At 51.8% G+C, this 44,430-nt stretch carries 45 protein-coding genes and 1 tRNA gene (1 of these 46 cut by a window edge); 17 read left to right on the forward strand and 29 right to left on the reverse strand.

Annotated elements, in window-relative coordinates; all coding sequences use genetic code 11:
• The 4 genes from GEI7105_RS29405 to GEI7105_RS0106715 all read left to right on the forward strand — a co-directional run.
• Nucleotides 1-544, forward strand: partial view of a leucine-rich repeat domain-containing protein gene (locus GEI7105_RS29405; protein ID WP_017659705.1) — the 3' portion only. 854 nt of this gene lie to the left of the window's left edge; only the last 544 of its 1,398 coding nucleotides appear in the window; its start codon lies beyond the left edge, outside the window; its stop codon occupies nucleotides 542-544.
• 87 nt (nucleotides 545-631) lie between these two features.
• On the forward strand, nucleotides 632-1,864 hold the full coding sequence (locus GEI7105_RS29410; RefSeq protein WP_144053700.1) for a leucine-rich repeat domain-containing protein: 1,233 nt from the start codon (nucleotides 632-634) through the stop codon (nucleotides 1,862-1,864).
• A gap of 317 nt (nucleotides 1,865-2,181) precedes the next feature.
• Nucleotides 2,182-3,291, forward strand: coding sequence for a leucine-rich repeat domain-containing protein (locus tag GEI7105_RS29415; protein ID WP_245555384.1), 1,110 nt, complete (start codon nucleotides 2,182-2,184; stop codon nucleotides 3,289-3,291).
• Nucleotides 3,292-4,320: 1,029 nt separating this feature from the next.
• Complete coding sequence (locus tag GEI7105_RS0106715) at nucleotides 4,321-5,745, forward strand: aminotransferase class I/II-fold pyridoxal phosphate-dependent enzyme (RefSeq protein WP_375339032.1); 1,425 nt, start codon at nucleotides 4,321-4,323, stop codon at nucleotides 5,743-5,745.
• Between the two features lie 300 nt (nucleotides 5,746-6,045).
• Here GEI7105_RS0106715 and GEI7105_RS0106720 read toward each other — a convergent pair whose 3' ends face one another.
• The 9 genes from GEI7105_RS0106720 to GEI7105_RS29425 all read right to left on the reverse strand — a co-directional run bounded on the left by GEI7105_RS0106720 (nucleotide 6,046) and on the right by GEI7105_RS29425 (nucleotide 12,950).
• Complete coding sequence (locus GEI7105_RS0106720) at nucleotides 6,046-7,275, reverse strand: ATP phosphoribosyltransferase regulatory subunit (RefSeq protein ID WP_017659709.1); 1,230 nt, start codon at nucleotides 7,273-7,275, stop codon at nucleotides 6,046-6,048.
• A gap of 99 nt (nucleotides 7,276-7,374) precedes the next feature.
• Entirely contained in the window at nucleotides 7,375-8,310 is a 936-nt protein-coding gene (locus tag GEI7105_RS0106725; protein ID WP_017659710.1) for a J domain-containing protein, read from the reverse strand.
• A gap of 75 nt (nucleotides 8,311-8,385) precedes the next feature.
• On the reverse strand, nucleotides 8,386-9,243 hold the full coding sequence (locus GEI7105_RS0106730) for an inositol monophosphatase family protein (protein ID WP_017659711.1): 858 nt from the start codon (nucleotides 9,241-9,243) through the stop codon (nucleotides 8,386-8,388).
• 39 nt (nucleotides 9,244-9,282) lie between these two features.
• A complete protein-coding gene (locus GEI7105_RS0106735; RefSeq protein ID WP_017659712.1) occupies nucleotides 9,283-9,873 on the reverse strand; it encodes a CPBP family intramembrane glutamic endopeptidase in 591 nt (196 codons plus the stop codon).
• A gap of 6 nt (nucleotides 9,874-9,879) precedes the next feature.
• Nucleotides 9,880-10,929, reverse strand: coding sequence for a DUF3326 domain-containing protein (locus tag GEI7105_RS0106740; RefSeq protein ID WP_017659713.1), 1,050 nt, complete (start codon nucleotides 10,927-10,929; stop codon nucleotides 9,880-9,882).
• A gap of 4 nt (nucleotides 10,930-10,933) precedes the next feature.
• The gene (locus tag GEI7105_RS0106745) at nucleotides 10,934-11,116 is read right to left on the reverse strand and encodes a DUF8621 family protein (protein WP_017659714.1); all 183 of its coding nucleotides are present in this window, start codon (nucleotides 11,114-11,116) and stop codon (nucleotides 10,934-10,936) included.
• 243 nt (nucleotides 11,117-11,359) lie between these two features.
• Complete coding sequence (locus tag GEI7105_RS0106750) at nucleotides 11,360-11,680, reverse strand: 2Fe-2S iron-sulfur cluster-binding protein (RefSeq protein WP_017659715.1); 321 nt, start codon at nucleotides 11,678-11,680, stop codon at nucleotides 11,360-11,362.
• Between the two features lie 75 nt (nucleotides 11,681-11,755).
• Nucleotides 11,756-12,091: a class I SAM-dependent methyltransferase gene (locus tag GEI7105_RS29420; protein WP_192816686.1), complete on the reverse strand. Its 336-nt coding sequence runs from the start codon at nucleotides 12,089-12,091 to the stop codon at nucleotides 11,756-11,758.
• 421 nt (nucleotides 12,092-12,512) lie between these two features.
• Nucleotides 12,513-12,950 (reverse strand): class I SAM-dependent methyltransferase, encoded by a 438-nt coding sequence (locus GEI7105_RS29425; protein ID WP_071591981.1) that lies wholly within the window; start codon nucleotides 12,948-12,950, stop codon nucleotides 12,513-12,515.
• A 310-nt stretch (nucleotides 12,951-13,260) separates the two neighbouring features.
• On the opposite strand from GEI7105_RS29425, the gene GEI7105_RS0106765 reads away from it, so the two are divergent.
• Nucleotides 13,261-13,488 (forward strand): ferredoxin family protein, encoded by a 228-nt coding sequence (locus GEI7105_RS0106765; RefSeq protein WP_017659716.1) that lies wholly within the window; start codon nucleotides 13,261-13,263, stop codon nucleotides 13,486-13,488.
• On the opposite strand, the gene GEI7105_RS0106770 is transcribed toward GEI7105_RS0106765, so the two are convergent.
• Both GEI7105_RS0106770 and GEI7105_RS0106775 read right to left on the reverse strand, forming a co-directional pair.
• On the reverse strand, nucleotides 13,468-13,797 hold the full coding sequence (locus GEI7105_RS0106770) for a hypothetical protein (RefSeq protein ID WP_083862332.1): 330 nt from the start codon (nucleotides 13,795-13,797) through the stop codon (nucleotides 13,468-13,470). The two genes, GEI7105_RS0106765 and GEI7105_RS0106770, sit on opposite strands and share 21 nt — an antisense overlap.
• 251 nt (nucleotides 13,798-14,048) lie before the next feature.
• The gene (locus tag GEI7105_RS0106775; RefSeq protein WP_017659718.1) at nucleotides 14,049-14,429 is read right to left on the reverse strand and encodes a hypothetical protein; all 381 of its coding nucleotides are present in this window, start codon (nucleotides 14,427-14,429) and stop codon (nucleotides 14,049-14,051) included.
• Between the two features lie 348 nt (nucleotides 14,430-14,777).
• Between GEI7105_RS0106775 and GEI7105_RS0106780 the strand changes: the two genes are divergently transcribed.
• Nucleotides 14,778-15,440, forward strand: coding sequence for a hypothetical protein (locus GEI7105_RS0106780; protein ID WP_017659719.1), 663 nt, complete (start codon nucleotides 14,778-14,780; stop codon nucleotides 15,438-15,440).
• A gap of 628 nt (nucleotides 15,441-16,068) precedes the next feature.
• Here the strand turns inward: GEI7105_RS0106780 and GEI7105_RS0106790 are convergent.
• On the reverse strand, nucleotides 16,069-17,751 hold the full coding sequence (locus GEI7105_RS0106790) for a vWA domain-containing protein (protein ID WP_245555386.1): 1,683 nt from the start codon (nucleotides 17,749-17,751) through the stop codon (nucleotides 16,069-16,071).
• Nucleotides 17,752-17,852: 101 nt separating this feature from the next.
• On the opposite strand from GEI7105_RS0106790, the gene GEI7105_RS0106795 reads away from it, so the two are divergent.
• Entirely contained in the window at nucleotides 17,853-18,692 is an 840-nt protein-coding gene (locus tag GEI7105_RS0106795; protein WP_017659722.1) for an alpha/beta fold hydrolase, read from the forward strand.
• A 134-nt stretch (nucleotides 18,693-18,826) separates the two neighbouring features.
• Here the strand turns inward: GEI7105_RS0106795 and GEI7105_RS0106800 are convergent, their stop codons facing one another.
• The 3 genes from GEI7105_RS0106800 to GEI7105_RS0106810 all read right to left on the reverse strand — a co-directional run bounded on the left by GEI7105_RS0106800 (nucleotide 18,827) and on the right by GEI7105_RS0106810 (nucleotide 19,958).
• Nucleotides 18,827-19,099 carry a TMEM165/GDT1 family protein gene (locus GEI7105_RS0106800; RefSeq protein WP_017659723.1) on the reverse strand — a complete coding sequence of 91 codons (273 nt, stop codon included), beginning with the start codon at nucleotides 19,097-19,099 and terminating at the stop codon, nucleotides 18,827-18,829.
• Between the two features lie 52 nt (nucleotides 19,100-19,151).
• Nucleotides 19,152-19,511: a TMEM165/GDT1 family protein gene (locus GEI7105_RS39735; RefSeq protein ID WP_017659724.1), complete on the reverse strand. Its 360-nt coding sequence runs from the start codon at nucleotides 19,509-19,511 to the stop codon at nucleotides 19,152-19,154.
• 75 nt (nucleotides 19,512-19,586) lie between these two features.
• Nucleotides 19,587-19,958, reverse strand: coding sequence for a YkgJ family cysteine cluster protein (locus GEI7105_RS0106810; RefSeq protein WP_017659725.1), 372 nt, complete (start codon nucleotides 19,956-19,958; stop codon nucleotides 19,587-19,589).
• A gap of 248 nt (nucleotides 19,959-20,206) precedes the next feature.
• Between GEI7105_RS0106810 and psb30 the strand changes: the two genes are divergently transcribed.
• The 3 genes from psb30 (at nucleotide 20,207) to GEI7105_RS0106825 (ending at nucleotide 22,588) form a co-directional block, all read left to right on the forward strand.
• Nucleotides 20,207-20,326 (forward strand): photosystem II reaction center protein Ycf12/Psb30, encoded by a 120-nt coding sequence (gene psb30 / locus GEI7105_RS34505; protein WP_017659726.1) that lies wholly within the window; start codon nucleotides 20,207-20,209, stop codon nucleotides 20,324-20,326.
• A 351-nt stretch (nucleotides 20,327-20,677) separates the two neighbouring features.
• Nucleotides 20,678-21,889, forward strand: coding sequence for an AAA family ATPase (locus GEI7105_RS0106820; protein WP_017659727.1), 1,212 nt, complete (start codon nucleotides 20,678-20,680; stop codon nucleotides 21,887-21,889).
• A gap of 75 nt (nucleotides 21,890-21,964) precedes the next feature.
• On the forward strand, nucleotides 21,965-22,588 hold the full coding sequence (locus GEI7105_RS0106825; RefSeq protein WP_017659728.1) for a DUF4276 family protein: 624 nt from the start codon (nucleotides 21,965-21,967) through the stop codon (nucleotides 22,586-22,588).
• A 54-nt stretch (nucleotides 22,589-22,642) separates the two neighbouring features.
• Here the strand turns inward: GEI7105_RS0106825 and recJ are convergent, their stop codons facing one another.
• Nucleotides 22,643-25,111 (reverse strand): single-stranded-DNA-specific exonuclease RecJ, encoded by a 2,469-nt coding sequence (recJ, locus tag GEI7105_RS29430; RefSeq protein WP_017659729.1) that lies wholly within the window; start codon nucleotides 25,109-25,111, stop codon nucleotides 22,643-22,645.
• Nucleotides 25,112-25,618: 507 nt separating this feature from the next.
• Here recJ and rpsF point away from each other — a divergent pair.
• The 4 genes from rpsF to GEI7105_RS0106855 all read left to right on the forward strand — a co-directional run bounded on the left by rpsF (nucleotide 25,619) and on the right by GEI7105_RS0106855 (nucleotide 27,674).
• Complete coding sequence (gene rpsF, locus GEI7105_RS0106840) at nucleotides 25,619-25,948, forward strand: 30S ribosomal protein S6 (RefSeq protein ID WP_017659731.1); 330 nt, start codon at nucleotides 25,619-25,621, stop codon at nucleotides 25,946-25,948.
• 183 nt (nucleotides 25,949-26,131) lie between these two features.
• Complete coding sequence (rplU, locus tag GEI7105_RS0106845; RefSeq protein WP_017659732.1) at nucleotides 26,132-26,545, forward strand: 50S ribosomal protein L21; 414 nt, start codon at nucleotides 26,132-26,134, stop codon at nucleotides 26,543-26,545.
• A 91-nt stretch (nucleotides 26,546-26,636) separates the two neighbouring features.
• Nucleotides 26,637-26,900, forward strand: coding sequence for a 50S ribosomal protein L27 (rpmA, locus tag GEI7105_RS0106850; RefSeq protein WP_017659733.1), 264 nt, complete (start codon nucleotides 26,637-26,639; stop codon nucleotides 26,898-26,900).
• 300 nt (nucleotides 26,901-27,200) lie between these two features.
• Nucleotides 27,201-27,674, forward strand: a complete 474-nt coding sequence (locus GEI7105_RS0106855) for a GNAT family N-acetyltransferase (RefSeq protein WP_017659734.1) — start codon at nucleotides 27,201-27,203, stop codon at nucleotides 27,672-27,674.
• On the opposite strand, the gene GEI7105_RS29435 is transcribed toward GEI7105_RS0106855, so the two are convergent.
• The 7 genes from GEI7105_RS29435 to GEI7105_RS0106890 form a co-directional block, all read right to left on the reverse strand.
• Entirely contained in the window at nucleotides 27,619-28,533 is a 915-nt protein-coding gene (locus tag GEI7105_RS29435; protein WP_017659735.1) for a sensor histidine kinase, read from the reverse strand. The genes GEI7105_RS0106855 and GEI7105_RS29435 overlap by 56 nt on opposite strands.
• Nucleotides 28,534-28,573: 40 nt before the next feature.
• Nucleotides 28,574-29,728 carry an RRXRR domain-containing protein gene (locus tag GEI7105_RS0106865; RefSeq protein WP_017659736.1) on the reverse strand — a complete coding sequence of 385 codons (1,155 nt, stop codon included), beginning with the start codon at nucleotides 29,726-29,728 and terminating at the stop codon, nucleotides 28,574-28,576.
• Between the two features lie 306 nt (nucleotides 29,729-30,034).
• A complete protein-coding gene (locus tag GEI7105_RS0106870; RefSeq protein WP_017659737.1) occupies nucleotides 30,035-30,616 on the reverse strand; it encodes an L-threonylcarbamoyladenylate synthase in 582 nt (193 codons plus the stop codon).
• A 44-nt stretch (nucleotides 30,617-30,660) separates the two neighbouring features.
• A complete protein-coding gene (prmC, locus tag GEI7105_RS0106875; RefSeq protein WP_017659738.1) occupies nucleotides 30,661-31,584 on the reverse strand; it encodes a peptide chain release factor N(5)-glutamine methyltransferase in 924 nt (307 codons plus the stop codon).
• 24 nt (nucleotides 31,585-31,608) lie between these two features.
• The gene (locus GEI7105_RS0106880) at nucleotides 31,609-32,484 is read right to left on the reverse strand and encodes a Tic22 family protein (protein WP_017659739.1); all 876 of its coding nucleotides are present in this window, start codon (nucleotides 32,482-32,484) and stop codon (nucleotides 31,609-31,611) included.
• Nucleotides 32,485-32,661: 177 nt separating this feature from the next.
• Nucleotides 32,662-33,498 (reverse strand): helix-turn-helix domain-containing protein, encoded by an 837-nt coding sequence (locus tag GEI7105_RS29440; protein WP_017659740.1) that lies wholly within the window; start codon nucleotides 33,496-33,498, stop codon nucleotides 32,662-32,664.
• Nucleotides 33,495-34,292, reverse strand: coding sequence for a pseudouridine synthase (locus GEI7105_RS0106890; RefSeq protein ID WP_017659741.1), 798 nt, complete (start codon nucleotides 34,290-34,292; stop codon nucleotides 33,495-33,497). Before GEI7105_RS0106890 ends, GEI7105_RS29440 begins: the two co-directional genes overlap by 4 nt.
• A gap of 204 nt (nucleotides 34,293-34,496) precedes the next feature.
• Here GEI7105_RS0106890 and thyD point away from each other — a divergent pair, with 204 nt between their 5' ends.
• On the forward strand, nucleotides 34,497-35,432 hold the full coding sequence (gene thyD / locus GEI7105_RS0106895; protein WP_026097478.1) for a thylakoid membrane protein ThyD: 936 nt from the start codon (nucleotides 34,497-34,499) through the stop codon (nucleotides 35,430-35,432).
• 121 nt (nucleotides 35,433-35,553) lie between these two features.
• Here thyD and GEI7105_RS34510 read toward each other — a convergent pair whose 3' ends face one another.
• The 4 genes from GEI7105_RS34510 to GEI7105_RS0106915 all read right to left on the reverse strand — a co-directional run bounded on the left by GEI7105_RS34510 (nucleotide 35,554) and on the right by GEI7105_RS0106915 (nucleotide 37,238).
• Nucleotides 35,554-35,745 carry a hypothetical protein gene (locus GEI7105_RS34510; protein WP_071591982.1) on the reverse strand — a complete coding sequence of 64 codons (192 nt, stop codon included), beginning with the start codon at nucleotides 35,743-35,745 and terminating at the stop codon, nucleotides 35,554-35,556.
• A gap of 312 nt (nucleotides 35,746-36,057) precedes the next feature.
• Entirely contained in the window at nucleotides 36,058-36,480 is a 423-nt protein-coding gene (locus GEI7105_RS0106905; protein WP_017659744.1) for a tetratricopeptide repeat protein, read from the reverse strand.
• A gap of 234 nt (nucleotides 36,481-36,714) precedes the next feature.
• Nucleotides 36,715-37,071, reverse strand: coding sequence for a HesB/IscA family protein (locus tag GEI7105_RS0106910; protein ID WP_026097479.1), 357 nt, complete (start codon nucleotides 37,069-37,071; stop codon nucleotides 36,715-36,717).
• 95 nt (nucleotides 37,072-37,166) lie between these two features.
• Nucleotides 37,167-37,238, reverse strand: a tRNA-Val gene (locus tag GEI7105_RS0106915).
• 204 nt (nucleotides 37,239-37,442) lie between these two features.
• Here GEI7105_RS0106915 and rsmA point away from each other — a divergent pair.
• Nucleotides 37,443-38,264 (forward strand): 16S rRNA (adenine(1518)-N(6)/adenine(1519)-N(6))-dimethyltransferase RsmA, encoded by an 822-nt coding sequence (rsmA, locus tag GEI7105_RS0106920; RefSeq protein ID WP_017659746.1) that lies wholly within the window; start codon nucleotides 37,443-37,445, stop codon nucleotides 38,262-38,264.
• A gap of 72 nt (nucleotides 38,265-38,336) precedes the next feature.
• Here the strand turns inward: rsmA and apcB are convergent, their stop codons facing one another.
• The gene (gene apcB / locus GEI7105_RS0106925) at nucleotides 38,337-38,846 is read right to left on the reverse strand and encodes an allophycocyanin subunit beta (protein WP_017659747.1); all 510 of its coding nucleotides are present in this window, start codon (nucleotides 38,844-38,846) and stop codon (nucleotides 38,337-38,339) included.
• A gap of 362 nt (nucleotides 38,847-39,208) precedes the next feature.
• Between apcB and glnA the strand changes: the two genes are divergently transcribed.
• Nucleotides 39,209-40,630, forward strand: coding sequence for a type I glutamate--ammonia ligase (gene glnA / locus GEI7105_RS0106930; protein WP_026097481.1), 1,422 nt, complete (start codon nucleotides 39,209-39,211; stop codon nucleotides 40,628-40,630).
• A 200-nt stretch (nucleotides 40,631-40,830) separates the two neighbouring features.
• Here the strand turns inward: glnA and GEI7105_RS0106935 are convergent, their stop codons facing one another.
• Nucleotides 40,831-44,316, reverse strand: coding sequence for a DEAD/DEAH box helicase family protein (locus tag GEI7105_RS0106935; protein WP_017659749.1), 3,486 nt, complete (start codon nucleotides 44,314-44,316; stop codon nucleotides 40,831-40,833).
• Nucleotides 44,317-44,430 lie beyond the last annotated feature (114 nt).

Consider the following 44,430-nt stretch of genomic DNA (forward strand, 5'->3'; position numbering starts at 1 on the left):
GTCACCGTTAGCCGGCATGACGAACCTAGGATGGCTCAAACTCGAAGCCAATCAAATCGAGGACATCACAGCCTTAGCCAACCTCACTAATCTGAACAGGCTTAAACTCTCTTTCAATCAAATCGAGGACATGACTCCCTTAGCCAACCTTACCAACCTGAAATGGCTGGGACTCAGTGCTAATCGCATTGAGGACGTGACTCCCTTAGCCAATCTCACTAATTTAATCGAACTCGAACTCAGTAAAAATCAAATCCAGGACGTGACCTTGCTGGCAAACCTCACTGAACTCTATTGGCTCGGACTTGCAGCCAATCAAATCGAGGACATCACCCCCTTAACCAACTTAACTCGACTGGATGAGCTATCTCTTTGGGAAAATCAAATCAAAGATGTGTCACCTTTAGCCAGCTTAATCTATTTGGACGAGCTGTCTCTCTGGGGAAATCCCATTATCGATCGAACCTGTCCCCTTCCCGATGAAAGAGTTTGTCAGTTTGATTGGCCTTATATTCCCACACCCTTACGAGGAGGACGACCCTAGGACAAATAAATGGGTTTTAAAGATTCAATTTAAAGATTCAATATTTAACGACGTACAAAAAATTAGTGAAAACGAGATGAAAAATCCATGAAGAAAGCATTGAGTCTGGCGTTACTATCAGCAATAACCTTCAAATTTTGTGGTAAACGTGCTGTCATTGAATTTCAGCCAAGCCACCCTGAAGAGTTGAATAGTTTTGGCGATTGGTGTCGAAATCCAGAGTTATTGACCTCCGAAGCTCGATATACATTTTCACTCTTGCTAAGAGAGACTGAAACCAACGATTGCGATCGAGCTGAATCTCAACTCAATAACCTAACAAAACTTAAACTTAATGGGAATCAAATCGAGGATATAACCCCCTTAGCCAAGCTCACACATCTCCGCGAACTTGAACTCAGCAATAATCGAATCAAGGACGTGACTCCCTTAGCCAACCTCACCAATTTGAACGAGCTTTGGCTGAGTACAAATCGAATCGAGGACATCACCCCTTTAGCCAATCTCACTAATTTGAAGAAGCTTGGACTCAGTCGGAATCGACTTAAGTATATTACTCCCTTAGTCAGCTTAACCCATCTCAACGAGCTTTGGCTCAAAGACAATCAAATTGAGGATGTGACCCCGTTAGGAAGCTTGATTAACCTAACAGAACTCAAACTCAATGGGAATCAAATTGAGGAGGTTACACCCTTAACCCACCTCACCAACCTCATCTCACTTAAACTCAATGAGAATCAAATCGAGGAGGTGGCTCCCTTAGCCAACTTAACGAACCTAGAGACCTTAACTCTCAAAGAGAATCAAATCAAAGATGTGTCACCGTTAGCCAGCCTGACGAACCTAGCCAAACTAGAACTCGAAGCCAATCAAATCGAAGACGTGACTCCCTTAGCCAACCTCACTAATCTGAACGAGCTTAGACTCTCTTTCAATCAAATCGAAGACGTGACTCCCTTAGCTAAGCTTACCAACCTGAAATGGCTGGGACTCAGTGCCAATCAAATCGAAGACGTGACTCCCTTAGTCCATCTCACTAATTTAATCGAACTCGAACTCAGTAAAAATAAAATTCAGGATGTCACCCCACTCGCGAACCTCACTGAACTCATTTGGCTCGGACTTGGAGCCAATCAAATTGAGGACGTGACCCCCTTAGCTCATCCCAATTTAACGGGTTTGAGCGAGCTATCTCTCTGGGGAAATCCTACGATCGATCGAACCTGTCCTCGTCCCCACGAAAGTCTTTGCCAGTTTGATTGGCCTTATGTTTCTACACCCTTAATAAGAAGACGACCCTATAGCAATCCTCCTAGATGAATCGTGAAAAGATCGACTCCCTAAACCCTTGCTATAGCTAGATTGAGAATCCACAATTAATTGAGGACTGCTATAAGATAAATAGATTTTAAAGATTCAATATTTAACAATGTACAAAAAATTAGTGAAGACGAGATAAAAAATCCATGAAGAAAGCATTGAGTCTGGCGTTTATATCAGCAATGACGGTCAACTTTTGTAGTCAACCTCCTGTCGTTCGAATTCAGCCGAACCACCCTCGAAAGTTTGAGAGTTTCGGCGATTGGTGTCGAAACCCAGAATTATTAACAGTAGAAGCTAGATATACAGTATCCGTGGTGTTAAGAGAGATTGAAGCGGACGATTGCGATCGAGCTGAATCTAAACTCAAGTACCTAAGAAAGCTAGAACTCTACAATCGAGAAATTCGAGACGTCACTCCCCTAGCAACTCTTACAAGTCTGCGTGAGTTTAGACTTCCTGGCAATCAAATCGAAGATATTACTCCCTTAGCCCATCTCACCAATTTAACAACCCTGGGACTCGGTGGCAATCAAATCGAAGATATTACCCCCTTAACCTATCTCACCAATTTAACAACCCTTCGACTTGGAGACAATCAAATCGAAGATATTACCCCCTTAGCCCATCTCACCAATTTAACAACCCTTCGACTTGGAGACAATCAAATCGAAGATATTACCCCCTTAGCCCATCTCACTAACCTGACAATCCTTGGACTCGGTGGCAATCAAATCGAAGATATTACCCCCTTAGCCCATCTCACTAACCTGACAATCCTTGGACTCAGCAGTAATAAAGTTGAAGACATCACAGCCATAGCAAACCTCACCAACCTCATATCACTTGAACTCGAAAAAAATCAAATTGAAGAGGTGGCTCCCTTAGCCAACTTAACGAATCTAGAGACCTTAACTCTCAAAGAGAATCAAATCAAAGATGTGTCACCGTTAGCCAGCCTGACGAACCTAGTCAAACTAGAACTCGAAGCCAATCAAATCGAAGACGTGACTCCCTTAGCCAACCTCACTAATCTGAACGAGCTTAGACTCTCTTTCAATCAAATCGAAGACGTGACTCCCTTAGCTAAGCTTACCAACCTAAAATGGCTGGGACTCAGTGCCAATCAAATCGAAGACGTGACTCCCTTAGCCCATCTCACTAATTTAATCAAACTCGAACTCAGTAAAAATCAAATTCAGGATGTCACCCCACTCGCGAACCTCACTGAACTCATTTGGCTCGGACTTGGAGCCAATCAAATTGAGGACGTGACCCCCTTAGCTCATCCCAATTTAACGGGTTTGAGCGAGCTATCTCTCTGGGGAAATCCTACGATCGATCGAACCTGTCCTCGTCCCCACGAAAGTCTTTGCCAGTTTGATTGGCCTTATGTTTCTATACCTTTAAGAAGGGGACGGCCTTAAGATCGATAAACGGGTTTTCAAAATTCAATATTATTAATATTCTCCAGAATTCTGTTGGTTGTTCGGCTCAATAAATTCTTACCTATTGTGTTAAAACTATCGCAAATTGTCTCGATCGCATCACTATAAATACTCTGTGCTTCACGCAACCATTATTTTAATTGATTTTTGTCGCTTTCTGGGGCTTTGGCTATAGCAGTATGACTTCGTTTGCATATCGTTTTCAATATGAATCATTGCGGTATGGGGTTTTCAGCCGATCTGTTTCCGCAAACCATTTAGGATTGCTATATTTTATATAGTAACCCTAAATCAGTTGTGTAACAAAATTGAGACAAAAAGGGAATCGGGAACGAGGAACGGGGAATCAGATTTTTTCTGGTGTTTTAATTCTTGACGACTCATTTAGGACTACTATATGTAGCAGCCTTAAATAAGTTGTGTAACAAAATCGACACAAAAAGCGAACAGAGAATCGGGTTTTGTTTGGTATTTTAATTTTTAAGGGTCTTCGGAGTTTGTGGTTATAAATGTATAACATAATACAAAAAATAGAGGATTCGAGAGTCAAAACCCTTGAAATCTCGTGAAGTTAATTTTTCTGTCACCCTAAACCCCGAAGAGCCATTTTTAACAACTCATTTAGGACTATAGCAGTACGACGTCGTTTGCGAATTGTTTTCAGGATAGATCGTTACGGCATGGGGTTTTCAGCCGATCTGTTTCCGCAAACCATTTAGGATTGCTATACTATAGATTTTTATGAAATTGGTAAATTTACCAAGTCTTCTACAAAAAAGTTTATCTTGAGATTCGCCTATATAGGTTTTCCATTATACTATTATCATCGGGTCTTCGGAGTTTGTGATTATAAATGTATAACATAATACAAAAAATAGAGGATTCGAGAGTCAAAACCCTTGAAATCTCGTGAATTTAGTTTTTCTGTCACCCTAAACTCCGAAGAGCCTTATCATCTCAATTTTTGAAGACCAAATTTCGAGATTGAAAAACATTAAAAATCTTGGAATCGTGCAACACCAAACCCCATTTATAGATGCCTTAAAACAACAATCCCAACGCTACCACACCGCCTTTTACCTACCAGGACACAAACAGGGAAGGGGAATTTCCAAACTCCTTAAAAACTGGTGGGGAAACACTGTTTTCCAAGCCGACTTACCCGAACTTCCCGAACTCGATAACCTCTTCAATCCCGATGGCGTCATTCAAGAGGCGCAACATCTCGCCGCAGACGCCTTCGGTGCATCTCAAACCTGGTTTCTCGCCAACGGTTCTACCACCGGAATTATCGCCGCTATCCTCGCCACCTGTTCCCCTGGCGATAAAATCCTTCTCCCCCGCAACGTTCACAAATCGGTGATTTCGGGAACGATTCTCGCGGGAGCGGTTCCGATATTCGTCGAAACCGAATACCATCCCCATTGGAATATCGCCCTCAAAACGACTCCAGAAACCCTAGAATTTGCCTTAAACCAACATTCCGACATTCGCGCCGTTTTAATCGTTTCTCCCACCTATCACGGCGTTTGTAGCGATATCGAGGCAATTTCTCAACTCTGTCACCGCCGCAACCTCCCCCTGATCGTAGACGAAGCGCACGGCGCACATTTCCACTTTCACCCCAATTTCCCCAAATCCGCGATCGCCTCCGACGCCGATCTCGCCATCCAATCGACCCATAAAACCCTCAGTGCGTTGTCTCAGGCGTCGATGTTGCACTTAAAGGGAAATCGCGTCGAAGCCAAACGGATCGATCGCGCGCTATCCTTAGTTCGATCCACCAGTCCCAACGCCTTACTTCTAGCCAGTCTCGACGCCGCCAGACATCAAATCGCCACCGAAGGATTCAACTTACTCCAACACACCTTAACCCTCACCAAACTCGCCAGACAACGACTGTCGCAACTTCCCGATTTAGAAATTTTCGAGAGTTCCCCACCCTTCGACACCACTCGCCTCACCGTCAGCATCGCCAACTGGGGATTGACTGGATATACCGCCGACGAATCCCTTCACGAACAGTTCGGCGTCACCTGCGAACTCCCCGAACTGCAACATTTGACCTTTGCCATTACCCTGGGAAATACATCTGAAGATATCGATCGCCTCGTGACGGGATTCGAGAAACTCCGCCGCCTTCCCCACGACACCGAAACGGTCTCTCACGTGACGTTTCCACCGATTCCATCGCTAGCGTTATCCCCTCGAGAGGCACATTTCGCCAAAACGGAAACCGTCGCGTTACACGAGAGTCTCGATCGCGTTTGCGCCGAAATCGTTTGTCCCTATCCCCCCGGAATTCCCGCCTTAATACCGGGAGAGCGGATTTCTGCCGCCTCCATATCATACATCGAGCAAATTGTCAACTCCGGCGGAAGCGTCACGGGATTGGCAGCAAAAGCCGAACCCCGTTTAACCGTAGTGGCGTAGCCTTCTCTGTGTCCTCTGTGTCTCTGTGGTGAATAAAAATTTAGTCGCTCGCGGCATTTTTAGGCTTGACTTCAGCAAATTTTTCGGATATTCTAATAGCAGTCTAAAATAATGGGAATATTTAAAAATAATTGATTTTTAAATCAATATCAAACACATATACGATCGCGTAGCAAGCATAACGGGGTTAGCAGCAGAAACCGAACCCCGTTTAACCGTAGTGGCGTAGCGCTCTCTGTCTCCTCTGTGTCTCTGTGGTGAATCTACCAGCTTCCCACACACCACATCGAACTCACAATATCAAGACTCGAGCAGTTCCTGCTGCACGTCGCCGTGTTCCGTGACCCAAGCCAGATGGGAAATGCGGCGACTGCGAGCGTACTGACGCACTCGATCGCCGTCCGAGAACTCCTCAAGGAGCAGCTCCACCCGCACCAACTCCGAAGCTTGGCGCAACTCGCGAGCGCAGGAAAAAGCGGCCGCTTGTGCGCGGGGCGTCGAAGGCACCACCAACCAATCGCTAGCAGGCGTGTTGGTCGGGAGCCGATCGCCCGTCAACAGCGTTTGTTGTAAATCTTCGAGGTTAAGCGAAAAGCCGATACCGGGACAGCGGCGCTGTTGAGGATCGTAAAGTTCCAACAGGCGATCGTAACGTCCACCTTTTCCGAGCAGACGAGTTCCCGACTCACACTCACAGACCACCTCAAAAACGATCCCCGTGTAGTAATTAAACGTTTCGATGAGGCTCAAATCCAAAACCACCGACTCGAGGAGTTCCGGATCGATCGACTCGACGAGTGCGATTAACGACTTGAGGTTATCGAGAACGCGGCGTCGGTCGTCGTCGAGGTCGAGACTCGCCAACCGTTGCAACACATCCTTGGGGCGTCCGCGCAAATCGAACAGCATCAGGGCGCGATCGCGCAGTTGCGGCGACAACTCCATCGTTTCGACAGCCACGCGATCGAGCCTAGCGATCGCCTCGCGGACGCGAGATCGGTACGATTCCGGGAACGGGTCGAGGAGCGATCGCGTCAGTTCGGCTTCTCCGAGAACCACCGTCCAGCGTTGCAACCCCACCCGTCGCAAACAGTCACCGAGCAGCAGCAGCACTTCCGCATCGGCCATCGCCCCGTCAATTCCGAGGAGTTCGACCCCGGCTTGATAAAATTCCTGTTGTCCGCCATAAGCCTTCGAGCCATTGCGACGAAACACGTTGGCGTTGTAATAGAGTCGTTGCGGGAGCGATAACTCCGCCATGCGCGTGACGGCGGCCCGAGCGATCGAAGCCGTCAACTCCGGGCGCAGTCCCAACGTCTCATCGTCGGGGTCTTGAAACTGCATGACCGTCGAGCGATCGATCGCGCCCCCTGCCATGAGAGTATCGAGTCGTTCGAGAGTCGAAGTAATAATCCGATGATAGCCCCAGCGCCGGAAAGCATCCTGCAAGCGCCGTTCGATCCACTGTTTCTGAGTTACGTCGAGGGGCAGTAAATCCCGCGCCCCGGCTGGAGGTTGGTGTACGGTCATGTTCGTTCGCCGTTGGACTTGCGAAAACCGACGCAATCGTGAAATTGGCCGACCTTTATTCTCAGGGGTGGAGGGTCTCGAAGGCAAGTTAAGATCGGGTTATTTTTTCTTACCGCCAAAAATTCTGAACAGACCACCGCCACCGCGATCGGATTTTTTAGGCGGTTTCGTTTTCGGTTTCGCCTTTCCATCTCCCGATCGCGCCATCATACGAGTAATCTGTTTCCGAGCCTCGAGAGCGGTGGGATCTTTCGCATCGAGTTTCAACGCCTTCGTCAAATGAGTGTTCGCCAGTCGCAAATTCACGCTCGAGGGGTTTTGCTTCTGCTGCTCGACGTAAACCAGAGCCATCAATCCATGACAGCGACTGCTGTTAGCGTCGAGTTTGAGGGCGTCTTGCAGTTCCTTACGAGCCTGAGCGAACCGCTGACTCTGCAACAGAGACTGCGCTCGTTGAAAATACTTGTCCACCAAGGCGTCCGTCGACGATCGCGGGGGAGGCGGCGGGGGAACCGGACGGTTCGGTCGCTCCTCCTTCGATTTCGGCCAGCCTTTATTTTGCTGTTCCCGTCGAAACAAATAGGCGAAATTGAGTTCGCTCAACTGGCCGATCGCGTCCACCACGCGATCGAGATCCTCGTACTGACTACCGGCCAGTTCCTCGATCGCCGCGCGATACTTAGACTCGAACCCCTCCTCTCGCATCAACGCTTGCGCTCGTTCGTCCTGTAAGGCGATCGATTGGTGTTCTTGCAGCAGTCGCTTAGCTGTCATCCGCAACAAGACCCCGTAATCGTTCCATTCCCGCTCGTTGGACAGTTTCGCGTAGGCAGGATTGACTAACTTCGAGAGCAGCGCTTGCGCGAGTTCCCGGTTGTCAGCTTTACACACGTCTGGATGCAACCGCCGCGCGATGCTGAGATAGCGTTTGCGAATCGCTTTCGGCTCGGCATCGAGGGAAATTCCTAAAATGGCGTGATGGTCTGTAAAGTCTAAGTGAAACAGTCCGCGTTCGATCTCAAAAGATAACGACATATTGTCGTCACCACCTCCGTTACGATTATCAATACTTATCTGGCGTTATCTTTATATACTCTAAACCTTTTAATTTCAGACGGGGGATCGCTCGCTTAAGTGTCCGACTCCCGGCAAACTGGCCAGCGGGCGCACTTCGAGGAGGCGATCGCTCGTCTCCCGATGAATTTTGCCGTTAGTAGCCAGAAGTCTCCCCGAGGTCACCTCCAGCGGCGAACCGTCGTAAGCCGTAACGCGTCCGCCCGCTTCTTCAACGAGAACGATTCCGGCTGCGATATCCCAGGGGGACAAGCCCCGTTCCCAATATCCATCGAGACAGCCACAGGCCACGTGCGCCAAATCCACAGACGCCGATCCGCTCCGTCGAACCCCCTGCGTCAGATGGGTCAAATAGCAAAATTCCGCATAGTTATTATCGTCGGTTTCCCGGCGATCGTAAGCAAAGCCCGTTACCAAAAGACTTCGAGCCAGGGAGTCCGTCGTCGAAACCCGCATCGATACGCGATTTCGAGTCGCCCCCAATCCTTTCGCAGCGCGAAACAGCTCGTCAGTGGCGGGATTGTACACCACCCCCACTGCTGGTTTTCCCTCGATTAACAGTCCCACCGACACCGCAAACACGGGATATTGATGGGCGTAGTTCGTCGTCCCGTCGAGGGGATCGATCGCCCACAGAAAGGGACTAGCTTGCCGGCCGAGATTGCCCGATTCTTCCGCTAAAATCCCGTGTTCGGGGACGTGGCGGCGTAACACCTCGAGAACCCGAGCTTCGGCTGCCTTATCCGCCGCCGTCACCAAATCTCCCGAGCGTCCTTTTTCCTCAACGCCGTCGAGTTTGCCCCAATAGGATTTCAACACCGCGCCTCCAGCCAGGGCAGCTTCCGTCGCAATATCGAGAAAAACGGGCAGGCGATCGAAACGATTTACACTCATCAGACTTTAACGCTTAAAATTTACCGGATCTCAACTCGTTCACACCGTCTGAGACTGACGCCACTTCCACAAGCAGGCCGACATCCAATTGGTCAGCACGTGAACCACGATCGGCAGCAAGAGGTTGCCGGCCAGCAACGCACTCCCCCCTAACACGAGACCGACGACCGTTGCCCAAATCGTGTACGGCCACTGCTTTGCGTTGCTCAAGTGAAGGGCGCCGAAACACAAACTCGAGAGCGTCAATCCCACAGCGTTCGAGCCTAGGGCGGGCAACATGACGCCGCGAAACAGCAGTTCCTCGCTCATACCCGGCAGCAAGCCCAACCACAGCAAATCCGGCCAAGTCAGGGGTGCGATGACCAGTTCCAAATAGAATTGAGCGCTTTGGCGATACGCCGGCCACAGGCGATAGAGCAGAGAACTTGCGGCTACGATCGCCACACTCAGCCCAGCACCCCAGGCGATCGCGCTCGGACTCCAGTATAAAGGGAGTCGTTGAACTGTCCCAAATCGCAGCCACAATTTAGCTACGGCCAGCAGCACGATGGCCGTGATGCCCATAGCGATTAAAATTTGGGTGCGAGTCAGAGATTCGGTCTCGGGCGGAGGGGAACGACGGTCGGTCACGCTAAATTAAGAAAGTGGACGGCTCGGGGACAGATGGGGGCTTAGGGCGGCGGGACTAATCCCCGCGCGGTGGGCGACTAACGCCCCCAACGCCTCCAGATAAGAATTGACGGTAATCGCTCGAATTCCTAGGGCGGCTGGCGGAACCCGCATCTGCGTTTGGTTGTTGCGAACTGCCACGATTCGCGCGGCAGTCTGGCTCAAATTTAGGATAGCACTGCCGCCACAAGCGGTTTCGGGAACCACGATCGCATCAATATCGCGCGATCGCACGATTCCCTCCTCGCCGGTCGAGGCGTCTGCAAACTGGGGGGCGCGACTCAACCCCACCAGCACGCAGGGTAAAAAAGTATAGCCGAGTTCTTCGGCCGCTGCCCGAGGGGACACGCTGGGGTCGGCGGGAAGCGGAGAGAGAGCGGGGGCGTGGGCGGCTGGAATTTGGAACTGACGCACCACCAAATGACTGATAACGGCTTCGGCCCCTGCGATGGGATCGACGCCTTGTCCGCTGCGGTAGCGATCGAAGGCGTCGCCACTTTCGTCGGGGAAGCGGGCCACGATAGCGATCGCTTCGGCTCCAGCGCGATCGATCGACCGTTCTGCGGCTCGTAGCAAGCTATCGGGGTTGTCGAGAGTTCCCCAGCTAGCACCCGCTTCCGACGTTCGGAGGCTGACGCCCAACGGCTCGTCTGTGACGACGTAATCCGTTAAATCCAGTCCCAAAGTCGCACGGGTGGCGTCGGCGGCCTGAAGGTGGCGCAATCGCAAATCGGGTTCGATCGCTTTATCCAAAATCAAACCCACCCGATTTTGATGCACCGGGCGAAGTCCCCAGCGTCCGGCGGCGAACTGGTCTAAGCCGTAGCCTTCAACGTAGGAGACGTTCGGTTGCGACCAGTACAGTTGAGCGCCGTTGAGGACGTTGGGGTGAGTAATCAGGCGATCGCACACCTGGGCGATCGCGCGGGCGACGGGAATGGCATCGCCAGCATAACCGCCAATCTCGGCACCGATTCCCGTCGGGACGAGAGCGACAACGGTATAAGGTCGGGTCACGAACTCAAGCGTTTCGATCTTGCGTGACCACAGCTTCGACTTTCGCTTTACCCGTTTCGGGGTTTGTCTCCGTCACCGCCCACCGCAAGGGTTCGCCGCGTTTTTCTAGTTCCGCTTCGATGTCCTGGTGCAGTTGCTTCGGAGATTCCGTTAAATCGATTTCGGCAGTAATGAAATGTGTGGTCATGGTTTTTTGAATAGGGAACAGTGTTTCAGTCACCAGTCACCAGTCACCAGTCACCAGTGAAGACGGGGAACAGGGAACGGGGAACAGGGAACGGGGAACAGGGAATCGGGAACAGGGAACGGGGAACGGGGAATCGGGAACAGGGAACGGGGAATCGGGAATCGGGAATCGGGAACAGTATCTCCCCCTCTCCCCCTCTCCCCCTCTCCCTTTCTCCCCCTCTCCCCCTCTCCCCCTCTAAAACTAAGCGGGTTGAGAGAACTGACGTCGATACACTTCGTCTTCCTTGTTGGTGGCGACCTTCAAGTCAGAGCGCGGATAGGACACGCACAGTAGCGCGTACCCTTCCTCTTGCAGTTCCGGGCTGATTCCCATCCCGTCTCCTTGTTCGACAGTACCTTCAATGATTTGCCCGGCGCAGGTGGTGCAAACGCCAGAATAGCAGGAACTGGGGAGATCGATGTTCGCGTCGTGGGCGGCTTGGAGAACCGTGACGTTTTCCGGAACTTCGATCGTGTGGCTTTGACCTTCGTGCAGGATTTCGACGGTGTACGTTTTAGGCATAGTTCGGTGCGATACTCCTTGGAAACGTTTCGGTGTGGGGCAGCTTTATCGCGATTGAGTGATAGATACAGTCTTTTATTCTTTCACAAAATTCGGATTTGCGACGGCGTTCGGACGAGAGAACACCATCAGATGTTGGTTGGGGAGGCCGTCGAAGGTCTCTCGCCACTGCAAGCCCACCGCTGCCATTTCTCGTTTGACTTGCTTTTGAGTCATTTTATGCAGTCTCTTGATGGGAATTAAAGGATTTTCGCCGCGATACTCCAGCAAAACCACTCTTCCGTCCGGCGCGATCGACTTAACGACTCGTTCCATCATCTCTCGCGGCCACTCGAATTCGTGGTACGCATCCACCATCAACGCCACGTCGATGCTAGCTTCGGGGAGATTGGGATGGGTCGCGGTTCCCAAAATGGGTTTGACGTTTTCGACACCGTTCTCGGATTTGAGCAGAACCGTCGCGCATCCTACGATTCTACCGTCAGGTGAATCGTTAGTTAGCGGCGGGCAACAGTGTACTATTATTGAATTAGCTGAGTACGGCACTATTACCCGCCAGAATAAGAACTCTGGAGTACCGGGTAGATACAAGACCTGCTCGGTAAGGTACAGCTAAACCTGTAAGTCCGGTATCGCCCGATTGTTAAAAGTAGGGAGCCGGTCAAAAGTTGGTATGGCATTGTCGATAATCACTTAAACTCACGAGCGGAAACGACTCGGAGTGCGGTCAAGGCCAAAGTTCCTGACCGTAGGCGAGAGCGCCGCCTATCTTGGACAACTGTAGCTGCTCCGTAGGGGAGAGTGCCGGACAAGGAAGCCGCGATTCTACTGCTTAGCAGTGAATCGTCGGAGCGTTCACGAATTGAATAAAGTCGAGCATTTCCGGTTGTACGTCAACGGCGTAAACGAGTCCTTCAGGAACTTGTTTGGCAATCCGAAAGCTGAAATAGCCGGTTCCTGCACCAATGTCGGCAACGATATCGTCGGGCTGGAGGTTGAGGGCTTCGATCGCGCGATCGGGACGTTCTTGACGCTGGCGATCGCTTCGTTCGAGCCACAATAATTCTGAATGTCCCATAACTTTGGCAATTTCGCGCCCCCGATAAAATTTGCCGATGCCATCGGGACTGTGAAGGCTACGATATTCGTAAACGCCATCTTGGGTAACGGTGCCGAGAGGAATTCGGCTACAACTTACCAGGTTCAACGCAATCGGCAGCAGTAACAGGGCGATCGCGATCTGTTTGAAGACTTTGTTGAAACAAGCCATCTTTTTAAAAGTTTGGGAACACAAGAGCTTTTCTCGAATTGGTAACAGTTGAATACAAAATTTTCTGTATTTTATATTACGTTCTACATTTTATAAAATAACCTTCAAAAATCGTAATTTACTTGAATAAAACGCATTAATATTCTTCTAAAATCGCGAAGATAATTGTTATTTGAATCAATTTGAGACCCTCGAAAAACGGAACCCTGGCAGAAATTTGCCGATCTTTCCCTGTAGCCGAGAGACGACACCCGTTAGAATGTAAAGAACGCTTTACATTTGAGTAGCGATCGAACGTTAGGAAGATCTCATGCCACATACCATCGTCACCAACACCTGCGAAGGCATTGCCGACTGCGTGGAAGCTTGCCCTGTCGCCTGCATTCACGACGGTCCCGGCAAAAATACCAAAGGTACCGATTGGTACTGGATCGATTTTGCCACCTGCATCGACTGTGGCATCTGTCTGCAAGTTTGCCCGGTCGAAGGGGCGATCGTCGATGAAGAACGCCCCGATCTACAAAGAACGCCGCAATAGTTCCTCGCGATCGCTCTGCTTCTTCAATTCTGCGGCGCGTTGCGAGCGAGTATCCTTTCCGGAGTACGTCCGACTGCCGAATCGGGTGGCAGTCGTCAAATCCCATCGCACAACTGACGCTCCTCTGAGCTGAGGTTCGGATTCGTGGCTAAGTAGAATCCGTTCCCAATCCCACAACCGTACCGTGCGATCGTCGCCGCCAGAGACGATCGCTTGACTGTCAGGACTGGAAATAACGTCCCAGATGACGCTTTCGTGGCCGCCCAGTGTCATCAACGGAATACCATCACTGCACCACAGCTTTGACATCCTCACCGTCCTTTCAGGGCGGTGAGGATGTCAATGTGACTGGCGATCGACGAGCGTAACTGACCCTCGAGCGTCCACAAGTTCAACCGTCCGTCTTCGCTGACTTGCGGTGGGCAATCGTTAAAACGCGGTAGGTTCGCTTTCCTGATAGAAAACTAAACCTACCGCACCAGCGATTTTCAGACAACCCCATCGAGAATTCTCTTTAGGCTGAAAGCATCGCCGTTAAGCTCGAAGCACAAGCCGTTGTCTTAGCGGCGCTTCATGTTTTTCGCCATGTTCCGAAACATATCCATGTTCGTGTCGGTTTTGGCCGTGCGCCGCTGGAAGTCAGAACTGCTCGAGGACGTACTCGATTGGCTCGCACTCGTCGAAGACGGGGTGTCGGGAGCGTAATCGCGCTCTTCCATCGCTGAAACCTGACGGACGCGTTCGGTAGGACCGAGGCTTGCACCTTTGATGGTCGGGAACGTCCGGCGGATTTGCCGTGATTTCCGCATATAGTCGATGTCGCCCAAGGTCTTGGCGTCGTCCTGATTGAGAAAATAGGCTTGCGAGGAACCTTCCGATTTCACGGTTTGTTGTTCGGGCTGCTTTTTACGGCCGAACAGCCCGCGAATGAATCCAGTCATGTGCTTACCCTACCCAGCTTTGTGTGTTTTTATTACGTTATATAAATAATAGCAAAGATTAAACCCGATACACTCATAAATGCGATCGAACGATCGATCGGTTGGCTCGGATGCGATCGCCTAAATTCTCTTGTGTCGTACCTCTCACTCCCACTCGACTCGATCGACATCCGTTCGATATGACTGAATCAATTATTAAGAATTAATACGATTTTTAATTTTTCGCAACAAATTACGAAGAACGATGACGCCTGAAGTCAGCCGTATCCGACGAGCATTCCTGCGGAAATCGCTACGGCTAAAATGAAGTGAGTCGATAGTACCGTCCCCACCAGAAACTAAACCGCCGTGCAGTCAGACTTAGAAGGCTTAGAGCTGAGTTACGGAGAACTAAAACGCTTAAGTGGCATCGATCCCTCAGAGGTCTTTCGAGCGAGCCTGTTACGGAATCGAAGAACGAGACTCCAGTTTTTCCTGCAAGAACTTCTCACGGGATTGGCCCTCACCCCGCTGCTCGTCGGATTTGTCTACCTGTTTCTCATCCGTCCGGTGTTAGGTAACTCCCTCGTCGCTGCGATCGCGTGCTTAGTCGTCATGCCGTTTCTCATCGTAGGAGGGCGTTGGCTGTGGCGACAGTCTACCACTCCCGCGACCTTGATGGCGCTCCTCGAAGATGTCGATCGCTATCACGCCACCCTCAAAGCCATCGAGATCGGCGATCGCCTCTCCGACAGTCCCCCCCAAAATAACTCAGAACGCCAAGCCCTTCTGAGCGCCTTAAAACTCACCCGAGACGATCTCGTCCGCGCTCTCAAAACTGAGCGCATCCTCCGCGAAAACCGCGATTTCCTCGCCAACAGCCCCGAACTTTTTACCAACAACCTCACTGCCCTCAAAGCGATCGAAACCAACCATCAAGCCGGTGAATACGCGCGATTTCTCCACGATACTCTCCAAATCGGCATCGGAGTCCGCGAGGAAATGGAAAAACTGCAACGGGAGAAGGGGTGATGGGGAGCTTCTTTCGTAAAAAGGGAAGAGAGAAGAGAGAAGAGGGAACAGGGCTTAGTGGTGCAGAAAAGTCCTGAAACCCTTGTTAGAACAGATATCGCCGTATTAAAGGGTTGGCCGCAAAATCCCAGATCGGTAAATGGTTGCCGGAGATCCCCGGCATCTTGGAGATGCCGGGGATCTGGCTCGAGTCTCAATACAGATTTTATGTCTTTTGTCAATCCTAGATCTCGAAAAGTTTTCTGCACCACTTAGGGGAACAGGGAAGAGGGAACAGCGAGGACAGGGTACAGGGAAGAGGGAACAGCGAGGACAGATAACAGTTTTTCGGTCGTGCGGCACTCTAATGATACCGATCGGTCACAATCCTTTCGTGGCAAGGATTCAAAAACTAAAGTAGGGTGTGCTGAATAAAACTGAAACCTTTATGAAACAAGGACTTTAAGGGAATCGATCTCAAACAAATCCCGAGTTTTCGGCCATGATGGGGCTAAAATTCGGGAGAAAATCGGGAGCCGCTCGCATTCCTCCGCCTCCGATACCCTGTTCCCTATTCCCAGATCCGCTGTTCCCTTCCCTCACCTTAACGTTAATACTTTTTCGGCAAGCCCTAAAGTAGCATTACTCCTCATTCTGACGCGGCGGATTCTGCCAAAATCTGCGCTTGTTCGACTAAACGCATAAACTCGGTGCGATAGCCTTCTGCATCTTCTCCTCGGGAATTGCGGGCTAAGTCTAACGTCTCTTCCCAAGTGGCATCGCCTTTGTAACTCGAATCCCGTAACAACATTCCGAATTCTGCCACCGACGCGGCGAAGCGAAAATCGTCGGAGGTGGCATCGAGGCGAATTCCTTTATCGAGAAGCGGTTGGGTAATTAACTCCGATGTGTCGCCGTCGGGTTCTTTGTACCGCAATTTCACCAACATCAACTCGTCACTGTCGGCGGCTTCGGGCGAAACTTCCGTATCTTGGTATCTCAAATCATCGACATCGGGAAGGTTGACGTCAGTTTCTGCCCCGACGGGAATCACTTCGTACAACGCCGTGACGGAATGCCCCGCCCCCAATTCTCCGGCGTCTTTGGTATCGTCGTTAAAGTCGCGATCGCTCAACAGGCGGTTTTCATAGCCGATTAATCGATACGCCAAGACTTTACTGGGGTTGAATTCCACTTGAATTTTGACATCTTTGGCGATCGTCAGCAGGGTTCCCCCGATTTCGGTGACTAACACCTTCTTGGCTTCTAGCAAACTGTCGATATAGGCGTAATTTCCGTTGCCGTGGTTCGCCATTTGTTCCATTTTGGCATCTTGTAAATTGCCCGTTCCGAAGCCTAAAACTGTTAAAAAGATGCCGTTGTCTCGCTTGTTTTCCACCAAACGCACTAACGCCCCTTCGCTGGAAACGCCGACGTTGAAATCGCCGTCGGTAGCGAGAATCACGCGGTTGTTACCGTTTTCGATAAAATTCTCTCGGGCGAGTTCGTAGGCTTTTTCGATGCCTTCTCCGCCAGCGGTGGAACCTCCGGCTTGTAATTGGTCTAAAGCATTGAGGATAGTGTCTTTTTCGCTTCCGGGGGTAGGCGGAAGAACCACACCCGCAGCCCCGGCGTAGACAACGATCGATACGCTGTCGGATTCGTCGAGTTCGTTGACGAGAAGGCGAAAGGCAGATTTGAGTAAGGGGAGTTTGTCGGGTTGTTCCATGGAACCCGAAACGTCGAAGAGGAAGACGAGGTTACTCGGGGGGAGGTTTTCGGTGTCTACCTCTTGCCCTTGTAACCCGATTCTGACGAGTTTGTGGCTGCGATTCCAGGGGGCTTCGGAGACTTCGGTATCGATCGCAAAGGGAACGTCGCCTTCGGGTTGGGGGTAATTGTAGGAAAAATAGTTAATCAGTTCTTCAATGCGAACGGCGTCTTTGGGGGGGAGTTGCCCCATTTCCAAAAATCGGCGAACGTTACTGTAGGAGGCGCGATCGACATCGATCGCAAATGTCGAAAGGGGTTGCGATCGCACCAGTTGAAAGTCGTTTTCTTCAATGGGGTTGTAATCCTCCCGGTTGAAGTCTTCGGTTTCGGCGATGGGGGCTTCTGAGGCTGTTGTTCCGGCTTCTTCCGTTGCTCTATCGTAAGAGGAGAATTGCTGACGTTCGAGGGTTTCTGAGTACTCCTGTCCTCCGCAACCGACGAGACTCTGTAAGACAACGATCGCACTTAAGACGAAAATGGGTTTGAAACGGGCGGACATAATGCGTTTACCTCCAGTTGCGATCGCCTCCATGCCAACGCTAACACGGGAATTTATCAACTGTCTCGACGGTTACGGTTTGTGAAACCGCGAAAATCTCAGGGGCGATCGCCTGCGGTAAAATCGAACTCTAGACCAATTCTCTACGCGATCGAAACACCATGCCTTACATCGGAGTGCGCGGCGTCGAACATTATTACGAATGGATTCCCGACTCGCCCCCGTCTGGAAACAAACCCGTGTTGGTGTTTTTACATGGTTGGGCGGGTTCGGCGAGATATTGGCGTTCGACGGCGGCGGCGTTGGGCGATCGCTTCGACTGTTTGCTTTACGATATGCGAGGATTCGGGCGTTCTCGGCTTCCGAAATCCGTGAGTCTCGATTACGAATTGGAAACCTACGCCGACGATTTGGCGGTGTTTTTGGACGAAATGGGACTCGATCGCGTTTCTCTCAACGCGCATTCGATGGGGGCGTCGATCGCGACGTTATTTCTCAATCGCTACCCAGAACGGATCGATCGCGCCATTCTCACCTGTAGCGGCATTTTTGAATATAACGAAAAGGAATTTACGACGTTCCACAAATTCGGAAAACTCGTCGTTCAGTTTCGTCCCAAATGGCTGGCGTCGATTCCTTTAATGGATCGAATTTTTATGGCACGTTTCCTCAAACGCGAAATTCCCTCGACAGAACGTCGCGCGTTTTTGGCGGATTTTTTAATGGCAGATTACGAGGCGGCGTTGGGAACGATTTATACGTCGGTGAGTCAAAAAGCGGCTGAAACGATGCCCGGTGAATTTTCTCAGGTTCGGGTTCCAACGCTGTTGGTTTCGGGGGAATTCGACCAGATTATCCCGGCTAAAATGGGACAAGAAGCGGTTGAGAAAAACGAAAGTAAAATTATTCAATACGTGATGCTTCCCAATACGGCGCATTTTCCCATGTTGGAAGACGCCCCGAATTATTTAAAAATCGTCCGCGAATTTCTCGAAGTTTAACAGTTCGCGATCAATTACTCAGTAGGGTTTCTCAGCAAGTGGCGACTTCCCAGCGTTTTTTTTGGAAAGGGCGAGATCCCCGGCATCTCCGAGATGCCAGGGATCTTATTAAGTGAAGTCAACACTCACAATGCCTAATCGTGTTTCCACAACAACCGCAACGCAATCAAGGCAAATCCCAACGCTGCAAAACCTTTGAGAAGCTGTGTCGGCAGCAGTTGCGCGACGCCTTCCCCCGCGAGAACGCCTAAAAAACTCGCCAAAAGTAACGCCCCCGCCGTTCCAAAAAAGACGGCTTGAGGCGATTTAGAACTTCCGCTGAGGGCGATCGCTGCCAGTTGGCTTTTATCGCCAAGTTCGGAAATAAAAACTGCGAAGAACGTCAATCCTAGTAAGTTCAAATCCATTTGTTTTCTCGAACGTTAAAACTTAGAAGTCTTCTCAAATTCTTGCGAAACGTTAGGTGTAAATCGTTTCACCTAGCAGCAAAATGGAAATGAAAATGAGGAGAACGGCGGCGAGAGTTTCGATCGTGTCTTCCGACACGCGATTGGCTAACCAACGACCGAGGAGAACGCCGATTAAACTGGTGAGGACGAGGGCGGAACCCGCACCGAGAAACACTACCCAAGGCGATTTCGATTCCGCCGTCATTAACAATGTGGTGAGTTGGGTTTTATCCCCCATTTCAGCAAGAAAAATGGTGAAGAAGGTGGAACCGAAGACGGTCACAGCCGATCGCGAAATTCCGTTTTTCGGCGTTTCGGAGGATTGGGGGGCGTCGGTGGTGGGTTCGGGAGTCGGGGTCGAGGTTTTCACGGGTGATGGCTGCGATCGAAAACTTCAAGTGTTGTAACACTTGTTGTAATTTTACAAAGAATTGGGTAATTTGGCTTAGCGAGGGCGCAGGATGCGAGGGATTCCCACAGCACGATCGAACTTTAACCGTTCTAAGCTGCGATCGCCATAAATGTCGTCGATATGTTCCCGACAGCATTCGATGGCGAATTCGTTTAAGTCCTGGCGATCGATCCCGTAGCGACGTTCGTATTCCTCGGCGTCAACTCGACAGAATGCGGGGCGATCGTCGTAAATCCGACATTCTCGGGTTTGGCGATCGAAATTGCGACACCAACCGTCGGATTCCACGAGGCTGAGATACTGTTGGAGTTCGTCAGCGGTTAGATAATCTTCTAAATCCGGTCGTTCGTCCGGGGCGAGGTAGCAACACGCTCCACATTGTTTGATACATTGCCAGGTAGCCACGCGATCGCTCTCCTAGGGTCGAGGGTCTATATCGAGCTTAGCGGGTTTTCGCCGTCTCTGTCGCAGCGGTTCCGGGGGAGGAGAGACGGAATCCTGGGAAAATCTGGGGGCGATCGTCATTATCTTTCGATTTTTTGTATAGTTTTGTAAACTTTATTAAAATCCGACGGGGCTAAGCCAGTAAGATGTTAAACGGCATTTACAGCGATTTATAATTTAGCCCTGTTTCGTCCGATTGGGAGAACTCTATGGAAGCTTTAGCATCAATTAACTGGGAACCCATTATTCAATTAACGCTGGTGGGTCTGATCGTGGTCGCTGGTCCTTTGGTGGTTTTCGTTCTCGCCTTTCGAGGCGGCGACCTCTAAAACGGTCTTTACATTTATCGTTCTGTTCCTCCACCTTGGCTCGATCGACTTGTGCGATCGAGCTTTTTCCGCTATCGGCAAGACAAACTATAAAATGGAGGAACACTCCTTGAGTGCGATCTCCAAATCACGCAATACCAAAATTGCACTCTGAGTTCCAAGGATCTCGATCGTGATGTGTATCGTCGATCGAGTTAATCAACTGAATTCTATCAAATCTGGGATTACCATTCAAAACATAAACCCAATACTCTAATTATATCATTTATCATTTTCTATTGAGATCCGTTTTTGTATCTTGCGGAATTTGCGGATTTCTTTGAGTTCAAGAACGTCATATCAAGTCATCCAATGACTAAACCGACTATTGCCAGAATCGAACAACTCAAGGTCAAAAATTATCGCGCCCTTCACAATCTCGAACTCAGAGACATTACACCGCTGACGGTCTTTCTCGGTCCCAACGGTAGCGGCAAATCCACAATATTTGACGTATTTGCCTTTCTGTCGGAATGCTTTCAACTCGGTCTCCGACGTGCCTGGGACCGACGCGGACGCTTCCGCGAACTTCGGACGCGAGGTGCAACGGGTCCGATTTCCTTTGAGTTAAAATACCGCGAAAACGATCGAACTCCGCCGATTACCTACTTTTTGGCAATCGAAGAAAATCAACGAGGTCCTTATATTGCGGAAGAATGGTTGCAATGGAGGCGCGGAAAACGCTTCGGCGCACCGTTTAAATTTCTCGACTTCAAAGAGGGTAAAGGTCGAGTGATTAGTGGTGAAATGCCAGAAGAACAGGACGAACGCATTTCACAAGAGTTAGATAGTGCCGATATTTTAGCAGTCAATACCCTCGGACAATTTGCTAGCAATCCTCGCGTTAGTGCTTTGCGACGATTTATTAGTGGCTGGTATCTATCTTATCTCACCATCGATACCGCACGGAGTACCCCTGAAGCCGGTCCCCAGGAACGCTTATCCGAAATCGGAGACAACCTACCTAACGTCATACAATACCTCAAAGAACAACATCCCGAACGGCTCGATCGCATCCTTAAAACCCTCGTAAGACGCATTCCACGTCTCGAACGCATCGACGCCGAAATGATGTTGGACGGACGACTTCTGCTTCAAATTAAAGATGCTCCTTTTCAACAACCTATTCTGGCAAAATTTGCCTCTGATGGCACTCTTAAAATGCTATCTTATCTAACAGTTCTGTACGATCCCGATCCGCCTCAACTCATCGGAATTGAAGAACCTGAAAACCATCTCCATCCCCGTTTGCTACCCGAACTCGCTGAAGAGTGTCGAACGGCGTCCGGTCAAAGTCAACTGATGGTTACAACCCATTCTCCTTATTTCGTCGATGGCTTGCGTCCTAACGAACTTTGGGTACTGTATCGCGACGAACGCGGTTTTACACAAGCGAAAAGAGCTGCGGATATGCGTGGAGTCTGCGAAGCAATTGATAACGGTGCAACGCTGGGAAACCTTTGGATGGAGGATTTTTTTGAATTTGGAAATCCTTTAAAAAATCATGGTACACCGAGAATTTAAAAAATAGAATTTAAGTAATTCTAAAACGTGAATTTGGTGTTTTCTAAAAAGGCAAGTTGACGCAAAAATTAACTCATGTCGGTTCATATCGAATTTTTAGTAGAAGAATACTCGGCTGAAGTGGCTCTTGAAAATTTACTTCTGAAGTTTTTGCCCGAAGATGTAACGTTTCAAATTCATGCTTTTCAAGGGAAACGCGATCTTCTCAAAAAACTCCCCGATCGCCTCCGAGGATATCGTGCTTGGATACCCGAAAATTATCGTATTGTGGTGTTGTGCGATCGAGATAACGATAACTGTTTCGATTTAAAACAGACCTTAGAACAGCAAGCTATTTTATGTGGTTTTACTACGAAAAGTAATTATCCAAGCGATGACTTTGTCGTTCTTAACCGTATTGCGATCGAAGAACTCGAAGCCTGGTTTCTCGGCGATGCGGATGCTATTACGAAAGCTTATCCTAAGATTCTGCCTAAATTTGCGACTCAAAAACGCTATCGACACCCCGATGAAATTGTGGGAGCTTGGGAAGCTCTTGAAAAATTATTGCAAAGTAAAAACTATCATCCCGGTGGATTGAATAAAGTAGAAGCGGCTCGCGCTATCTCGAAAGAAATGCAGCCCAATTTGAATCGATCGCCCAGTTTTCAATGCTTTTTTTCTGGGATAAAATTAATTTTAAAAACAGATAATTTGTAACCCCATTTCCAAAAAAATGGGGTTAATTTTTGAAGGAACTTTTTCGATTTTTAACTAAACTTGCAACGCTTGCATGGCTACTTTAATTAAATCGAAAAAACGCTTTTGTCGAACGTTGACCGTTTTCGCATCCTCGCGACTCGTTCCGAGTAACCCCGTTCCACTACCCTGTCGAACCGCGAGAACTTGACCGCGATCGTTGCGAATTCGGAGTTCTTTTCCATTTTGGAGTTCGTACAAACCGCATTGATATACGCGATCGCGATAGTCGAATTTGGCAATTTTGGGCGCAGACGGTTGAGGTTTGGGCGCTGGCGTTTCGGTTGTCGAATCGTCTACGCTTGCTTTTTCCGAGTTTGAATCTTCCGAGGGTAACTCTTCCGCAGTCGAATCTTCAAAAGTTAAGTCTTCAGATTTGGGAACTTCTGAAATTGCATCGTCTATGCTTACCTCTTCCGAGGTCGAATCTTCAGAAGTCGAAGCTTCAGAGGTTAAATCTTCAGATTTTGAAAGTTCTGCGATCGCCTCTTCTTTTTGTAACTCTTCAGAAGTCGAAGCTTCAGAGGTTAAATCTTCAGATTTTGAAAGTTCTGCGATCGCCTCTTCTTTTTGTAACTCTTCAGAAGTCAAATCCTCAGAGGTCGAATCTTTCGAGAGGGATTCTTCAGATTTTAAATCTTCCAAGATGGAATCGTCTACGCTTGCTTCTTCGACATTGACTGATTCAGAGGGGGACGGTTTCGCATCTGCCGTCAATTCCACCCCATCTGGAAGTCGCGCCCCGACGATTTCAAGTTCGATCGCCCGTTCGCCGCTCCAGTTATTTTCCCGTAGCTTGTAGGCTAAATCCACCCGCGTTGGCAGCGGAAAATAATCCCCCCAACGCCACGCGATCGCCTTTTTCTCCGTGCCGTTCTCGTCGGCGACGGTTAACTTCAAATGTCCTTTTCCTACGATTCTCTGTTCCGCGACGCGCAGGTTATGCGTCCAAAAGACTGGTTCCGGGTTGCCGATGCCACAGGGATGCAAGCGATCGATCTTTGCGTATAACGTCGAATTCGCCCCCTCTAACTCCAGATGGCTGTCGATCGTCACGCGGGGTTTGAGATGATGCGGTTCCAAACACTGACAGGCGAACTCACTCAAGCGAGATCGAAATGCCTCGAGATTTTCCTCGGGTAGCGAAAACCCACCCGCCGCAGGGTGTCCGCCGTGTTTCGAGAGTAAATCTTTGCAGTATTCCAACGCCTCGAAAACGTTAAATTCAGGGATTCCCCGCGCCGAACCGCGAACCTGCTGCTTTTCCTCATCTTCGTAGGTACAAATAAACACCGGAACCCCGTACCGTTCCACCAACCGCGACGCGACGATCCCGATGACCCCGTGATGCCAACCGTCGGAAAGGGGAACCAGAATCCGCGTTTCCAACAGGTCGATTTCCGAAGTTTCGCACCATTCGATCGCTTCCCGTTCGATGTCGTGGCACATCCCCTGACGGGTTTGATTGATTTGTTCGCACTGCATCGCCCGTTCTAGGGCAATACCCGTATCGTCCGTCGAAAGTAACTCGATGACCAACTGAGGATCGCCGATGCGTCCGACGGCGTTGATCCGAGGTCCCAAGCGAAAGCCGATCGCGTCCGGTTTCAGAGCTTTCTCGCCCTTTTCCGTGGTTCCCGACACTTGCATCAACGCCTGAATTCCAGGAATCGTCGAGTGAGGCAGCAATCCCAACCCCTGTTTGACCCAATGGCGGTTGACCCCCGACAGCGGCGCGAGATCGGCGATCGTTCCCAAGGTCAACAGTTCTAACAGGGGCAACCGTAACTCGTCGAGATGTCCCAACTGTTCGGCAACGTGCATCGCCAACATATACGCCACGCCCACCCCTGCCATGCCGCGATAGGGGGAATCGGCGCGGGTCATTTTCGGGTTGAGAATCGCGCTGGCCAGGGGAATTTCCGGCGGTAAGTCGTGGTGGTCGGTCACGATGATTTCCATCCCCAATTCTCGGGCTTCTTCGACGGGATCGTGGGCGCTAATGCCGTTATCGACGGTGATAATGAGACCGACGCCTTTTTCGTGGAGTTCGCGGACGATGCGGGAGTTGATGCCGTAGCCGTCCGTCATGCGGCTGGGAATGGCATATTCGACGTTGGCGCCGCAGGTTCGCAACGCCCGCAGGAGTAAGGCGGTGCTGGTCATGCCGTCGGCGTCGTAGTCGCCGCAAATGGCGATGAGTCGTCCGGCTTCGCGCATTTCCCGAATGAGGTCGTAACTGATGCCCAAGTCGGGGAAGTCGTCGATAAACCGAGGCAGTTCGAGGGTTTCGGGATTTAAGAAAATTTGGGCGCTTTCGGGGGTATCGAAGCCGCGATCGATCAGGACGCGGGCAAGAACTTCGGGGAGATCGAGGGTTTGGGCGAGTTCCCGAGTGCGATTCTCTTCGGGATCGTGGAGATGCCACCGTTGGGGTGGGAGTTTTGGGGTGATGGAAAAGCGGGCAGGAGCGCGATCGAGCATTGAGGCGTTGGGGTGGCGTTAATGTTCAGACTTATCACACTGGCTGTCTGGCTTCAATAGGCTGCCTTGGAAAATCGGGTTCACCACAGAGGCACGGAGGACACAGAGAGACACAGACAGGTCGGGTGTGTTTTGGTGTCGATCGAGCTTTGGGGTTTTGCCAACAGCCTGAATTCGCCGGAAGCACCGTTTCACAACACCCGACACAGAGAACACAGAGAGACTGAGAGAGGATATCGATCGCGTTTGAGATCGAACGGGGGCGACTTTGGGGTATAGTAGTAAGTCGCCTTGGATTTAGACTGGGTGGGGGCGTCACGTCCCCGAATCGGTCGATATCAGGCACAAGAGACGGCATCGATCGCCCTCGCTGCGACGGTTGGTTTGAGGGGCGATCGAACGTTCACTCCTTGCTTCGGGCGGTTGGATTCGACGGCTCGAACGCCACTGTGACCATTTCGACGGCTCGAACGCCACTGTGACCATAAGGACTGATTAGGACAGATCATGAAAGAGTTTATCTACGAAACGATGTACATCCTGCGCCCCGACTTGGGAGAAGAGCGCACGGATATCGAAATCGACAAGTATCGCACGCTGTTGGAAGAAAACGGCGCTCAAAACCTCGATATTCAACACCGGGGTAAACGCCGTTTGGCTTACGAGATTGAAGACCATCGCGATGGTGTTTACGTTCAAATGAACTACGACGCGCCGGGAGATGCGATCGCGAAACTCGAACGCGCCATGAGAATGTCTGAAGAGGTGCTGCGCTATCTGACGGTGAAGCAACCTGTCGTTGCAGCCACCGCTGAAGGCGGCGACGAGGAAGAGTAAGGCGATCGATCTCGACTCGTTGTCTCGACGAAATCTTGACAGTGAAAGCGCCAACTTGCGATAATAGGAAGTTGGCTCTTTTGTTTCAGCTCGGAACGGGTCGCACAAAAGCACAGTATCGCAAAGCCATAGCGTCGCAATGCGATCTGGCTACCCCTACGGCAATTTAGAAAGGACGGTTTGATGACTTACGCAATTATCGAAACTGGCGGAAAGCAGGTCATGGTAGAACCCGGTCGGTTCTACGATGTGGAACTGTTGCATGTGGAACCCGGCGAAGCCGTGACCATCGATAAGGTTCTGTTCGTTCGCCACGAAGACGACGCCCACGTGGGACAACCTTGGGTTGAAGGCGCTACGGTGGAAGGCAAGGTGTTGGAACACCGCCGGGGTCGCAAGGTAATCGTCTACAAGATGCAGCCGAAGAAGAAAACCCGCAAAAAGCGCGGTCACCGTCAGGAACTCACGCGGTTGGCGATCGAACGTATCAGCGTCAACGGTACGGTCTTGGCTCAAAGCAATGCCTTCGAGGAAAGCGCTTTGTCCGCCGAGCCGACGGAACTGGTGGCTGAGGTTGCCGAAACTACGGCAGAATAAGAGATCGCGATCGCCGATCGCTCCGTGAAATGTCGCGGTGAGATTTCACGGGAATTGGTTGTTTGTCGAAAATCCAAATTGAGGAGAAACGATGGCTCACAAGAAAGGAACCGGTAGTACTCGTAACGGTCGCGATTCTAACGCTAAACGCTTGGGCGTCAAGCGTTACGGCGGCCAAGTGGTTAAAGCGGGTAACATTTTAGTCCGCCAGCGCGGTACAAAAATTCATCCCGGCACGAACGTCGGTATCGGACGGGACGATACGCTGTTCGCTCTGATCGATGGAATCGTGACCTTCGAACACAAAACCCGCAGCCGTAAAAAAGTCAGCGTTTACGCCGAAGCTGACGCTTAAACAGACCGTTGCCTGTTTTCCAAACGGTGCGTTAAGGTATCTTGACGCACCGATTTTTATATGAATTTTAGGGGAAATTGGAGCGAGCGATCTCGAGGAGATCGCCACAGAGTTTCGACAGCGGGCGATCCCCACGTTTCAGATAGTTTCCGTTGTCGAACCTGGATGTTAGAAAACGATCGCGGACAGTGTAAATTTCGCTACCAAAATTTAGCAAGATTTGCTACAAATATTCCAGCTCGTTTCAATACAGCCGTTATTAAGCCTGTCAGATTGCAGGTTTAGGAGAGGTTTGAGTCAATGGATTGCAGAAACGTTCGTTATTGCGATCGCAAATCCGAAATTAACGTTTACCAAGTCAAAGCCCTATTCGATCTCGCCGCGTTTTGGGCAGCCGAGCGCCGCCTCGAAGACCTCGAAATCGCGATCGCCAACAGCGAACCCGTCATTACAGTTTGGGACCGCGATCGCTTAACAGGATTTGCCCGCGCCACCTCCGATGGAATTTACCGCGCTACCATTTGGGACGTCGTCGTCCATCCCGAATATCAGGGATTGGGTATCGGTCGTAAATTAGTCGAAACCGTATTGAGCCACCCTCGCGTCAACCGCGTCGAACGGGTGTATTTGATGACGACCTACCAACAGCGATTTTACGAACGCATCGGCTTCGAGGAAAATTCGACGACGACGATGGTGCTGCACAACACGCCCCTCGTCAGTCCACTTCCGAGACCGGACGTTCCCGTGGGAGCGAGTATTGAATCCGACTGACCCAGTCTCGACGATCTCCAGGGGGATCGAGAACCGTTAAATCCCCCTGCATTAAGTCGAGTAAAGCGCGATCGACCAGTACCGTAAGCCCCCAAGATAGCTGAGGAAGCCCCGCACGGGGATCGCAATCGGGAAGCGGCGATCGCATGAAATCGACCGGCTCGTTCCACACCTCGAAGGGACAAGACGAATCGAGCCAAATGTTGACCGTGCGATCGCCCGCCTCGACAGACAAGCGCAATTTTCCGTACTCCACGCGATCGAATACCGTCTGAACGCCGTGAACTAAAACCTGTAACAACATTTTGAAGTCGGCCGAAACCCGCACGTCGGACTCGGGCATTACAATTTGAAAATCGTGATTGTGGTTGGCCGCTTGCAAGTACAACAGTTCGCGAATTTCTTCAAAGAGATCCGACAGGCGCACCATATCGAGTTTGAGGGGAGCGCGTCCCTGTTCGGCACGAGCGACTTTGAGAATCGTGTCGAGCATTGCCACCATTTTGAGAGCGGATTCGTGGGCTTTGCCCAAAAAGTCTCGTTCTTCTTCGGGACTTTCGCACAGGTCGGCCAAGATGAGTTGGAGCGCTCCGATCGAGCCGTTGAGCGGCGATCGCAGTTCGTGGGAAATTCGCGAGAGAAATCCCCCTTTGAACTGACCGAGTTCGACCGCGAGGCGATAGTTCAACTGCCAGTCCTGCAACTCGCGACTGAGACGTTCGTGACTGCGCTCGAGGCGATCGCAGCGTTCGACTAACGCTGCAACGCGGCGTCGCAAATCTCGATCTTCAATCCCGTCTAAATCCTCGGGCGTCAGAGGAACGTCGCGACTGGGACTTGAAGAAGGTTTGCGTTTCATCAAAACCTCCTTTGTGGATACCCCGCTTGAAATCTGTGATTCAAGCGCGGGAGGAACAAAACGCGGGTCGAGTGGGGTTCGATGTTCCCAAGACCAGCAAATTCGTGTTGGGGGCGAGCAACTGCACTTTAGAAGCGCTGAACTGTCCGAGCCGTTTCCAGTTAATGTCGCTGACAGACACCTGACGAGCATTATCTCCAGAGACCCATCCGAGATATTGGCGTCCTGCCCTGGACGCCCGAACGAAGTCGCCTTTTCTGAATCCGTGCCGGGTGACGGTTCCGCCATACTTGCGACGCGTTCCACCCTTGGCGGGTTGCAGAAGGTGCAACTGTCTCCGACAGATGGGAGGACGGCGAATCACTCGAAACAGTGCGGGAGTAATGCAAACACTACCCTTCCACCGATGTCCGCGAACGTTCGTTCCGTGGAACGACTCATATCGAACGAACTGAGACGACGCCAGGGCGATGCCGTCTACCGCATGGGATTCTGGCGAGGCGTCGTCTTTGTTGCCGGACTTAACCAACCCCAGTTCTCGTCTGAGGTTGGCAGTTTTCCAGCCCTGCAACTGCACCACTGGGGCGATTTCTTCCATTTCTCGGATCGCCCAACGCTGCCCCACCATTACGGGAGAAAAACCCCTCCCCGAACGAGCCTTTCGCCGTCCGCTGGTTCGATCGACATCCGCTCGAACGTATTCCCAGACGATGGTAGAAATGGGAAAAATTGCTGCCAGTTCCCTAACAACTCGTAATTCGAGCTGTCGGTTAGCTCGGATACTCGGTGGGAGTTTGTTTTGGCAACGGTTGTTAAACCGCGATGAGCGGTGGTTGCGAAACTTAAACGGCACGTTGCGGTTGCGGTTAATGCGACGAGAGCGGCGCGTACGTCGCATCGTGCGTCGCTGCTCCATTCGCTTCTTGACCGTCTCGAACGGCAAAATCAGATGTGCCATGAATAGGGTGGCTTTAGCCGATTGCACGGCCACACCCGAAAAGTGCTTGCCGGGGTCTACTCCAACCGCCACTTCTTGGGTTTGGGTGTTGCTCGGATCGACGGTGAGTCGAACGTAAAACACTCCGACATCTGACCATTTTTTGACAGCTTTTCCCTCTTTGAGCCAACGCCTCACCCGACTGGGTTTTGTGGGCATCAGAGGAACGCCTTCTTTTGAAACTACAGGGACTCGCATCTAAGATAATTCTCCTTTTGGGAGTGTTTGCCTCTTCGACCACAGCTATCAAGATGTCCTGTCTGACAGCGCCGAGCGACTTCTCGGCTTGGAGCGGGCAGAACGAGAGGAGTATTTTGCCGTCCGTTCCAGATAACTGCTCTGAGGTCTAGTCAATGCTTACGATGAAGGATGAGACCCCTCATGCCCCGATTGGACTGCCTGGCAGTCAATCGTGGGTCATTGACAGACTCTTCTGGGGTTGCCGTCTCGAAGGTGACGAGTGACGCTCGCCCGAGCGATCACACCTCTTCTTTTACTCTACTGCTACAACGCGATCGCGCCCTGTCGAAGAACCTGCCAACCTTCTCCCGTCCATTTAGCCACAGTCGAAGGCAACCCCGAGGCCGACAGGGGCGCGTCGGCGTTCGGAGACAGGACGCAAATTTCCTCGAAGGCCGTATCGATGTCCGCCGCATCCGTCAAAGGAGGTTCCCCGGAACGGTTGGCGCTGGTGGTGGCCAGAGGACCGGTGGCAGCCAGGACGCGACGGGCGATGTCGCAGTCGGGGACTCGCACGCCGATCGTTGTGGGGTCGGTGGGGTTCATTTGTGGCGGTAGCTTCGGTCCGGCCGGTAAAACGAGGGTTAGCGCACCGGGCCAGTGTCGGCTGACCAAGGCGTCCCACTGTTGCCGTTCGGCGTCGCTTCCGGCCACGTAAGGCCAGAGGTCTTCAGCTCGAGATCCCATCAGGATCAGGGGTTTGGTGGCTTGGCGCTGTTTGAGGGCGAACAGGTCGGCCGCCCGATCGGGACGCACGGCGAGGGCGGGAACGGTATCGGTGGGAAAGCTGGCAATTTTACCAGAGCGCACGCCCTCGACGAGGGCATCGAAGGAAACCAAGGTCATCGGGACAGTTTATCGAGACAGTGTGTTCGGCGAATCTCTCGATTTTAGCGGAGGTTCGCGTCGAAATACGCTAAGACGAAGCGATCGATCCCTGCAAAATCCGCGATCGCCCGGACGTTTCGATAACACCCCAGCGTCTCTAACAGCGATCGCACGGCTTCGGACTGACCGGCCATATGTTCGACCAGCCAAATTCCCCCGTCGGCTAGGTAGTCCGGGGCAGTTTCGGCTAAATGGCGCAAGGCGTCTAAGCCGTCCCGTCCGCCATCGAGGGCGAGGTGGGGTTCGTGGCGTCTCACTTCCGGCTGTAACGTTAAAACTTCCTCGCTGGGAATGTAAGGCGGGTTGGACACCAGACCGCGCACCTGCCCTTCAAACGGCGTCAGCGGCTCGAACCAACTCCCATGAAGCCAGCGCACGCGATCGCTCGCGCCACAGCGTTCGGCGTTGGCTCGCGCCACGGTCAGAGCGTCTTCACTGGCATCTACGGCGACGATAGAGGCATCGGAAAAGGCTTCGGCGAGTCCGAGGGCGATCGCCCCGCTTCCCGTGCCGAGATCGACCCAAATTCCGCCGCTATTGTCCTCGGCGGCCGTCTCGGCGATGTCGATAATCGCTTCGGTTTCGGGACGGGGAATCAGAACGGCTGGGGAAACGAGGAGGTCGAAGTGCCGCCAGGGGACGGTTCCCACGAGGTACTGTAGGGGAACGCGATCGCTCGAGCGGCGAGTCCACAAGCGATCGAGATCTTGGAGGGAGCAGCCGAGGGTGACCGTTTCGGGTGGTTTTCGCGCTCCCAAGTGCAAGGTCAGGCGATCGATGCCAGCTCGGTGGTGCAGCAGCCAATCGACCTCATCAGGGTCGATCCCCACAGCTTCCGCGTCTTGGCGAGCTTGCGATCGCCACACCCACAGATCGCGTCCCACAGTGAGGGTCGGCTTCGGATCGGAAACAGAAAAACCGGACATCTCGAATTTCGTAGGAATTTCCGTTTAGTTTTCCGGCGTGGCGGCGGGAGGTTCTACGGGAGTCCCGTTCCCCGATCGATCCTGCATTTCCTGAATCACGTTTTCCATCAGCTGAGCCGATTCGCGGGTGGGAATCAGCACCAGTTGTTCGTAGGCGGCATCGTTTCCGTCTTCGAGGATCATGCGATCGATCAGCGTTTCGAGTTGTAGGACTTGCGTGTTGACGGGTTCGCCAAGATCGGCCTGTTGGATGGCGTCGTTCAGGTCGTCGCGATCGAAAAACAGCGGTACGAAAGCTTCACCGTTCCGTTGAATGCTTAAATATCGTTGGTTTTCGCCATCTCCCACCGTCGCCGCAAACAACGGAACGCCTGGGAAAATATAAACGATTTCGCCGTTTTGTCCTTCAACTTCGATCAAGTCCGAGGTTCGTTCTTGTTCTTGCAGCAGCGACACCGCCGCGTTCATTTCTTCGCGAGGGGGAATGTAGGCAAACTCGAGAGATTCGTTATCTTCGCCCGCCGTTTCGGGGTTGGCGTCCTCAGTGTCGAACTCCTGTTCCATCATGTAAATATCTGCCATTGACGTGAGCGTCACGCGCAGTTCGTCTTCGAGGTCGGGACGTTGAGAGGCGATATCTTCTGCGGCTTGTTTGGCGTCCTCGAGGTCGAAAAAGACCCGAACGAACTGTTGGGGTTGGCTTTGATTTTGGGCGTTGGGGACGGCATCTAAGAAAAAAGCGCCGTCGTTGTTTGTAATGGTGAAAACAGGAATCGTTGCTAGTTTTTCTAGCACTTCTTCTTCAGACAAGGCTGAAGCCGGTAAGGTCGGAACCAGCGATCCCAGTAACGTTCCTCCCATTAAGCCCAAGGCGGCGAGCCAACGAACGATAGATTTCATAAAAACTCCTAGTAGGGGTTAGCGTGACAAACAGCGCGACCGACTCGCACAGTGAGGTCAAACTTTAACTGACGCCATCGCGTCCGTTTATTTTATAGTTTTACATTTAAAATTGTGGCAACTTCAGGACAGTCTCAAAAGCGTCAGCGATAGCGCCTCGAGAGGTAAGGTGACTTTTTAGTTGGCTTGAGGGGGCGTATCAGAGGAAGTACCCGAGCGAGAGTCGGCAACGAAGGTCACTTCTTCGACGCTACCGGGTTCTCCCATCGGTTGGGCTTCGTTGCCATTGACAGCAATCATGACCCCTCCGGCGTTTCCTGCCAAAACGGTGAGTTCTTCTCGCGCCGACCAAGAATGCGTGCCTTCAGAGAGAACGCCCTCAAATTCCGTTTCGCCGTCGGCGACGACCATAATCCAAGATTCGTCGGTCAGCGTAATCCCGACGCGCACGGGCTGGTTTGGTGTGGCAGGAGAGGCCGGCCGAGCGTTAGATGCGGGGGCGGAGGAGGTCGGAGCGGGAGTCGGGGCGGGAGCGGGGGCGGGAGCGGGCAGAGTCGTCGGAGGGGGGGCGTCGATCGACACGGGTTGATTGACCGAGGCGATACCTCGTACGGAAAAGATGACCAGGGAGATGTAAAGCAGGTACAAGTGAAGCGGTCGCAGTTGGGCGGCTGAAGAATCTCGCCAGCTTCGACGACGGGGTTTGAGTTCGAGACCTGTGGGAAACTGACGGGCGTATTCGATGCCATCGAGACCGAGAACGTCGGCAAAGCGACGCACGAACCCTTGAACGTAAACCGGTTCGGGGAGTTTTTCGAGTTGTCCGTGTTCGATGGCGTTTAACAGGCGAGACGGAATGAGGGTTTGACGAGATATCCAATCGAGCGTTAGCGATCGATCTTGCCGCAACTGACGCAGGTAGCTTCCCATTTCAGCGAGGGTTTCGGCTTGCACCTGGGCGAGGTTGCGCGTGGTTTTCTTTTTTTTTCTGAACTGAATCCGCGTGAACTTCATCCGCTGTGCTCCTTGAGGTTCGATCGCACCAGTACTGATTTTAGGTCGAGTTGAGTTCGTAAAGCCTGGAGTTCTGAGGCTTGCAAGGGGCGGTAGCTACCGGGAGGAAGGGGGTCTCCTGGGGAGGGATTTAACGATACCGGGCCGATCGCCGTGCGGTGAAGGCGCTCGACGGGATACCCCAGTTGTTCGGCAACCCGGCGGATCTGTCGGTTGCGTCCTTCGGTCAGAATGGTTTCGAGTTGGGTTCGACCGTTGGCTTCGTCCCGTTGGAGGACTCGGACTCGAGCGGGCAGAGTGGTGCGCCCGTCGAGGAGAACGCCCCGTCGCCAGGCTCTCAGAGCAGATTCGGGCGGATACCCGCGAACCCAAACGCGATAGGTTTTGGGTATATGATAGCGAGGATGAGTCAAGCGAAAGGTGAGATCTCCGTCGTTGGTTAAGAGTAAGGCACCTGTGGAGTCGGTGTCGAGGCGGCCGACGGGGTGAATGCCCCGGCCGCGAGCGATCGCCTCGGGGAGTAAGTCGAGTACGATGGTTCGACCTTGGGGATCGCGGCAGGTACTGACGACGCCGAGGGGTTTGTTGAGCAGAAGATATAAGGGAGTCGGACGGCTGTTCGGCGAGACGAGGCGACCGTCGAGTTCGACGCGATCGCGCTCGGGGTCAGCTTTCGTTCCGAGTTCGGCGGTTTGTCCGTTGACGCGAACCCGGCCGTCGCGAATGAAGGTTTCTGCACGACGGCGCGAGGCGATCCCCCACTGAGATAGAAGTTTTTGCAGTCGTTCTTCCACGATCGAACATACCCGACTGTTAAATGCCAAATTGAGGCGCGGTCGTTTTTCGACGCGACACCTAAGCCGTTAAACAAAATATTACACGTAAATTTACTCAGTCTACGATTTGGCACTTCGATTGGCTCTGTCGAGGCGCGATCGCCCCGCGATCGTCGGTCGATTAAGATTAAAAACGACGTAACAGCAGCAAAGGAGCAGCTCGTGAAGGTCGCGATCGCAGGTGCAACGGGATTTGTCGGCAGTCGTTTGGTCGCTCGTTTACAGCAAGACGGAACGGAGGTGGTCGTTCTCTCGCGCCGTCCCGAACAGGCGCGTCGTTTGTTTCCCACGTCCGCGTTTTCTAAGGTGTCGGTGGTCGGCTACGATCCCATGCAATCGGGGGATTGGCAACAGTCGATTTCTGGATGTACGGGGGTGGTCAATCTGGCGGGAACGCCCATCGCCGACAGCCGCTGGACGCCTCAATACAAGCAATCGATTCTCGAAAGTCGACAGGTGACGACGGCCAAGCTCGTCGAAGCGATCGATCGAGCCTCGGACAAGCCGTCGGCGTTCGTCAACGCTTCGGCGGTAGGCTATTACGGGACGAGCGAAACGGCAACCTTCGACGAAAGCAGTACGCCGGGTAACGATTTTTTGGCGCAGGTCTGTCAGACTTGGGAAGCTGAAGCGCAGAAGGTTAAGGCATTTGGCACTCGCGTCGCCGTGCTGCGCTTCGGCATCGTCTTAGGTCCTGGCGGTGCGTTGGGGAAAATGCTGACGCCGTTTCGGTTTTTCGCGGGCGGCCCCATCGGGAGCGGCCGCCAGTGGGTGTCTTGGGTTCACCGCGACGATGTGGTGCGATTGATTGTGGAGGCGCTCTCGAATCCAGCCTTTTCTGGGGTGTATAACGCGACGGCACCCAATCCCGTTCGTATGAATACGTTGTGTCAGGTGTTGGGAGAAGTCATGGAACGTCCGTCTTGGTTGCCCGTGCCAGAATTCGCGTTGGAACTGTTGCTCGGCGAAGGGGCGATGGTGGTGTTGAAAGGCCAGCAAGTGCTGCCGAAACAGACCTTGGCGGAAGGATTTGAGTATCGCTATCCCACTATCAAACCGGCTTTAGAGGAAGCGCTGGCAGAGTTCGACGATCGCTAGTTTCCTGCGATCGCCTCCGAAGGTCGCGATCGCGACCTTCAACTCAAAAAATAGACAAAAAAATAGCTAGACTAACTCCTTAGTCTAGCCGCCAATTAATATAAGTTAGAAGAGATCGAGATTACTCAACGAGGTCTTCAAGTGCTTCTAGATTGTCGGGATCGACATAGTGGCAGCTTACATCGTCGAGGCAAATAAGCGCCCAGCCGGATTCATCGACACCCATGAGTTGGTATTCGACGTCTTGGATAAAAAAGCCTTTGTGATTGCGAGTTTCTGGCTTGACGGACACGTTTCTGGTATTATTACTCATGATGCTTCTTCTCCAACAAAATGGTTGACTGAATTAAAATGCGAAATAGTTAATGTCTGACTTCACTAAATCTTATCATTGTCTTCGCTTGTTTTTTATGAAGTTATTTTAGCTTTTGTGAAGTACACGTAATATTTAACAGAAGAAGCGAAACGGCATCTAAGGCTCGAATCCCTTGAAATAAAGAGCATTGAAGCTGAAGACAGCAGACTCGAGGGGTTAACATTTCAGGCAAATACACGAACAATTATCCAGAATAGGTAATTATTCCCCCCTCGAATTCTGTCAACATTTCGTCAATATCGAGAACGTCTAAGACTCGAACAGCCAGCGACGCACTCTCAGAAGACTTTTCCAATCGGGTTTGCGCTGTAACCCATCTTCGATGTTGCGCTGAACTTCCTCGCGCAATTCCGAGGAAGCCATCATCACCCCCATGGCGCGATCGACGTGCGATCGCACCCCAGTTTTCTCGCATTCCAACATCGCTAGCGCCAAATTCACCTGCGCCTGGGGATCTTCTGGGGTCAGTTTGACGGCTTTCGTCGCCGCTTTGTAGGCGGATTTCGGTCGGTCGTCGAGAAGGTACAGCCACGCCAAACAAGTCCACGCCGCGCTGTTTTTCGAGGCGCGATCGCAAATTTCCTTAAACGTCGGGATCAACGCTTTTGGTGACTCGCCGTTTTGATACCGCGCGATCGCCTGCTCGAATTCCGATTCGATTTGTTGACTCATCGTCGAGAATACTCCTATCGCTTGTAATACAGGCAAGAGTTACGCATCTACACTATTTGTAGGGTAGGCAATGCCCACCGACCTCTCCATTTAGAGTCGTTTCGGTCGAATTGCGTAAGTCCTAACAGGAAAACGTTACACCAAAAAGAGACGCTCCCGCCTGAGAACGTCTCTCTCTTAAAATACTCGAAAACTTCCCGAGAACAGTCGGCTTTTCGAGGTCGTTTGTATCGATTACGCCGAGAAGGAACTACCGCAACCGCAAGTTTGCGTCGCGTTGGGGTTGGTGAAGGTAAAGCCGCCGCCGATTAACGCGGTATTGTAATCGAGAACTAAGCCATAGAGATATAACAAGCTCTTGCGATCGCAAACGACTTGAAACCCTTCGTAATCGTAAACTTCGTCTTGTTCGCCGATGTTCGTGGGATCTTCAAAATCCATCGTATAGGACATCCCCGAACATCCCCCTTGGCGCACGCCGACCCGCAAACACAGATCGCTTCCTTGCTGTTGGCGCAGCATCATTACTTGCTTCAGGGCAGTTTCCGTCATTTGGATACCCTTTTGCGGAGTTTGAGTCGTTTGTGTCATCAGTCTGTAAAACTCCCGTACTGGTTAATTTCTATATAAAGATGGGTTGTGACTAACCACAACCTCATCATAATGGTATTTAATTAAAGTTTCAGTGGGCGATACTGGATTCGAACCAGTGACCCCTTCCGTGTGAAGGAAGTGCGCTACCACTGTGCTAATCGCCCATAGACTCCTATCCTAACACAAGCTTTTTGAGATGGCAAGAGGAAAAAGGGGAGATGGTGCGATGGAGAGAGGGGGAGTTTCTTCAGGGGTTAGCAGTGAGGAGCAATACTTGTGAAGATCGTGACTGACCAGCATCATGAGAGTACAGCACGACCGTATTATGCTAAAATAAAAGATTGCGCTTGTATCAAACTGTTCTATTGATGAGACCTAGAAAGCGATTCGCTCAACATTGGCTTCGTAGCGATGCCGTTCTCAATAAAATCGTGGAAGCCGCCCAGTTGTCAAGCAGCGATCGCGTGTTAGAAATCGGGCCCGGACAAGGCGTGTTGACGCGGCGACTGTTTCCCGAAGTGAAATCCCTGGTGGCGGTGGAACTCGATCGCGATTTATGCCGAAAATTAGCTCAGAAGTTCGGCGATATCGAAAACTTTATATTATTACAAGGAGATTTTTTAGCCTTAGATGTACCGGAGGCTTTAAACGTCGCTCCCGAGATATTTCATCATCAGAATAAGGTCGTCGCTAATATTCCTTACAATATCACCGGCCCGATTTTAGAAAAACTCCTCGGAAAAATTGCCAAACCCAATCCGAACCCTTACGACTCGATCGTCTTGCTAGTACAAAAAGAAGTCGGAGATCGCCTCTGTGCGAAACCCGGTTCAAAAGCCTTCGGTGCGCTGTCAGTGCGGGTGCAGTACCTCGCCGACTGCGAAATCGTCTGTTCCGTTCCCCGAAAAGCCTTCTACCCACCGCCAAAAGTAGAATCCGCCGTGGTCAAACTTACACCACGGAACATTTCGACTCCGGCTGAAAATCCCAAATGGCTGTCAACCTTAGTGAAAGTAGGATTTGCAAACAAACGAAAAATGTTACGAAATAACTTAAAAAGTTTGGTCGATCGCGATCGCTTAATGGAATTTTTCGAGAAACAAAACCTAGAACCCGAAATTCGAGCCGAACGGTTAAGCGTTAAAGATTGGGTAGCCTTAAGTAACGAAATCGATTCAATTCAAAGATAACTTCGGTCGTCCGAACTGCATAAAAAAGTTGGCGGTGCGATAACCACAACCGCCAACTGCTTGAGAAAGCTCTTAAATATCTTTTTCGCCCAATACGCTAATCATGCGATCGAACGGTTCGTCAATAAACGACGTATCTTCGATGCCAGCTTCAGACGCTTTCGCCTGCACGATCTCTTTGAGAATGCCGATGCCGATGACAGTCGGTCCGATCGCCACGTTGAGAGAATTATAAGTTTCTCTCAAACCGGCCAGTACCCGCTCGTCGAGAACGTCCGTATCCCCAGCGACCCAAGCATAGGTAGCATAGCGGAGATAGTAGTCCATATCCCGCAAACAGGCAGCATAGCGACGAGTCGTGTAGCCGCTTCCACCGGGACGAATCAGTTCCGGCTGTTCGGCAAACAAGCGAGATCCCGCTTCCTTGACGATCTCCGCCGCTTGTCCGTTAATGGCAGCCGCCGCTTGCACCCGCGCCGTACCCGTCTCAAAATAAGACTTCAGGCGGTCGATCGCATCGCGATCGAAGTAACGTCCGGTCGAATCGTAATTTTTAATCAGCGTTGTAATCGCGTCCTGCATGAAAGTCCTCTTCTTCTAAATCTGGATCTCGTTCGATCTATTATTTTCCAATTGTGACGCGCACTTTTGGAAACTCAACAATAGTTTATACCCAGGAGTTGCCGCTCTTTCTCATCTCAATCCTGCGGAGTCTGCGGTTTGCCTACAGGTACAGCAGCGGCAAGCACAACAGCAGTATTGTAATCTTTATCATTTTTTACGCTTAATTGGTATAAAAAGTTACAAATTCTTACAACGCCTGTCTCTACGATGAGTCAGGTATTCGTTAGGCAGAGCCGTCGCGTGCGTGCAACACGTACCGTCTGGAGAAGCAACCCCGGCCGCCCCGCATTACATGGATTAGTTAGGGAGAAGTATAAGAGATGCCTCAAACGCCACAAGACGTCTTGAAAATGATTCAAGACGAAAATATCGAACTCATCGACTTAAAATTTGTCGATTTGTTCGGAATTTGGCAGCATTGCACGTTTCACCGCAGCTTGATCGAAGAAGAATCCTTTACCGAGGGGGTTGCCTTCGACGGTTCGAGTATCCGGGGTTGGAAAGCCATCAACGCCTCCGACATGGCAATGGTTCCCGATGCCACCACGGCCTGGATCGATCCGTTCATGGAAGTGCCAACCCTAAGTATGCTCTGTGCCATTAAAGAGCCGAGAACGGGTGAATGGTACGAGCGCGATCCGCGATCGGTGGCCGGTAAAGCCCTCGAATACCTCAAATCTACCGGAATCGGCGATACCGTCTACTGCGGGCCGGAACCGGAATTTTTCGTGTTCGACGATATTCGTTACGACCAAAACGAACACGAAGGGTACTACCACGTCGATTCGAGCGAAGGTCTGTGGAACTCTGGCCGCATCGAAGAAGGCGGTAACCTCGGCTTCAAAACCGGCTACAAACGCGGTTACTTCCCCGTCGGTCCGTCGGACACGCTGCAAAACATCCGTAGCGAAATGCTGCTGACGATGGCCGAATGCGGCGTTCCCATCGAGAAACACCACCACGAAGTCGGCACCGCCGGACAGTGCGAACTGGGGATGCGCTTTGCCGAACTCATCCAAGCTGCCGACAACACGCTGACTTACAAGTACGTCATTAAAAACGTCGCTCGCAAATACGGCAAAACGGCGACGTTCATGCCCAAACCCGTCTTCAACGACAACGGCAGCGGGATGCACACCCATATGTCCATCTGGAAAGACGGACAACCGCTGTTCTTCGGCAACAACTACGCCGATCTCAGCGATTTGGCGTTGTACTTCATCGGCGGCTTGCTGAAACACGCGCCGTCTGTGTTGGCGTTTACCAACCCCGCACTGAACTCCTACAAACGTCTGGTTCCCGGTTTTGAAGCCCCGGTGAACTTGGCTTACTCTCAAGGCAACCGTTCGGCGTCGATTCGGATTCCCATTACCGGAAGCAATCCAAAAGCCAAACGCATCGAGTTCCGTTGCCCCGACGCCACCTCCAACCCCTATCTCGGCTTCTCGGCGATGCTGATGGCAGGTATCGACGGCATCAAGAACAAAATCCACCCCGGCGAACCCCTCGACGTGGATATCTACGAACTCAGCCCCGAAGAACTGAGCAAGATTCCCTCTACACCGGGTTCTCTCGAAGGTGCGCTGAGCGCCTTAGCCAACGATCACAAGTTCCTCACCGAAGGCGGCGTGTTCACGGAAGACTTCATCGACAATTACATCACGTACAAACTCGATAACGAAGTCAACCCGATTCGTCTGCGTCCGCATCCGTTTGAGTTCATGCTCTATTACGATGCCTAACGGTGATGATGGGATGATGAGGTGAGGAGATGGCGAGATGGCTCTTCATCTCCTCCGATATCACTTCCTCCCATCTCAAAAAATTCAAAAATTTTCCCCGTAGAGTTCTGATATCCCAGGACTTTACGGGGTTTTTTGGGACTGTGGGAATTTTGAGAATTCTGGAAAGGGGAGCGATCGCCACTTCAAACGAAAATCGTTCACGCAATATCGCTGTACGCATCGATCGCCCTGTTAATCGATTCGACGATCGAAAACAGTTCGTTTGCATCGGCTTCCCCAAACAGCCCCTCTACCCCGTCCGCTGCAAAATTGGAAAACGGCCGTTCGTACAGTTGAGCGGGATCGATCGCCCCGTTCTGCGTCAACCATTCAACAACAGTTTCGACGAACTTGATTTGATTGGCGTTAAAGCGGGAACCGTCGAGATACCGCTCGAAGGCGATGCGGGCGGCTTGGCGATCTAAACCGACAATTTCGCGGATAAACCATTTTAAATTCTTCTCGGGTTTGTAGAGACTCTCGAACTGCTGGCGGCTTTCGATCGACTTCATCGCCTCCGGACTCGACAGTAACGCATCGAGGGCGTCGAGGTCGCTTTCAGTGAGGGGGAGGTTGCGCTTGAGTTTGGCGATCGCCACGTGATTTTCTCGATTGCGAATAAAGGCCGTCACCTTGCGCTTGTACTGCTCTAAACTGTATCCCGTCGGTTGCAGGGGCGTTTCCACTTCCTCGATGTCCCCCACGTCGTCGTTGAAATTGGTATAAACGAGGTTCTGGCGATCGCGATCGACAAACCGAACCAAATCGCGCAGGTGTCGCCGCAACGCTTCCAACATCGCCGGAGTGACGTTTATCCACCAAGATTCCTCTCTGGCGTCCTCAATGCGATCGAGCTGTTCGCGAACCTGGTTGATGTTGGCTTTGTCCGTGAGTCCGTCGAGAATCGATCGCAGGCGATCGCGCAAATTCATAAATCCCCGCGTCTGAGTTTCTCCCTGGGCGATGGCCAGTTGTAACTGACAGCAGAGCAAATCGAAATCTTTCGTCAAGCGACTTTCCGGCGGTTGCGAACTCGGAAGCGTTAGCAATCGATCGGCGAGAGTTTCCAAATCCTCCGGGCTGAGTTTGTCCCAGCGATCGCGACTTCGGAACGGATCGATCGCCTCGCGGTGAGAACGGGCGAGAACGTTATCCGGGTCGATATGACGGACGTGCTGGTGCAACTCGTCAAGAACCTGTCGGCGTAGGGGATTATCCGACGGAAGCCGCTGACTGAGATCGAGGCGTTCTCGCAACAATCGCGTCGTCAAACTCGGTTGAGGCTTAGTGTGGGTTTGCGGAATCTCCTGCTGGAAAAACGCAGCGTTTCCGTAGAGGTCGAAAATCAAAAACTCCCGCTTGTGTACCCCAGGGGCGAACAAATCCAGACAGAGGCGCGTTCCCCGTCCGACCATCTGATTGTACTTAACGCGGGAGTACACGGGTTTGAAAAACACCAGGTTCGACACTTCCGGTACGTCTACCCCTGTATCGAGCATATCGACGGAAATGGCGATGGTGGGTTGTTTGTCCGCCCTGGAAAAATCGTCGAGGAGACTTTGAGCTTTGCTGTCGTGGCTGTCGATGACCTGGGCGAAAGTTCCGCCATATTCAGGATAATTGCGGTTGAAACGTTCCGTGATGTGTTCGGCGTGTCTGTGGTTGCGGGCGAAGACGATGGTTTTCCCCAGTCGATCGCCCCCGTCTACTTTCACCCCCCGTTCCATCAACAGTTGAATCGCGCGATCGGTGGTGTCGTCGTTGAACAGCCAGCGATTGAGGGCTTTTGCATCTACGAGATCGGGAATTTCCCCCGTTTCCGGGTCGGCGAGGCGTTCTTCGTACTCGTCTCGTTCGCTGTCGCTGAGGTCGTCGTAGCGAATCCCGTCTTGAAGGAATTTAAACGGAACGTCCAGGGTGCGCGGCGGAACCAGATAGCCGTCATCCACTGCATCGCCGAGTTCGTAAGCGAAGGTGGGGGCGTAATGACCGTCTTCGTCTTCTTGGAGGTCGAAAATCTCGAAGGTGTTGCGATCGATCTCGCTGCGGGGCGTGGCGGTGAGTCCCAACAGCAGACTGTCAAAATACTCGAACAAGAACTTATATTTTCGATAAACCGAGCGATGCGCTTCGTCCACGATAACGAGATCGAAATAACCCGCCCCGAACGGTCGATCGCGGTAGCGGTGCGTAGCACTATCGCCGTCGCCGTCGGTTTTATCGATGCGGTTGAACATCGTGGGATAGGTAGCCAAAACGATATCCTTGGCTTCCGGGTCGTCGCCATCGGAGAGATTGGCGATCGTGGCGTGGTCGAGATGGCGCTTAAACGCGCGTTTCGCCTGAGTCAGCAGGGCGGTGCGATCGGCCAGAAACAGAACCCGCTTGACCCAGTTGGCGCGAACGAGCAAATCCACCAGAGCGATCGCAACCCGCGTTTTTCCCGTTCCCGTGGCCATAACGAGCAAGGCGCTGCGGCGGTTGTCCTCGAAGACCTCGCAAACGCGGCGGATGGCTTCCTGTTGATAGGGTCGTCCGGCGATGTCGCCGTTGGCTACAACATCGCTGAGGCGGCGGCGGTTGTGGCGACGTTCGATGAGGCGTTTGAGTTCGTCTTTCCGCAGGAAGCCTTGAATTTTACGAGGAGGATAGCCTTGTCCTTGGCTTCCACCGCGATCGTCCCAGATATACGTTTCAAGACCGTTACTGTAGAAAATAATGGGTCTCTGTCCCGTTTCCGCTTCCAAACAGTCGGCGTAGAGACGAGCTTGCGTTTTTCCCGCTTGGGCGCTTTTGCTAGTTCGCTTAGCTTCCACCACCGCCAGAGGTAAACCGTTATCGTCCCAAAGAACGAAATCGACGGAACCGCGATCGCTGGGATTAGTCGATTTCGGCATTCCCGTCACCGGATATTCCCGACAGTGGGGCGCATCGGGGTCATGTCCGGCTTCGCGAAGCAGCACGTCAATGTAGAGGCGACGGGTTTCAGCTTCGTCGAGGGTGCGGCTGTAATCGTGGGTGTCCGGTTCGCGTTGGTTGGCGGTTTTCAGCGCCTCGATTTGCGCTTCGAGTTGTTGGAGTTCGGCTTGATACGTTTCTTTATCGGCGAGTCGCTGGCGTTCGGCTTGGCGGCGGCGTTCGGTTTCCGCTTGCAGTTCAGTTTCGAGAGTTTGCAGTTGAGCGAGAGTTTGCGGGGTTTGGGTCGTCGTCTCTGGGAGGAGGTTGGGGTTGAAGGGTTGTTTTCCCAAGTTTTTCCCGTTAGGACTGTAGTAACGAGCCAGCCAGTAGAGGAAATGATGGAGTTCTTGGAGGACGACAACGGCGGTTTTTGGGGGAACCTCGCCGGGGTTGTGGGCGGCTTGGTTTCCGAGTTTGTGAACGAGTCGGACTTTCTGGAACAGTTGGGGCGGGTTGAGGTTTTCGCGAAAAGTTTGCTCGTGGATGAGTTCGCCGAGGTTGTCGCTGGCGGGAAGTTGTAAATAGGGTTCGTTGTCGTAGAGCCAGTTCACCGCTTGTTCGAGGGTGAAACGGGCGTGAAAGCAGGCGGCGCGAGGGTCAGTTTTGGCGCTGCGTTCGGCGCGGAGGGCGGCGGTGTGGAGTTCGGGGAAGGGTTGGCGGAGAAAGTCGAAGTTAGAAGATTGCATAGCGATGTATCGTTGTAGGCGATCGTATAAGTCTCTCGCTTTTTAACTACCTCCCCCCTTCCCAAGGGGGGACTGAGGGGGGATAAACAAGGGTTGCATCCCCCCCACCCCCCC

It is taken from the genome of Baaleninema simplex PCC 7105 (assembly GCF_000332355.1).
GTDB lineage: Bacteria > Cyanobacteriota > Cyanobacteriia > Cyanobacteriales > Geitlerinemataceae > Baaleninema > Baaleninema simplex.

Bases quoted from the DNA above. Each gene is read 5' to 3' on its own strand.
- GEI7105_RS0106720 (WP_017659709.1), bottom strand. From the start codon at position 7,275: ATGACCGTACACCAACCTCCAGCCGGGGCGCGGGATTTACTGCCCCTC.
- GEI7105_RS0106750 (WP_017659715.1), bottom strand. From the start codon at position 11,680: ATGCCTAAAACGTACACCGTCGAAATCCTGCACGAAGGTCAAAGCCAC.
- GEI7105_RS0106935 (WP_017659749.1), bottom strand. From the start codon at position 44,316: ATGCAATCTTCTAACTTCGACTTTCTCCGCCAACCCTTCCCCGAACTC.
- GEI7105_RS0106825 (WP_017659728.1), top strand. From the start codon at position 21,965: ATGTCGGTTCATATCGAATTTTTAGTAGAAGAATACTCGGCTGAAGTG.
- GEI7105_RS29410 (WP_144053700.1), top strand. From the start codon at position 632: ATGAAGAAAGCATTGAGTCTGGCGTTACTATCAGCAATAACCTTCAAA.
- GEI7105_RS0106905 (WP_017659744.1), bottom strand. From the start codon at position 36,480: ATGAGTCAACAAATCGAATCGGAATTCGAGCAGGCGATCGCGCGGTAT.
- rpmA (WP_017659733.1), top strand. From the start codon at position 26,637: ATGGCTCACAAGAAAGGAACCGGTAGTACTCGTAACGGTCGCGATTCT.
- rsmA (WP_017659746.1), top strand. From the start codon at position 37,443: ATGAGACCTAGAAAGCGATTCGCTCAACATTGGCTTCGTAGCGATGCC.
- GEI7105_RS0106745 (WP_017659714.1), bottom strand. From the start codon at position 11,116: ATGACCACACATTTCATTACTGCCGAAATCGATTTAACGGAATCTCCG.
- rpsF (WP_017659731.1), top strand. From the start codon at position 25,619: ATGAAAGAGTTTATCTACGAAACGATGTACATCCTGCGCCCCGACTTG.
- GEI7105_RS0106865 (WP_017659736.1), bottom strand. From the start codon at position 29,728: ATGCGAGTCCCTGTAGTTTCAAAAGAAGGCGTTCCTCTGATGCCCACA.
- GEI7105_RS0106820 (WP_017659727.1), top strand. From the start codon at position 20,678: ATGACTAAACCGACTATTGCCAGAATCGAACAACTCAAGGTCAAAAAT.
- GEI7105_RS0106730 (WP_017659711.1), bottom strand. From the start codon at position 9,243: ATGAGTGTAAATCGTTTCGATCGCCTGCCCGTTTTTCTCGATATTGCG.
- GEI7105_RS0106870 (WP_017659737.1), bottom strand. From the start codon at position 30,616: ATGACCTTGGTTTCCTTCGATGCCCTCGTCGAGGGCGTGCGCTCTGGT.
- GEI7105_RS0106880 (WP_017659739.1), bottom strand. From the start codon at position 32,484: ATGAAATCTATCGTTCGTTGGCTCGCCGCCTTGGGCTTAATGGGAGGA.
- GEI7105_RS29425 (WP_071591981.1), bottom strand. From the start codon at position 12,950: ATGGCTTGTTTCAACAAAGTCTTCAAACAGATCGCGATCGCCCTGTTA.
- apcB (WP_017659747.1), bottom strand. From the start codon at position 38,846: ATGCAGGACGCGATTACAACGCTGATTAAAAATTACGATTCGACCGGA.
- GEI7105_RS0106795 (WP_017659722.1), top strand. From the start codon at position 17,853: ATGCCTTACATCGGAGTGCGCGGCGTCGAACATTATTACGAATGGATT.
- recJ (WP_017659729.1), bottom strand. From the start codon at position 25,111: ATGCTCGATCGCGCTCCTGCCCGCTTTTCCATCACCCCAAAACTCCCA.
- glnA (WP_026097481.1), top strand. From the start codon at position 39,209: ATGCCTCAAACGCCACAAGACGTCTTGAAAATGATTCAAGACGAAAAT.
- GEI7105_RS0106725 (WP_017659710.1), bottom strand. From the start codon at position 8,310: ATGTCGTTATCTTTTGAGATCGAACGCGGACTGTTTCACTTAGACTTT.
- rplU (WP_017659732.1), top strand. From the start codon at position 26,132: ATGACTTACGCAATTATCGAAACTGGCGGAAAGCAGGTCATGGTAGAA.
- GEI7105_RS0106910 (WP_026097479.1), bottom strand. From the start codon at position 37,071: ATGACACAAACGACTCAAACTCCGCAAAAGGGTATCCAAATGACGGAA.
- GEI7105_RS0106775 (WP_017659718.1), bottom strand. From the start codon at position 14,429: ATGACTGGATTCATTCGCGGGCTGTTCGGCCGTAAAAAGCAGCCCGAA.
- prmC (WP_017659738.1), bottom strand. From the start codon at position 31,584: ATGTCCGGTTTTTCTGTTTCCGATCCGAAGCCGACCCTCACTGTGGGA.
- psb30 (WP_017659726.1), top strand. From the start codon at position 20,207: ATGGAAGCTTTAGCATCAATTAACTGGGAACCCATTATTCAATTAACG.
- GEI7105_RS29440 (WP_017659740.1), bottom strand. From the start codon at position 33,498: ATGAAGTTCACGCGGATTCAGTTCAGAAAAAAAAAGAAAACCACGCGC.
- GEI7105_RS0106765 (WP_017659716.1), top strand. From the start codon at position 13,261: ATGCCACATACCATCGTCACCAACACCTGCGAAGGCATTGCCGACTGC.
- GEI7105_RS0106800 (WP_017659723.1), bottom strand. From the start codon at position 19,099: ATGGATTTGAACTTACTAGGATTGACGTTCTTCGCAGTTTTTATTTCC.
- GEI7105_RS34510 (WP_071591982.1), bottom strand. From the start codon at position 35,745: ATGAGTAATAATACCAGAAACGTGTCCGTCAAGCCAGAAACTCGCAAT.
- GEI7105_RS29435 (WP_017659735.1), bottom strand. From the start codon at position 28,533: ATGAAACGCAAACCTTCTTCAAGTCCCAGTCGCGACGTTCCTCTGACG.
- GEI7105_RS0106855 (WP_017659734.1), top strand. From the start codon at position 27,201: ATGGATTGCAGAAACGTTCGTTATTGCGATCGCAAATCCGAAATTAAC.
- GEI7105_RS0106770 (WP_083862332.1), bottom strand. From the start codon at position 13,797: ATGTCAAAGCTGTGGTGCAGTGATGGTATTCCGTTGATGACACTGGGC.